Source organism: Shewanella sp. 10B, assembly GCF_023475885.1.
Classification (GTDB): domain Bacteria; phylum Pseudomonadota; class Gammaproteobacteria; order Enterobacterales; family Shewanellaceae; genus Shewanella; species Shewanella mangrovisoli.
This window is the reverse complement of the sequence record NZ_JAMDJO010000001.1, coordinates 346,029-403,699: the sequence shown is the minus strand read 5'-3', so window position 1 is coordinate 403,699 and position 57,671 is coordinate 346,029. Positions and strand designations below refer to the sequence as shown.

The following is a 57,671-nucleotide window of genomic DNA, read 5'->3' as shown; positions in this document are numbered from 1 at the left end:
GGTAAAAAGGGTAAAACTCAGCGAAGGAGCGGTAAGGTTCATTCATCTTGTTGGCCCGTGTAAAAAAGTAATTGTCCGGCCACATTGCCTATGCTCAATTCTCCGAGGGAGACAAAATCATGTTGCATAAATAACTGGCTATGGGCTTCTTGAGTAGTAAAGACCCCAATCCCCTCAAGTTCGGGCTGCTCATCGCACCAACTTACTACGGCTTGCACAAGTTGATGACCTAACCCCTTTCCCTGCTCATTAGGCGCAAGGGCAATAAATTGTAGGATCCCGCAGTGCTCGCTCGGTAGCAGCTCGACGATGCTCGATTCTTTCTTCATTATCGCCTGAGTCGATTGCCAGCCTGTACCAAGCAACATCTTGAGTCGCCAGTGCCAATAGCGGCCCTCCCCGAGGGGCACTTCCTGAGTGACCACACAGGCAACACCAACTAAGCGTGTTTGATCAAACAGCCCAATTAAGGCTTGCTTCTCCTGCCAGAGCGCATTCAACTCTTCACGGATTGCGGCACGTAATTTTTGTTCGTAGGCGAATTTGTCTGAAGTGGATAAAGCATCCACAAAGAAAGGGTCGTCATGATAGGCGTTGTAGAGAATCGAAGCGGCGAGGCGTAAATCTTCGGCGGTGAGATAAACTGCACGGCACTCATCCAAGGTATTATTGTCCATTTTTAGAATTCCTTGATTTAGATCACACTCTTAGGAGTAATTATCACTGTATCAAGGAAACAAAAAAGTGCAAATTTTAATCATAGATTGCATTTTTCAGTGAGTTGCATACCCTAAATAAAGGCACACTGAGAGGATGCGAGCATGGATACAACGCCAGTCGATTTGAGTCATCTATTTGAACAGTTGGGATTAGCCAATCAAGCTCAAGCCATAGGGCAGTTTATTGCGACCCATCAACTTCCCCCTGACACACACTTAACCGAAGCGCCATTTTGGACGCAGGCACAAAAGAGTTTTCTGACCGAGGCATTAGAGGCCGATGCCCAGTGGACCGAACTTATCGAGCAGCTCGATGTGCAATTAAGAAAGCCCTAATGACTTAGGGCTGAGACTGAATCACTTCATGGCGAGTTGCGTTGAGTCGTTAAATTTTGTTGTAGGCGGTGTCGCCCCAACCGACTAACACACTGTTACTTAAGACGATTGGCGTGCATTCATCCTTAGTGGTTTTACCGTCACTGTGGGTATGCTGGGTGCGATAAAAGAGGACCAACACTTCTTTATCGGCTTGGCCGTCTTTCTGCTGCAGATAAGATTCGCTAAAGTCCGAGGCGCCCATCAGGGTCATCACTTGGTCTTTGCTCATGCCAAGGCTGAGCTTAGTCAGATTATTGCGGTTTTTGTCCTGTGTTTTTTCCCAAGATTCGTTGCTATCCCACTTAGATTCACTGTCGCCGACATTGACCACACAACCGCTAAGACCTAAGCTTGCTAACCCTAAAAACGTGACCGCGATGAGTTTGCGATTAATATTTGCGTTCATATTATGACTTCCTGTGTACTTGTTATAAAAATGCTTAAAAAGCAAAATCAATGCCAAACAGCAATGTATTGATTTATAAGAACTAAAATAACCACGCCACAGTAAGTTAGTGAAAAACACGATATAGATTAAGGAATTTCACTTATTATGAGTCCGATTGACCAAGTGTTAGCAGCAGCATGCGCACTCGAAGCCAGCGGTAAAACCCCAAGCCTTGCCCTGATCAAAAGCCGCGTCGGTAACAAAATCCCTATGCCGCTGTTAATCCAAGGATTACAGCAGTTTAAATCGATACCCAAAGCCGAGCGTGAGCGTTTAGCTGCCCAATCACAGCCCGTGGTTGAAGAGACACACACCGCCGAAGCCTCGCCACTCACAGTCACAGTCACCACTCTGGCGCAGCAGTTAGCCCAGTTACAACAGGGCATTGAACAGGCCCTCGCGTTAAAAAACAACGAGATCATGCAACTCAAAAATGAACTTATCGAGCTGAAACAACGTGTCAGTCAACTCGAATCCCAAGGAAAATCCGCTTAATGTTTGTCACCGAATTGCGCTTTGAATGCTTTGCCGATACCACCATCAGTGCGGCAGAACGTGCCATCAATCAATTACTCGAAGCCTACCGCGCTAATGGCCAAATCCTCGGCCGCGAATTTTCTGTGGCCTTTAATGAGGGCGAATTTCGAGTACGCTTACTCATGCCTGAAAAAAACAGTTTGGCTCATCGCTATCACAGCCCTTGGGTGAAAAAAGCGCTGGCGGAACTAACCGAGGCTAAGCTACTGGCGCCACGGGAAAAATTTATCGGTCAAGATATTAACTCTGAGGTGAGTAACACTGAGCCACCCAGCTGGCAGCTGCTGTACACTAGCTATGTGCATATGTGCTCGCCCCTGCGAAGTGGCGATAACTTATTGCCCATTCCGTTGTACCAAATCCCCGCCACCTTTAATGGCGATCATAAACGGGTGATCCGCTGGCAAACCGAGTGGCAAGCCTGTGATGAGTTACAAATGGCGGCGGCTACTAAGGCAGAATTTGCCGCGCTGGAAGAATTATCCAGCCCTAGCAGTGATTTATTTAGGAGAGGTTGGGATTTACGCGGCCGAATCGAATACCTGACCAAAATCCCCACCTACTATTATTTGTATCGCGTCGGAGGGCAGGATCTGCAATCCGAGTTAGCTCGCCCCTGCCCACGCTGTGGCAGTCACGACTGGAAACTCAATGAGCCGCTATTAGATATGTTCCACTTTCGCTGCGAACCTTGCCGCATAGTGTCTAACTTGTCTTGGGATCATCAATAACTGACCCATTGATGAATGGCAAACTCGGCAGGCAAAATTGCCGAGCCGAGTTTGCCAAACAGGTTTGCAAGAGGCTTTTCAAGAGACCTTTGCACATTTCCCCGCGCTTAACGCTTACCTATCAGGTTGTGCCACATACGTTTAAAGCTGGCAACAATCCCCGGATGTTCAAGCGCTGGCATAGGCAATTCTTCATGTTTCACGGGCGGCGCGATACGTGGCGATAAGGCCTCAATAAATTCAGCTAAACTCGACGCCAATTGGGTGGAAGGAAGCTCGCCGGGGATTTCAACCCAGACACTACCATCGGCATTATCGACAGTTAGCATCTTATCGCCCTCATCAAGCAAACCAATAAACCAAGTTGCTGGTTGCTTGAGCTTTTGCTTCATCATTAAGTGGCCGATGATATTTTGTTGCAGGGCATCAAAATCTGCCTCGTTCCATACCTGCAGTAATTCGCCCGAGCCCCATGGTGAATCAAATAACACGGGCGCCGCAAAATATTCACCATAAAAGTGATTGATATCAGGCCATAATGTTAGCTCAAGCGCATGTTCAACATTCGCAAAACTGCCAAGGTGTTCACGCTTAACGGGGAGCCAAGACACCGCCTCATCGGACGCTTCATCAAACTCACCTTGAATACACAAAGATGGCTCGCCCTGCGGGTAATATCGTGGTAATTCGCCTAAAGTTGATAGGTAGGATCGATGGTAATTATCTAAAAATTTATCGAGAGCAGGCAGACAAGACACTTAAGCACAATCCAATTTCGGGTATAATGTGCGCCTATTTTGACATGGAAACAGTATTGATGACACACAATCACGATCCCTATAGTGATGCAAAAGAGCTTGCCGGCCTAACCTTAGGTAAAGCCACGGATTACCAAGCCGAGTATGATGCGTCGCTGCTGCAAGGGGTTCCTCGCTCACTTAACCGTAACGCTATCAACCTCACGGCGGAAAGTTTGCCTTTCCACGGAGCCGATATCTGGACGGCCTATGAGTTGTCATGGCTAAACGCCAAGGGCAAACCTATGGTGGCAATTGCCGACATTCAGCTAAGCCATGAAAGCCAAAATCTGATCGAGTCAAAATCCTTCAAACTGTATTTAAACAGTTTTAACCAAACCAAGTTCGACAATATCGAAGCTGTGCAAAAAACCTTAGTGCAGGATCTCGGTGAATGCGCCCAAGGCCAAGTCACAGTGAAGATTATTGAGCCTAAGAGTTTTGGTATTCAACGCGTCGTCGAGCTGCCAGGCACTTGCATTGACGATCTGGATATCGAAGTCAGCGACTATGACTTTAACCCGGATTATCTAGAAAACAGCACAGATGACAAACAGATTGTTGCCGAGACACTCAATTCTAATCTGTTGAAATCAAACTGCTTAATTACCTCTCAGCCGGACTGGGGCAGTGTGATGATCCGTTATCAAGGGCCTAAAATCGATCGCGAAAAGCTACTGCGCTATTTGATTTCGTTCCGCCAACATAACGAGTTCCATGAGCAGTGTGTCGAGCGGATTTTTGTCGATTTAAAACATTACTGCCACTGCACTAAGTTAACCGTTTACGCCCGCTATACCCGTCGCGGCGGCTTAGACATTAACCCTTACCGCAGTGATTTTGAACATCCAGGCGAGAGCCACCGCTTAGCAAGACAGTAATCGATTTCAGTAAAAAGCCCTGAATCATCAGGGCTTTTTATTGTCGGTTGTAAGTTTTTCAACCAAGCTAACCACTTAAGCGATACTCGCACTTAACCCAAATTCGCCTTAAAAATCTCTTGTACTCGGCTCAACGTGGCATTGTTTGGCAGGCTGAAATACAAGTAACCATCGCCACGGAATGCACGGTCAAGCTCAAGCAATACATGGGTTTGCTCGGCATCGCACACCAGAGAAACCTCAATCTCACGCAAACGATTAAAGCCCATATTGCGCGGCTTAAACTCTAACTCTTGGTAACAACCCGATGTGGAACGAAAGGCGCGCGTATTGAGGAAACCTTGTTCCACATCGGCTTTCACCAACACAAAACCAAGGCCGTCCATCGCCTTTAACACATGCTCAGCAATCGCCGTTGGCATAATGACCAGCGCATCGATATCGCTAGGGTCGAGCGCGGTATCTATGTCCACTCCCGTTTGTAGCCATACTTGGGATTGATTATTACGGACAGGGAGCTGAGTAAAAGGAGTTTCGGGGTGCAATTTACCTGAAAATGGGATCTCGCGGATTTCACCCGCTTGAATTTCAAAGGAGTCGGTTAAGCGCCAGCTCGCCAATCGATGGTTCTTAAAATAGTCGCCGTTATCGCTGCTCACTTTCACCTTAGTCATTAGGGCTAAGTCGAGGCCGGAGATCTGCTGCGGCACATTACCGCCTTTAACGACGATAGTGGCATGAAAGATTTGACCTGGAAGCAATCGATTATCTACTAATTGGGTATCGACCGTCGCACCACCGATACCGACAGAGGCCAGCAGTTTTTTAAACATGGGATTTCCTTATGTTGCTAAGGCTGCACAGATAAGCAGCCCTAATACAGCGTTTATTTAGTTAATTCGCAGATTTGCACTCGAGCAATAATTGCTGGAAATGCGCGCCTAAATCCTGCTGGGCAAATTGTTCACTGGCGAGTGCCATTTGCTTAAGGCTTTGCATGGCTTGCTCGACGCCCTGCTGTTCGATCAAACTTTTGGCATAGGCCGCCGCATCCGCGCCCTTTTGTAACAGGCTTGCGACTTGATCGAAGCTCACCTCTTGCTCCATCACCTTCTGTAAATCGCCGAGCAATTCGGCCACCTTAGCCGACTCCACTAAGGCGCCTTCGACGCTCACTAATTTACCGAGGGGATCTTGGCTGAGTTTTTCGGCCACACAGGCCGACACTGTGCCCGCCGCCGCACTTTGAGCGACCACATCGAGCCCGCGGCTGCGGATTTGCTCAACCACTTGTTGTAGTTGGGGATCTTGAGCAAGCCATGCCTGCTCTAATTGCTGTTTTTCATCGCCACCAAAGTAGCCACAGCCACCGAGCAGTAGCAAAGTGGTGGTCGATAAAAGGCATTTGAATTTCATGATTAACAACCTTGTCAGTGAGTTCTCTTGCGTGACTATAGCGAGCTAGGTTTAATCCAAAATGAAATATAAGCGGAGGAATAACAAAGTCAGCTGGAGGGACAAGAAACTGAATTCAAAGCAGTAATTCAAGAACGAGGGCAACCCAAGCCTTAGTGCGAAGGCCGCACTAGATGGCAGAGCACGCCGCCAATAATGCAGTGATACTGGTCAGTTGCATCGAAATAGTGACCTTCGCCAACCTGTCATCCTGCACTAAGCTGTCACCATCAGCCAAGCTGAGCCCAAAACGATATTCCTCATCAAGTCGGCCAAAATAACTCCGCCAATGCTGGGCATGGGAGCTTGTGGCATTGAGTGCAGTTTCAGGTTCGATCCGCAGCTTAATATTGGAATAAAGTGGAATACGCGATGGGAGTTGAAGATAAGAACAGGGCATAGCTTGGCTCGGTAAAGCAAAGTTCTCTTGTAGCTTGAGTTCAACCCAGTTCGGGGAGTCGACAGTTTGCAGCGCGCCACCATCAACCGCCAGCAAACTGTTTGGTGCTAAGTCAAAGGCAAAGGATTTCAGCGACTGCGCTAGGCCCAAACCCGTTGCCTTGATGTAGGATTCCTTGAGTGCCCAAAGATCAAAAAAGCGCTGCCGCTGCGCATCCTCGCCCTCAAGGGCTAATAAGCCTTCGGCTTCAATCGGGGAGAAATAATGATTAAGGATCGGGTAAATATGAGTACTGGCGCGGGAGCGCTCGATATCCACCCCCAAACCTAAACGGGGTTGCGCTGTGTTAGCGTTTTCTCCCTTGTCATCATCTTGCGCTAAGGCTATCAATAACCAGTCGCCACTGTGGCTCAAGTTAAACTCAATGCCAATACTCAGAAACTGCTCATGGTTAAGACTGGGTTTGCCCTTTGCCCCATACTCAAAACACCAATCTTGGGGGGCAATCTGTCGTTGGGAGGAGCAAGGTGAGGTTCCACCGCGAGCTTGCAGTCCTTGAGATAAGACGCAGCGCAGCGCCGCTCGCACCAATAAGCCGTTCATTTGCGCCTTGGGCGCCCGGTAACGCGCCACTTTAGCGTGCTCGTCCTCACTCAAGAGCGCCATACACGCATTCGTGCTGGCCACATCCATTTCAGTTAATGGAATAAAAAAAAGCTCAATATTCATTAATTTATCCCAACAACACTTGAGTTTAACGGCTGCCCTATTCTACTCAGTTCTACTCTCCTGACGAGCAGTATCTTAATTTTGTTTCTAATCTTATGAATTTAAATGATTATTTAAACGTGTACCCTGTGCTAAACAGGAGTTGGGCTCCTTTAAACTGTGTCATTTGAACATTAAAAAATCATTTCAAGTCCCATATGATTGTATCGAGCCGAAACCTCAGGTAATCTGCATCACCATTGTGCGTAACAAAACACATAGCTCACGGGTTTTAAGCCTAGATTAAGCATGAGTCTACACTCCGCTTTGGCAGGCAAGTTTAAGCAGTCCCGATAGATTATGTTGGATGAAAATAATAAAGATGGGACAGCACTAACAACATGAGTTCTCGAAAAGTGGGTACTCAAGCCGCGGATCATGCTCAGGCTGATAAGCCAAGCTCGGAGCATAAATCTGCCCCCAAAACGGCAAGGCACCGCAATGCCACGACCACGCCGGAGATGCGACACTTTATTCAGCAATCTGAATTGAGTGTGAGTCAGCTCGCCAAAATTTTAAATATTACCGAAGCCACAGTACGTAAATGGCGCAAGCGCGAGTCAGTGAACGACAGCCCGAATACGCCGCATCACCTCAATACCACCCTCACTCCGATGGAGGAATACGTGGTGGTGGGACTGAGATATCAGCTCAAACTGCCGTTAGACAGGCTGCTCAAGGCCACTCAAACCTTTATTAACCCCAATGTGTCCCGCTCGGGGTTGGCCCGCTGCCTTAAGCGATATGGGGTTTCGCGCCTCGATGAGTTTGATCAAGAGCTTGTGCCTAAGCAGTATTTCAATCAATTACCTATCAGCCAAGGCAGCGATGTTCAAACCTACACGGTCAACTCCGAAACCTTAGCCAAGGCGCTTGCCCTGCCAAGCACAGATGGCGATACCGTAGTACAAGTGGTGTCCCTCACCCTGCCGCCGCAATTAACCGAGGCCGAACCTAAATCGGTACTCCTTGGCATAGATAGCAAGGCAGATTGGATTTATATCGATATTTATCAAGACAGTAACACCCAAGCGGCCAATCGCTACATCGCCTATGTGCTGAAGGATGGGCCGTTTCATCTGCGTAAATTGCTGGTACGCAACTACCACACTTTTTTAGCCCGCTTTCCTGGCGTGCAAACTCCAAAAGCCATCGCTAAATCCCTTAATAAGGCAACGACCAAACGCTTTGCCAGTGGAGACTCGTTATGAGCCATACCCCATCACAGCCTCAATTATCAACCGATGAAAAAGCCGATAAGAGACTGAATAAACGCTTAAAAGATATGCCGATTGCCATCGTTGGCATGGCGAGTATCTTTGCTAACTCCCGCTATTTGAATAAGTTTTGGGATTTAATTTGCGACAAAATTGATGCAATCACCGACGTACCCGAGTCCCACTGGTCGATTGATGACTATTACGATGCGGATAAGTCCAAGGCCGATAAGAGCTACTGCAAACGCGGTGGCTTTATGCCAGAGGTCGACTTCAATCCGATGGAGTTTGGTCTGCCGCCCAATATTTTGGAACTCACCGACAGCTCACAGTTACTCTCACTGGTCGTCGCCAAGGAAGTCCTACAGGATGCCAATCTGCCAGACGATTACGACCGTGACCGCATCGGCATCACACTCGGGATTGGAGGAGGTCAAAAACTAAGCCATAGCCTCAATGCGCGCCTGCAATATCCAGTGTTGAAAAAAGTATTTAAAAGCAGTGGCCTGAGCGATGAAGATAGTGAACTGCTGATCAAAAAATTCCAAGATCAATATGTCCACTGGGAAGAAAACTCTTTCCCCGGTTCCCTTGGCAACGTGATTGCCGGACGCATCGCCAACCGTTTCGATTTAGGCGGGATGAACTGCGTCGTCGATGCTGCCTGCGCCGGTTCGCTTGCCGCCATGCGTATGGCGCTGACCGAACTGACCGAAGGTCGCAGCGACATGATGATTACCGGCGGTGTCTGTACTGACAACTCGCCCTACATGTATATGAGTTTCTCAAAGACGCCAGCCTTTACCACCAACGAACAGATTCAACCCTTCGATATCGACTCTAAGGGCATGATGATTGGCGAAGGGATCGGCATGGTCGCCTTAAAACGCCTTGACGATGCCGAGCGCGATGGCGACCGTATCTACGCGGTAATCAAAGGCGTTGGCGCATCATCGGACGGTAAATTTAAGAGCATTTATGCACCGCGTCCCGAAGGCCAAGCCAAGGCATTAGAACGCGCCTATGATGACGCAGGCTTTGCGCCGCACACCGTTGGCTTGATTGAAGCCCATGGCACAGGCACAGCCGCAGGCGATGTGGCAGAATTCAATGGCTTAACTTCAGTATTCTCGAAGGATAATGAACAGTTACAGCATATCGCCCTAGGCTCAGTTAAATCTCAGGTCGGTCATACTAAGTCCACCGCGGGCACGGCGGGTGTGATTAAAGCAGCATTGGCACTGCACCATAAAGTCTTACCGCCAACAATTAACGTCAGTCAGCCTAATCCTAAATTAAACATTGCCCGCTCGCCCTTTTATCTCAATACCGAGGCGCGCCCTTGGATCCAACGCAGTGACGATACGCCGCGCCGCGCAGGGATCAGCTCCTTCGGTTTTGGGGGCACTAACTTCCATTTAGTGCTCGAAGAATATCACCCCGAACACGCGCGCGATGACGCCTATCGCCAGCGCAGCGTGGCGCAAAGCTGGCTGTTTGCCGCCGCCGACAAAACCGCGCTGCTTGGCGAATTAAAAACCGCCCTGCAGCAAGCAACTGCCGCCAAAGCAGAACTTTCTGAGGCGCATTTTGTTGCCTTTGCAAAAGCCTACGCCCTGCGTGAACTCCCCCCGCAATCGGCCCGTCTTGGCTTTATTGCCAAGGACTATGCCCAGTTACAGACGCTGTTAACCCAAGCGATAGCGCAGCTAGAATCCAATAGCGCCGAGAGCTGGCAGTTACCCTCAGGGATAAGTTTTCGCGCCCAAGCGCTGGTCAAGGATAACAATAAGGTTGCGGCCTTATTTGCCGGTCAAGGCTCGCAATACCTGAATATGGGACTGGAAATTGCCAACAACTTCCCCGAGCTTCGCCGCCATATCCACGCCAGCGATAAAGTGTTTAGCGACCGTGGTGAGGCTTCGCTTTCAAGCGTGCTGTACCCGATCCCCGCCTTCGATGATGAATCGAGAAAAGCGCAGGAAAGTGCGTTAACCAATACCCTTTATGCCCAAAGCGCCATCGGCGCGATCTCTATGGCGCAGTACGCCCTGTTGACTCAGGCGGGTTTCGCCCCGGATATGCTCGCAGGCCATAGCTTTGGTGAACTCTCGGCCCTGTGTGCCGCAGGCGTTATCTCAATGGATGACTACATCAAGCTTGCCTTTGAACGTGGACAGGCAATGGCGCAGTCACCTCTGGATGCCGACGCCAGTCGTGATGCTGGCGTCATGTATGCCGTCATTCTTAAGCAAAAACAAGATATTGAGGCTATCAACGATTGCCTAGCGCAGTTTGACGACGTCAAGATTGCCAACTACAACTCACCGACTCAGCTGGTGATTGCTGGCGCTACCACAGCGACACAACAGGCCGCTAAGGCCATTGGCGAGTTAGGCTTTAAGGCAATTGCCCTGCCCGTTTCCGGCGCCTTCCACACGCCATTGGTTGCCCATGCGCAAAAGCCCTTTAGCGAAGCCATTGATAAGGCTCAGTTCAACACGCCAAAGATTGCCCTGTATGCCAATGGCACTGGTCAGCTACACCCTATCGAAGCCAACGCCATCAAAACCGCCTTTAAAGATCATATGCTGCAATCGGTGCACTTTAGCGAGCAGCTAGAGGCCATGTATGCCGCTGGTGCACGGGTGTTTGTCGAGTTCGGCCCGAAAAACATTCTGCAGAAGTTGACAGAAAATACCTTAGCCGCGCAGTTAAACGAGCTTTGCCTTATCAGCATTAACCCGAACCCTAAAGCTGATTCCGACAGCCAACTGCGCAGTGCTGCGGTGCAACTGGCGGTTGCGGGGGTAACACTAGGGGAAATCGACCCTTATCAAGCCGAATTGATTGCGCCAGCAACGCCTTCGGCCATGAATATCAAGCTCAACGCGACCAACTACATCAGCCCAGCGACCCGCAACAAAATGGTCGATTCGCTGCAATCGGGCAAAATTACCAGCCAAGTGCAGTATGTGGATCGCCTCGTTGAGAAAGTGGTTGAAAAAGTCGTTGAAAAACCAGTGATTGTCGAAAAAATTCTAGAAAAGGTTGTCGAAGTGGAAAAGCCAGTGGCACAAAATAGCAATACTATTCAACAACAAACGTCTGCACAGCCAGCCAACGTTGCCGCTGGACAGGCGAATCAAGATGCCCTGAGCGCCTTTTTTGCCGCCCAAACCCAGGCCGCGCAATTACATCAACAATTTTTAGCGATCCCGCAGCAATACGGCGATACCGTCAGTGCCCTGATGGCAGAGCAAGCCAAAATGGCAAGCCTTGGCATCGCCATTCCGGAGAGCCTGCAACGCTCGATGGAGCTGTTCCACCAGCATCAGGCACAAACCCTAAAGAGCCATGCTGAATTTATGCAATTGCAGACCAGCAGCAGCCAAGCGGCATTAGCCCTACTCGGCCAAATGCCAGCGCCTCAGGTTCAAGCCCCCATTCAAGCAGCACCAGTGGCGGTTGCACCAGTGGCAGTTACAGCGGCAACGCCTGTCGTTCCAGCACAGGCCCCCGTGGTTCAAGCGTTAGCCGCAGAGCCAAAAGCGACTGTTGCACCTGTGAGTGAGCCCCAAGTTCAGCAACCACAAGTGCAAACTGTGGCGACAGCAACTCGCGCGCTTTCCGAGAAGTCAGTCGTGCAGCAAATCGAGACAGCCATGCTGGCAGTGGTTGCCGATAAAACGGGTTACCCCGTTGAAATGTTAGAACTTGGCATGGATATGGAAGCCGACCTTGGTATCGATTCTATTAAGCGCGTGGAAATTCTAGGCACAGTACAGGACGAATTACCTAACCTGCAAGAACTGAGCCCTGAAGATTTAGCCGAGTGTCGCACCCTAGGGGAAATTGTCGCGCTGTTTAGCCAAGCGACTCCTGTAACAGCTGCAGCCTCAGTTAGCCATGCGACACCAAATGCAGTACTCGCAAGTGCAGTAGCTGCAAGTGCGGCGCTATCTAATGATGAAATTGAGCGCACTATGATGGCGGTGGTAGCCGACAAGACTGGCTATCCCGTGGAAATGCTGGAACTGAGCATGGATATGGAAGCCGACCTTGGTATCGATTCTATCAAACGCGTGGAAATTTTAGGCACGGTACAGGACGAGTTACCCGACCTGCCAGAACTCAGCCCTGAAGATTTAGCCGAGTGTCGCACCCTAGGGGAAATTGTCGCGCTCTTTAGCCAAGCGGCTCCTGTAGTATCGACAGCCGTAGTAGCTGCGGCCACAGTTAGCCATGCGGCACAAAATGCAGTACTCGCAAGTGCAGTCGCCACAAGTGCGGCGGTTTCTAATGATGAAATTGAGCGCACTATGATGGCGGTGGTCGCCGATAAAACGGGTTATCCCGTTGAAATGCTGGAACTCAGTATGGATATGGAAGCCGACCTTGGTATCGATTCTATTAAGCGCGTGGAAATTTTAGGCACAGTACAGGACGAGTTACCGAACCTGCCAGAACTGAGCCCAGAAGATTTAGCCGAGTGTCGCACCCTAGGGGAAATCGTCGCGCTCTTTAGCCAAGCGGCTCCTGTACCCGCTGCTGCACCAGTCAGCCATGCGACACAAAATGCAGTACTCGCAAGTGCAGTAACCACCAGCGCGGTTTCTAATGATGAAATTGAACGCACTATGATGGCGGTAGTGGCCGACAAGACCGGCTATCCCGTAGAAATGCTGGAACTCAGTATGGATATGGAAGCCGACCTTGGTATCGACTCCATTAAGCGGGTGGAAATTCTAGGCACAGTACAGGATGAGCTACCGAACCTGCCAGAACTGAGCCCAGAGGATTTAGCCGAGTGTCGCACCCTAGGGGAAATTGTGGCGCTCTTTAGCCAAGCGACTCCTGTAACAGCTACTGCCACAGTTAGCCATGCGACACAAAATGCAGTTCTCGCAAGTGCAGTCGCTGCAAGTGCGGCGCTATCTAATGGCGAGATTGAACGCACTATGATGGCGGTCGTGGCCGACAAGACCGGCTATCCCGTTGAAATGCTGGAACTCAGTATGGATATGGAAGCCGACCTTGGTATCGATTCCATCAAGCACGTGGAAATTCTAGGCACAGTACAAGATCAATTGCCAAACCTGCCAGAACTGAGCCCAGAGGATTTAGCCGAGTGTCGCACCTTGGGTGAGATTGTCTCCCTCTATGCGGGTTCGCAAGCATCAAGTGAGGCGCCGCAGCAAAACCATGCTGCGCCAATTCAAGAGATTCAAGAGGCAACTGCAGAAACCGTCGAGGAAACTATCGACCTGCCGCCCCATAGTGAGGTGATGCTAAAAAAGTTGCCAGCGGCGGCTGAGTTAGCGCGCATCATAGCGACTAGCGATGTTCAACTGACGGCAAACAGTTACGTCGTTATCGGCGACGATGGCCACAACGCGGGGGTGATTGCCGAAAAGCTTCACGCCCAAGGCGTTAAGGTCGCGGTTGTACGCTCACCGAAAACGGTTGTGACCAGCGCATCGCCACTCGATAGCCATATTGCCAGCTTCACGCTGGAGGCGATTGATGATGACAGTATTTGTGAGGTCATCAATCAGATTGAAGCGCTTGGCCAAATCGCCGGTTTTATTCATCTGCAGCCACAACATAAGTCCGATGTGGATAAAGGTGCTGGCTTAGTGCTGGCAGACGACGCCAAAGCCTCGGTCGAGCAAGCCTTCTTGTTCGCCAAACACTTACAACCGCTGTTAACTGAGCGCGACCACTGCCGCTTTGTCACCGTCAGCCGTATCGACGGTGGCTTTGGCTATATCGGCATGGACGAGTCGGCTGGCGCTGTTATTAGCCTGAGTGAACTCAACCAAGCGGCGCTCTCTGGACTCACGAAAACCTTAAATCACGAATGGCCGGGAGTGGTTTGCCGCGCGCTGGATATCGCGCCAAACTTGGACGCTAAAACGGTCGCCAATGCGGTAGTGCAGGAATACTACCTCCAAGATGCGCCAGTCGAAGTCGGTATTGATAGCGAGCTTGAGCGCACCACCTTAGTCGCTGGCAATGCCGTGCTTCGCCGCAGTGGCGCGTCTCTCTGGTCTGCGGACAAAATCCTCGTCACAGGCGGCGCTAAGGGCGTCACCTTCGAGTGCGCCTTAAGTTTAGCGAAACGCTGCAAGGCACATTTTATCCTCGCGGGTCGCAGCGCCCATCAAGGGATCCCCGCTTGGGCTCAGGGTAAAAATCGCAACGAGCTGAAAGCCGCAGCCATTGCACATCTGCAAAGCCTGGGTGATAAACCCACGCTAAAACAAGTGGATGCCTTAGTTTGGCCAGTACAAAGCAGCCTTGAAATCAGCAATGCCTTGCAGGCCTTTGAAGCCGTGGGCGCCAGCGCCGAATACTTAAGCCTGGATGTTAACGATCCTGCCGCCATTGCCAGCACTATTGCGCCTATCAGCGCCCTATCGCCCATCACGGGGATTATCCACGGCGCGGGCGTACTTGCCGATAAACATATTCAAGACAAAACCTTAAGCGAACTTGAACGCGTTTATGGCACTAAGGTGACCGGACTTAACAATCTGCTGTCAACGCTGGATCTTAGCCAGTTAACGCTCATCGCCCTGTTCTCTTCTGCGGCGGGTTTTTACGGCAATACAGGCCAGAGCGACTACGCCATGTCTAACGACATTCTCAACAAGGCCGCGCTGCAACTCGCGCAGCAATTGCCGCAAGCCAAGGTGATGAGCTTTGACTGGGGGCCTTGGGATGGCGGCATGGTCAATCCTGCGCTGAAAAAGATGTTTATCGACCGCGGGGTTTATGTCATTCCACTCAAAGCCGGTGCCGAGTTATTTGCCAGCCAATTATTGAGTGATACAGGGGCGCAGCTGTTGGTCGGAACCGATATGCAGGGCAATACTGCCAATACCGTTGAAGCTGCATCAGCAAAAAAGCCTGAAGCGGATCTAACCACGGCGTTAGATCCGCAGCCTATGGCCCAAACGGTGCCGCAAAGCATTCGCGTCATGCGCAGCCTCGACCCTAAACGCATGAGCTTTATTGAGGATCATTGCATCAACGGTCATGCGGTGTTGCCAACGGTATGCGCCATCGATTGGATGCGTGAGGCCGCCAAGGCCCATTTAGGTAAGGCGGTGAGTGTCTGCGATTATCGACTACTCAAGGGAATTATCTTCGATGAGGCGCTGCTTGCCCGCGATGCGCCTATTGAGCTCGAACTAATGCTCACGCCGCTTGCCGACGCGACACAGCAATCGACTGAGGCGTTAACCGCGCTGATAAGCTTTGAAGGTCGCCCGCAGTATCAGGCAGTGTTAGTGGCGCAGACGGATGATACGGCAGACGTGCAGCGTTTCGAGGTTGGTGAGTTGCATTCTCTGATGCAGGAGATGGCACAGCAACCCGCTATCGCGAACCGTGAGTCGCTCTACAGCGATGGCACACTGTTCCATGGCCCAAGACTGCAAGGCATAAGCGAAGTGCTCGCCTTTGATGATCAGCAGCTTATCGCTAAGGTAGCACTGCCAACGGTGGCCTTAGATGACTGTGGTGAGTTTGCGCCAAATATTGAGGATAAAGGCACACAACCCTTTGCCGAAGATCTGTTATTGCAGGCCATGCTCGTGTGGGCGCGCCTTAAATATCAAGCGGCAAGCTTACCCAGTACCATTGGCGAGTTTGTGTCCTATTCGCCCTTAGGTTTTGGCGAGAAGGCGGTATTAGTGCTGGATGTTATCAAGCATTCGTCCCGAACGCTTGAAGCCAATATTGCGCTTTATCATCAAGATGGCCGATTAAGCTGCGAGATGAAACGAGCCAAGGTTACGGTCAGTAAGACGCTCAACCAAGCGTTTTTGGCCAATAAACCTCAGCAGCCAATGCAAGAGCAGGCAGTCGCCCAAAGCTCGGCCGAGGTAAGTGTTAAGTGACACTCGACCCAAGCGCAGATGCCGCATTAAGCAATGCGGCACTAAACAGTCCGCATCCCAATGCCAAGCCACTGCGAATAGCCGTATGGCTTGGTGATGGGTGGATGCAGAGTGTGCTTAGCCATGCACCAACCGATGTCAGTAAGCTGCAGCAGTTGATGGCTTGTCGAATTAAGCTCAATGTTGAAGATAAGCCACTAATTAATAAGTCAGCCGATGAGCCAACACTGGTCGCCTTGCTCACAGAGCAACTCGACCATATTGCGCAGAAACAACTTGTTGAAATTCGCTTTGAATATCAGCAGCAAGCACGTAGTCTTTATCTGCTCGATGGACTAATGGCAGCGCAGTTACACCTGCATGCCGAGGCTTATATTTCAGCATTCGCGCAAATCCAAGCTGAAACAGCCGAAGAAACAAATACAATCAATACAAATACCGTCGAGCGCTGCTTAAACAGCGCTTTTAGCTTGGCGAAACGCGATTGTTCTCAGGCAGTTAATGGCTACGCGCAGGCAGGCAATCTTGCCAGTCAGTTGAATGTATTATCTCAAGCGGTTGAGGCGTTAAGTCATCGCAGTCTCAAAGGCATTGAACCAATGCTTGATGCCGCTGATGCAGCGCAACTTGCTGAACGACTCGCTGAACAACACGCTGAACCGCGCGCTGAAAAGCCCGTAAAAACCGCACAGAACGGCTATTGGTTTACCAAGCCCCATCAGGCAAGGGTGTTAAGCCTAAATCTCTTGGGTAAAGTCCCTAAAACTCAAACAGCCCAAAGCCTTATCTTGACCCAAGGCACTCGGCTTATCGCTCAGCCGTTGCTCAATGCTAACAGACTGTTTATTCCCATCAGTGGCAACACGCTTGAGTCTTTAACGGTACAGTTATCACAACTGATTGATTCATTAGAGTTATCGGCAAACTTTCCCGATACGGATTGGCTCAGCAGTCAAGGCAGTGATTGGTTTAAGCGCTATCAAGCACAGGATAAATTAGCTTTAGTGCTGATGGCTGGCTCAGTTGAAGAGCTAATGCAAGAAGCCAAGGCGATGCGCGCTTATATTGAAAAGACGCAACAGACTCCTGCGCCAGCGCCAGTACCAGCCCAAACGCCATCGGCCAATCTAGCCTTTAAGACCCCTGCGGGCAGTTATTTTACGCCAACACCCCTCGGCGATACGGGCTTAACCTTTGTCTACCCCGGCGTTGGCACGGTTTACCCGAATATGTTCAGCGACTTACATAGCTATTTCCCTGAGCTTTATCGCGAGCTTGAACGCGAAGGGGATTTAGCCGCCATGCTGCAGGCCGAGGCGATTTACCAAAGCGCAAATAATACGAAAAGCACAGAAAAAGATTCGGCAGAGATGAGCTTAAGCCAACTTGCGATTAGCGGTGTTGGCGCCAGTTACCTATTTAGTCGGCTGTTGACTCGAGTCTTTAATATCCAACCGCAACTCGCTCTAGGCTATTCCATGGGTGAAGCGGCCATGTGGGCAAGTTTGGATATTTGGCAAACGCCACATGCCCTGATTAACGCCACCCAAAACAGCGCCATCTTCAATCAGGAGATTTCAGGCCCACTGCTTGCGGTGCGCCGCGATTGGCAGTTGAGTGAAGATGCACCGCTAGTGTGGAATAGCTTTTTAGTGCGAGCCTCTCGCGCCGAAATTAATACCCTGCTGACTGATTTTCCACGGGTTTATCTGGCGATTGAACAGGGCGATACCTGTATTCTCGCGGGCTGCGAAGCAAGCTGCTTACAACTCCTTAAAAGGCTGAATAAGCGTGGTATTGCCAGCAATAAAGTCACCGCCATGCATACCCCGCCCTCGCAGTCACAGCACAGTGCTATCCAAGGGTTTTATACCTTGGGCATAAAGGCGAATGCCTGCGAGACTCAGGTGCGTTTTATTAGCGCGGCGCAGCAAAGCGCCGTCAGCATCGATAGCCAAAGCATTGCCAAGAGTATTGCCGACACCTTTTGTGCGCCGCTGAATTTTACCGCGCTGATTAACGCCGCGTATCAACAAGGTGCGCGCTTATTTGTCGAGGTGGGCGCCGATCGGCAAACCAGCACACTTATCGATAAAATCGGCCGCCAACTAGAGTTGGGCGCCGATGGCGTTCAAACACAGGAACAACCGATATTAGCCATGGCATGCAATGCCAAGGGCAGCGATACGATCACCAGTTTACTCAAATGCTTAGCTCAACTTATCAGCCATAGAATGCCACTCTCCCTTGCGCCGCTTATGCCTCAATCGGCAGATAAGGCTACAGCGAAAACGATAGCGCCACATTCAGCCAGCGCCAGCGCATTAGGCCATTATTCAAACGTATTCCAAGAAGGAGAACCCCTTTGAGTTCTCAAATGCATGCTCACCCGACTCAGCAAGACAGCACAGCTGTGCCAAACGACCAGCGCCAAAGCTCAAAGGCGATGCCAAAGATTGCCATCGTCGGCCTTGCCGTTCAGTATCCCGATGCCGACACACCTGAGCAGTTTTGGCAAAATCTGCTGGATAAAAAAGATTCCCGCAGCCAAATCGATGCGGCCAAACTCAATGCCAATCCAGCTGATTACCAAGGTGTTCAAGGCCAAGCCGACCGATTTTATTGCGACAAGGGCGGCTATATCCGCAACTTTCGTTTTGACCCACTGGGTTATCAGTTGCCGCCGACGGCCTTTGATGGGCTCGATGAAAGCTTTTTATGGGCATTAGATTGCAGTAAAAAAGCCCTGCTGGATGCGGGTGTGGATTTAACGGCGCCATTACTTGAACGTACAGGGATTGTAATGGGCACCCTGTCGTTCCCGACCGCAAGCTCCAATGAATTGTTTTTACCGATTTACCATCAAGCGGTTGAAAAGGCATTAAAAACTAAGCTTAATCAATCCGAATTTGCTCTAGCGCCCTTCGCCAATGCGTCGATGGTAGGCACGCAACAGGCCGCCAACGGCGCCATTGCCCACACGGCCTCTAAGTTGTTAAGCGATGCCCTCGGTCTTGGCGGCGCGCAGCTCAGTCTCGATGCAGCCTGCGCCAGCTCAGTCTATGCCCTTAAATTGGCCTGCGATTATTTAACCACGGGCAAGGCCGATATGATGCTCGCAGGCGCCGTATCGGGCGCCGATCCCTTCTTTATCAATATGGGATTTTCGATTTTCCACGCCTATCCAGACCATGGAATTTCGGCGCCTTTCGATAGCAATAGCAAAGGCTTATTCGCGGGCGAAGGCGCTGGTGTATTAGTGCTTAAGCGTTTAGAGGATGCCGAGCGCGATGGCGATAATATTTATGCCGTGGTCAGTGGTATTGGATTATCGAACGATGGCAAGGGCCAATTTGTCTTAAGCCCCAACAGTAAGGGCCAAGTGCAAGCCTTCGAGCGCGCCTATGCCACCGCTAACACGCATCCGAGCAATATTGAAGTGATTGAATGCCATGCCACCGGCACACCGCTGGGGGATAAGGTTGAACTCACTTCGATGGAGCGTTTTTTCGAAGATAAACTCGGCGGTACTAAGGCGCCGCTGATAGGTTCGGCTAAATCCAACCTTGGGCATTTACTCACAGCTGCTGGCATGCCTGGGATCATGAAAATGATCTTCGCCATGCGCTCAGGCCAGCTACCGGCGAGTATCAACCTCAAGGCGCCGATTTCATCGCCTAAGGGATTGTTTAGCGGTGATAATATCCCCACTCAGCTGCAAACTTGGCCCGATAAAACAGGCAACGATCGCCGCCATGCGGGGGTATCTGTATTTGGTTTTGGCGGCTGTAATGCCCATTTGTTGTTGGAATCCTATCAGCCAACAATTCACAGCGCCGAAAAGCAAGCCAACAAACCTGTTTATCAGCAGCAAGCATTAACCGTTATCGGCATGGCGTCGCATTTTGGGCCTTTGGCCTCCATCAATGCGTTGGATAAGGCGATATTAGCTCAAACGGATGCCTTTATCCCGCTGCCACCTAACCGCTGGAAAGGCTTAGATAAACACCCCGATATCCTTAAGCAGTTTGGCCTAAATCGCGCGCCCAAAGGCGCCTATATCGAGCAGTTTGATTTTGACTTTCTACGCTTTAAAGTGCCGCCTAATGAGGATGACAGGCTGATCTCACAGCAATTGTTGTTGATCAAAGTCGCCGACGAAGCGATTCGCGATGCCAAGTTAACCGCGGGCAGCAAGGTCGCCGTGTTAGTGGCGATGGAAACAGAGCTTGAACTGCACCAATTCCGTGGCCGGGTGAATTTGCACACCCAACTTGCAGATAGCTTAAAGCAGCAAGGCGTTCACCTCTCCAATGATGAATACCTTGCCCTCGAAGCCATCGCCATGGACAGCGTGCTCGATGCCGCCAAGCTCAATCAATACACCAGCTTTATTGGCAATATTATGGCGTCGCGCATCGCCTCGCTGTGGGATTTTAACGGCCCGGCGTTTACCATTTCAGCCGCCGAACAATCGGTCGGTCGCTGTATCGATGTGGCGCAAAACTTACTGTCCCAAGAGGCCCTTGATGGCGTAGTGATTGCCGCCGTGGATTTAAGCGGCAGTGTTGAACAGGTTATATTGAAAAACGCTCAAATCGCCGTTGATCTCGATGCCAACAGCGCGAATCCACAGTGGAAGGTGGGTGAAGGTGCGGGCGCTATCGTGCTGACAAACCAGCAAGCGAGCAACAGTCAACAAGCGAGTAACAGTTCTCAAAAGGGTTACGGCCAAATTCGTGGTCAAGCATTTGGCACACATCATCAGCTGCCCAAGCTGCTTGATTCGTTGATAACCGAAACGGCTATCGCCAATCCTTCAGCTCTCTCTGCTATCCATTTGGTTGAGCAATGTATTGCCCCAGAAGAACGACTGCCAACAGAGCAGCTATTAGCGCAGCTTAATCTTATGGGGACGCCATGCAGCCGAGTCGCCAATACCCTTGGGCATAACTTTGCCGCGGCGGGTATGGCCAGTCTTTTGAGTGCCCTGTTAAGCCTAAAGAACGGGTCTGCGGGTTCAGATAAAAACACTGATAAACAAGCATTAGTGTCAACTCAAAGCCAAGGGGTAAGTTCGCTGCTGCTGTTAAGCCAGACTGCAACTCAGGCGACGCAACTAGAACAGCGCCTTGAGCAGGACTTAACCCTAAGTGAGCAAAAACATTTAATCAAACCCGTGACGCTCGGTGGCCGCGATATCTATCAACATATTGTGGATACGCCACTGCCCGCACTTGCCGCCATCCAAGGCAAAATGCGCCAGTTGCAGCCTTTAGGCCAACAGGCAACACAAACTAAGCCCACAGAACAAGCAGCACTTGATATCAGGGCAGAAAACGTCACCCCATTTGCCACACCAATAGCAGTAGAGAGCGGTATGTCATCTAACGCACCACACCAATATTCGGCGGCTCCCTTGGCGCAGGATAGGGCGTCGCAGGATAGCGCGGCACTGTTACAAAACCAGCAACTGGTGCAAAACCAGCAATTGGCCCGCGAGGCGCACTTAGCCTTTTTACAGAGCCGTGAGCAAGGGCTCAAACTGGCCGATGCGCTGTTAAAAGCGCAATTATCCCAAACAACACAAATGGGTTCTGTTACACCCCATGTTGCCAGCAGCGCCAATGCCGCCCCCGCGGCGCAGCAAGCTGTATCAGTCGCAGAACTAAAATCAGAGTTAAAACCTGATCACGCGAATGTCGCTCCCTATACGCCACCTATTCCTGCGGCTAAGCCCTGCATTTGGAACTATCAGGATCTGGTGGAATACGCCGAGGGCGACATTGCCAAGGTCTTTGGCGCCGATTACGCCATTATCGACAGCTACGCACGCCGCGTGCGCCTGCCGACCTCGGATTATCTGCTGGTCTCGCGGGTGACCAAACTCAACGCACAAATGAACCGCTATCAACCGAGCACTATGACCACAGAGTACGACATTCCCGTGGATGCACCCTTCTTGGTTGATGGCCAAATTCCTTGGGCGGTGGCGGTCGAATCGGGTCAGTGCGATTTAATGCTGATCAGCTACTTAGGTATCGATTTTGAAAACAAAGGCGAGCGCGTCTATCGCTTGCTCGACTGCACCCTCACCTTCCTTGGGGATCTGCCCCGCGGTGGCGACACCCTGCGCTACGATATCTCCATCAACCACTTTGCCCGCAATGGCGATACCCTGCTGTTTTTCTTCTCCTACGAATGTTTCGTGGGCGATAAGCTGATCCTAAAAATGGACGGCGGCTGCGCGGGATTCTTTACCGATAAAGAACTGGCCGATGGCAAAGGGGTGATCCGCACCGAGGCCGAAATTAAGCTGCGCGAGCAAGCACAAATTGCACTGGCCAATGAATATGCGCGAAACGGCAATCAGCCACGCTTCACACCGCTACTTAACTGCGCGCAAACGGCCTTTAGTTACGACCAAATCCATCGTCTACTGAGCGCCGACATAGGTGGCTGTTTCGGCGGTGAACATGCGGCCCATCAGGCAAAGTTTGGTCTCCAGCCATCACTGTGCTTCGCCTCGGAAAAATTCCTGATGATCGAGCAAGTCAGTAAACTCGACGTGCATGGCGGCGCATGGGGCTTAGGCTTGATTGAAGGTCACAAGCAATTAGCCCCCGACCATTGGTATTTCCCCTGCCATTTCAAGGGCGACCAAGTGATGGCAGGCTCCCTCATGGCCGAAGGTTGTGGTCAGTTACTGCAATTCTTTATGTTGCATATTGGTATGCACGCAAATACACAAGCAGGTGGCGTCACAAACGGTCGTTTCCAACCCCTTGAAAACGCATCGCAAAAAGTACGCTGCCGCGGTCAGGTATTGCCACAATCTGGCACACTCACCTATCGGATGGAGGTCACCGAAATTGGCATGAGCCCTCGCCCCTATGCCAAGGCAAATATCGATATTCTGCTCAATGGCAAAGTGGTGGTGGATTTCCAAAACCTCGGGGTGATGATTAAAGAAGAAGCGGATTGCACCCGCTATTCGCACAGCAGTTCTTCACAAAGCCATTCTTCACTGAGCAATGATTCGCAAGCAGCAAATATCGCAATCCTCGCGGAACAAGCGCCGCTGATGGCGCAAATCCCAGATATGGCCGCTCCCGTAAATAAAGGCGTTGTGCCACTAAAACATGTGAGTGCGCCGATTGCACCAGCAGGCTCTAAGTACGCCAACCGCGTGCCCGACACCCTGCCGTTTACTCCCTACCATTTGTTTGAGTTTGCCACCGGCGATATTGAAAACTGCTTCGGCCCCGATTTTAGTATTTACCGTGGCTTAATCCCGCCGCGTACGCCTTGTGGCGATTTGCAACTCACCACCCGTGTGGTGGCCATTGAGGGCAAACGTGGCGAGCTAAAAAAGCCATCCTCCTGTATTGCCGAGTATGAAGTGCCCAGCAACGCGTGGTATTACGCTAAAAACAGCCATCATGCCGTGATGCCCTATTCTGTGCTGATGGAAATATCATTGCAGCCCAATGGCTTTATCTCGGGTTATATGGGCACGACCTTAGGCTTCCCGGGACAGGAGTTATTCTTCCGCAACCTCGACGGCAGTGGCAAGTTACTGCGCGAAGTGGATTTACGCGGTAAGACCATAGTCAACGATTCGCGACTGCTGTCCACCGTGATTGCTGGCAGCAATATCATTCAAAACTTTAGTTTCGAACTGAGCTGCGATGGCTCGCCTTTCTACCGTGGTAATGCGGTTTTCGGTTACTTTAAGGCCGATGCGCTTAAAAACCAGTTGGGTATCGACAATGGTAAAATCACCCAAGCGTGGCACCTTGAACGCGGTATTAAAGCCGACAGCCAAATCAATCTGTTAGATAAAAATGGCCGCAGTTTCGTGGCGCCGCAGGGCAAGCCACACTACCGCCTCGCGGGTGGGCAACTGAACTTTATCGACAAGGCCGAGATTGTAAAAACTGGCGGTAAGAAGGGACTGGGATACTTGTACGCCGAGCGCACCATTGACCCGATCGATTGGTTCTTCCAATTCCATTTCCATCAGGACCCAGTAATGCCAGGCTCCCTAGGCGTCGAGGCGATTATCGAATTACTGCAAACCTATGCCATAGACCAAGACCTAGGCGCAGGCTTCAATAATCCGAGATTTGGCCAAATTCTGTCAGAAATTAAATGGAAGTATCGCGGTCAAATTAATCCATTAAACAAACAGATGTCGCTGGATGTGCATATCACCAGTATTGAAGATAAAGACGGTAAACGCATCATCAAGGGCGATGCCAACCTGAGTAAGGATGGCCTGCGCATTTATGAGGTGACCGATATTGCTATCTGCATCGAAGAGGCATAGCGCTTGCGCGTAACTTGCAGCATTAGCCACAGTTAGCTTAAGAACAATTGGTTTCAGAACAATAGACTGCCGCAGTGCAAGGGAATAGCCCCACTGCGGCAAACAAATTCAGGCCCCGAACACCTAAAAGTGAAAAGCCCAAATGACGAATACCACACTCGATAATAATAAGCTCAGTCCTTGGCCATGGCAGGTTGATGAAGCCGCCATCAGTTTCGATATCGATTCCCTTGGCAAAAAGCTTAAAGATCTCAATCAAGCCTGTTACTTAGTCAATCATGCCGAAAAAGGCCTAGGCATAGCCCAAAGTGCCGAGGTTGTGGGTCTTGCAGAAGCTCAACCCAGCAATGGCTTACACAAAAGCAATGGTTTGCATCCTGTGAGCGCCTTCGCCCCCGCCCTTGGCACCCAAAGCTTGGGTGACAGTAACTTTCGCCGTGTGCATGGGGTGAAATACGCCTACTACGCGGGCGCCATGGCCAACGGCATCGCCTCGGAAGAGTTAGTTATCGCTCTTGGTCAAGCGGGCATTCTGTGTTCCTTTGGCGCGGCAGGGTTAATTCCATCGCGCGTTGAAGCCGCGATTAAACGCATTCAAGCGGCATTGCCCAATGGCCCCTACGCCTTTAACTTGATCCACAGCCCGAGCGAACCAGCGCTTGAACGTGGCAGTGTCGAACTCTTCCTCAAGCATCAAGTGCGTACGGTTGAGGCTTCGGCCTTCTTGGGCTTAACACCGCAAATCGTCTATTACCGCGCCGCAGGCCTGAGTCGCGACGCCAACGGCGAGATTGTGATTGGCAATAAAGTGATTGCTAAAATCAGCCGTACCGAGGTGGCGACCAAGTTTATGGAGCCAGCCCCGGTTAAGATGCTCCAACAATTAGTGAACGAAGGGCTTATCAGCGAAGATCAAATGTTGATGGCGCAATCTGTCCCAATGGCCGATGACATTACCGCCGAAGCCGACTCTGGCGGCCACACTGACAATCGCCCTCTGGTCACGTTATTACCGACCATTTTGGCGCTAAAAGATACCATTCAAGCCAAGTACCAGTACAAAACGCCGATCCGTGTGGGCGCAGGTGGTGGTATCGGCACGCCCGATGCGGCGCTGGCGACCTTCAATATGGGCGCGGCCTATATTGTCACCGGCTCAATCAACCAAGCCTGTGTTGAGGCAGGAGCGAGCGAACACACCCGTAAATTACTCGCCACCACTGAAATGGCCGATGTGACTATGGCGCCCGCCGCCGATATGTTTGAAATGGGCGTCAAGTTACAAGTAGTTAAGCGCGGCACCCTATTCCCAATGCGCGCCAATAAACTCTATGAGATTTACACCCGCTACGACTCGATTGAGGCGATTCCAACAGAGGAAAGACAAAAGCTGGAAGAGCAAGTGTTTCGCGCCTCATTAGATGAGATTTGGGCAGGCACTGTGGCGCACTTTAATGAGCGCGATCCTAAGCAAATTGAGCGCGCGCTGGATAACCCAAAACGCAAAATGGCGCTGATTTTCCGTTGGTATTTGGGTCTTTCGAGCCGCTGGTCAAACACGGGCGAAGTTGGCCGCGAAATGGATTACCAGATTTGGGCTGGCCCCGCCCTCGGCGCCTTTAATGCTTGGGCAAAAGGTAGTTATTTAGATGATTATCGCGAGCGCAATGCGGTCGATTTGGCAAAACATTTAATGCAAGGCGCGGCCTACCAAGCACGGATTAACCTGTTGTTATCCCAAGGGGTAAGTATTCCGGTCAGCTTGCAACGCTGGAAACCACTGCAACGCTGCTAATTCGCTTTGGTAAACTTTATTGAGCGGGTTAAGTGAAAACTTAACCCGCTTTTTTGGGGTTAAATTGGGGGGTAAATTCTGGGTTTCATTTTTGGCTCTATTACGGGTTCAGTTCCGCTCGACATGGTGCAATCAATCGAATACATAATGCCAAAAGCCGATTGGAGTTCCGTTTCCGCTCTGCATTGTCACTTCAGTGGCACGCCGTAAACCCATCCCTGGGGGCTCAACGGAAAAATCCCTTTTTCCGATGTCCACTGCCGTGACAATGCTCGCCTGCAACACTTATCTGCAATCAATCGAAAACATAAGGCAAGATTTAAAATTGGGTTGTAGCGGAAACGTTGATAAATGCAATCGTCCCAAAACTCTATATAAATCATGGTTTGTGAATAAAGTTATTGCCATGCAAAAGTGTTGTTTTTGCGCACAATTTCTGATGTACTTCTTATCCAATTTAATATTCAATAACTTAGAAATAATGCGCAGCACAAAAAATTTAGAAATCATGCAGATGCGTACTTTCTATGCAGAAGGATATTTGTTATCGTACAAACCTATCATTAAATCAGTAAGTTGCGAGTTATTTTACACCTAGTAAAAACTAAAATCTTGCGTATACGCACTGCACAGGGAGAATCACTTGTCTAAACAGCTATCGCCCGCTGGAATCATGGCCCTAAAAGAAGCTCTCTGTTCTGTTTACTGGTACAAATCCGAGCTTCGCGGTTTTCTGCAACTCTGCTTATCAAAGCCCGGCCTTCTGAACAATTTCAACTGGGAAAACTATAAACGTCAAATAGCATCCGACGTTGTTGATTACCTCGTAGCAAACCCCGCGGCTCACCTCGGTGACTTAACAAATATATGCTACGAACTATGCAAGCTAACCGACTTCTCACACCTAAAGCCTTTGGACGACGGGCCACAAAAGGTCGAGAAAGCACGCAATGCAGTCAAGCAACTCAAACACCTTGTTGAGCCTCATCAGGACATTAAGAAGGAACAAGACGAGATTAAGCGGCGGCAGGAACTTGCAGCAAAAAAACTTCGTGAAAATGCTGCCGTTCGTCAGAAGTTGGAAACAATAAAAAACCGATATATGGCCTTGGTCGGGTCAAACAACGCACAAAATAGAGGCTTCGAACTTGAGCGTGTGATGTATGAACTGTTTGAGCTATTTGACCTAGATCCTAAAGCATCCTTCAAGAATCTCGGCGAACAAATTGACGGTGCTTTTTCTCTAGAAGGTACGGAGTATTTGTTTGAGGCAAAGTGGCAAAAGGAAATGGTCAATAAAGCTGACTTGGCAGTATTCACCGATAAGGTTAAAACGAAACTCGAAAATACTCTCGGCATATTTCTGTCAATCAATGGCTTCTCGGTAGACGGCGTTGCAGCACATCAAGCTGGTGGCGCGTCAATATTGCTTGTAGATGGCAGCGATCTTATGGCTGTCTTTGAAGAGCGAATTGATTTTACAAGCCTCCTACTCAGGAAGAAACGCCATGCGGCTCAGACGGGGCAAATTTATTTCAGCTACTACCAAATGATCGCCTCCTGCAGTGGTTAGCCCATCATTCTACCGAACCTTGAGCATAACGCTGCGCAAGGTCATCGCTGAATTGAAAAAAATCAATAACATTGCGTGCTTTTGCTTTGCCAATAATCTGTCCTAACTAAAATTACTGTAATAGAGTCATCAAAAGTGGCTGAACTGTATAGGAGCAAAAAAGCTTTTTATTTCAAAGCTAATCGAATTTTAATTATGAAATATTTCAACCTTTTCAATTAAAAAAAGACATTGTTTGGAAAAATATAAGCAATAAGATGCAAAGGTTCGTCGGTTTCTCAATCTAGCAATCAACACCTTAATCTAAGCCGATACTCAAAAAGGATCGGCTTTTTATGCTTTTTCATTCGATTTCCCCACTGCAACTCTTACCGAATCGCAGGTAAAAATTGCCTATCTCGCTTATATCAGTCAATACTCCCGTCAGTACAGCATTTAAAAATAATCTTAATATTCAATAAATTAAATTAAAACCTCAAAGTTGGCATTAAGCTCGCAATATCCCCTTTGTGAGTTTATTGCTGGATTGAATGATAACGGGATGTAAGACGTAACCTAGCTCACTCAACTCGCTCTCAACAACGAACTCCACTAGCTCGCTCGAGGTATATGTGCAAAGTGAAAGTAGACAGAAAAACCGAAATAAGACAAAGGAGGTGGCTATGTTAGGTTGGACCTTAATGTTTCTGGTTGTGGCCATTATCGCCGGACTGTTTGGATTTACGGGGATCGCTGGCGCCGCAGCGGGGATCGCAAAGATTATTTTCTTCCTATTTATTGTATTACTCGTGATTTCCCTGCTGGTCAATGCCCTTAAGGGCAAGGCACCACGCGCTTAAATTGGATAAAAGGAGAATCGATATGAAACCTATGACCATAATTACCACCGCATTTTTAGCCTTATTATTAACTTTTGGGCTGTCAGCCTGTAGCGACAACCACGCCGAGGATGCAGGCGAAAAAATCGATGAAGCCATCACTGATACCGGCAATGCGATTGAAGATGCCTGTGAAGAACTGAAAGAAGGCGTTAAAGCGAAAGATACCCGCTGCTAGAACGGATGACGGCGAGTAGATAGTCCCGCAAACGAGCCTATCAGGGGAACCACAGTTCAATTGAGTACCACCGAGCCACTTTATCGCGACAGACATTGGTCACGATAAAGTGGGTTTCCCTGAGGCTCGCCGCTTATCAATGGAGGAGATACCAATGCTGAGTAGGATCCACATTAAGTATTTCTACCTGTTCGGAGCGCTGTTATTTGGCTATTTTGCCGTAACGGGGCATTCTCCCATTCTCACCTTTATTTGGGCATGGAGCAGCCTATCCCTCGCCCTTGTCGGCTCAGCCTATTGGCTTAATCTCGCCAGTATTTTTAGAAAACGTCAGGATGGCTCCATCCCTTGGTATATTCGTTGGGGTTTTATTCCGTTTTTATTAGGATGCCGACTCTATAATCTTTGGGCGCGGCTCCGTGATAGCGTGCCCTCAATGCAAGCCATTGATAAATATCTGTACTTGAGTAGCCGCTTAAGCGCTGCTGATTTACCTAAACTGAATCGTTATGGCATTACCGCTATTATAGATGTCACCGCCGAATTCGACGGCCTCGATGTGTCCCTGTATGAGGATCATATCGACTATCTGAATATCCCTATTCTTGACCACAGCGTGCCGACTAGCGCCCAATTAAATCAGGCGATTAACTGGTTACACCGTCAAGTACGCGCCCAAAAGCGGGTATTAATCCACTGTGCGCTCGGCCGCGGGCGATCCGTAATGGTGCTGGCCGCTTATCTTGTGTGCCGCCGCCCCAAGCTCAGCTTTGCCGAGGTGCTGCAACAGATTAAAAGCATTCGTAAAACCGCAGGGTTAAATCGCTGGCAACTTAAAGCGCTGGAGCAGATGTACACTCAAGGGGAAATCAAACTGCATAAGCGAGCCTGGATTATCGCCAATCCCGTCTCTGGCGCGGGTAAATGGCAGACCCATGGCGAACAAATTTGCACTGAACTGAAACGCTATTTTGAGGTGCAGTTAGCGCTCACCACGCCAGAGATTAGCGCCCAAACCCAAGCGAAAAAAGCCCGGCTTCAGGGAGCCGATATCATCATCGCTTGCGGGGGTGATGGCACAGTCACTGAGGTCGCGGCGGAGATTATCGACACCGATATCACCTTAGGCATTATCCCGCTAGGCACCACTAATGCCCTATCACACGCCCTCTTTGGTTTAAGCAGTAAGCTCAATGCCGTCTCCCAAGCCCTTGATAATATTATCCAAGGCCAGACACAGACCATAGACACGGCGCGTTGCAATGAGCGGCTGGTGTTACTACTGGTCGGCATTGGGTTTGAGCAACAAATGATTGAGTCGGCGAGCCGCGAGCGTAAAAATGCCCTCGGCCAACTCGCCTACCTCGATGGTTTGTGGCGCGCGGTGAACACCGACACCAACCTAGAGTTGCAGCTGACTTTAGATGACCAGGCCCCAATGACAGTGCAAACCCACAGCCTAGTGGTTGCCAATGCCGCACCTTTTACCAGCTTACTCGCCCAAGGTAAGGGCGAACCCAATATGACCGACGGCTTGTTGGATATCACTTGGTTAGATTCAAATAATGAGCCGAATGAACAGCTTATCAGTCTGGCTGAACTGGCTTTTACCGGCTGGATTAAAGAGGCCACCAATAGTGACTCTGCGCCCTCGGCCAACACGGGTAAAGTGAAACATGCCCATGCTAAAAGGGTGAAGATCAGCAGTCAGCCCCCATGCAAGTATGTGATTGATGGCGAGATTTGTGAGCCGGAGGAACTCAATATCGATATCCTGCCCGCCTCTTTGAAGGTGTTTGTGCCCTATCAAGCACAAAATGCTGAACCGCAGTCAGAATCAAAAATAAGCTAACACTTTTAAAATCAACTCTGAATCAAACTATGAATCAAAGCTGAATCAATGCATTAGCTTATTTTCAGGCATTTAATGTAGGTTACTACTTGGCGACGCTATTGCTAACGGAATCTTCGCTAATGGCATCAACAACAGTTTGAGCGTCTGACTCCTGCTCATATTTACTGAGCTTGTTATAGAGGGTTTTAACGCTGATTCCAAGCTGCTCGGCGGTGTCGGTCTTATTGCCCTGACTCGTTTCAAGCGCTTGGTAAATGGCGATTTTTTCCAGCTCCTCAAGGCGCATACCTTGGGGGATCACCACATTTTCCTCCGCAGCCGCCTCCTTATCCAAACTGGGCGTAAGCTGTAAATGCTCAGGGGTAATCTCATGGTCCGCCAGAATATAAGCGCGCTCGATAGCATGCTTTAACTCGCGCACATTCCCCGGCCAAGCGTGAGCCGCAATCGCCTCTAAACTTGAGGGCGAGAACACTTTGCTCTGTTTTTCCGCCGCATTGCGATAGGCCAGAAAATGCTTCGCAAGTCCGACTATATCTTCCCCACGCTCCCGCAATGGCGGCACTTGAATGGGGAAATGCGCTAAGCGAAAGTACAAATCCTCCCGCAGTTGTCCTTGCTCAATCGCCACTAAAGGATCGCGGTTTGTCGCCGCCACAATACGCACATTGGCCTTGAGCACCTTAGGGCTGCCGACGGGACGATATTCATTATTTTCGAGCACTCTTAACAGCTTAACTTGATGCTCTAGGGGCATTTCGGTGACTTCATCGAGGAATAAGGTGCCGCCTTCGGCCTGCTCAAATACCCCTTGATGATCGCGATTCGCGCCAGTGAAAGAGCCTTTTACATGGCCGAAGAGTTCACTATCAACCAATTCAGGGCTCAAGGCGCCACAGTTAATCGCAATATAGGGCTTATTCACCCGCGGGCTGGCTAAGTGAATGGTATTGGCAACCAGTTCTTTACCCGCGCCACTCTCGCCGATAATCAACACATTGCTCTCGGCGGCCGACACCCGGCGGATAGTGCGATACAAGCGGTGCATAGGTAACGAGGAGCCCACCAGCAGACCATATTGGTCTAATTCGCTGGCAAAGGGGCGAATGCGCGTCGAAGTGTTGGCAACCAAATGCAGGGCAAAATCCGCTAAGGTTTCGCACAGCAACGACATATCGATGGGCTTACGGAAATGGTAGCCCGCGTATTTGGATAAGAGTTTATCGAGATGAGGATTCGGTAGGCCATCGGAGAGAAAAATAAACTCCACATCCGCAATGGCGCTGGACTCGAGTAAGGCTAAGTAATCTTCACGGCTTAGACGGGGCAGCTCAATGATCGCCACATCGATACGATTGGCCTCCAGCTGACTAATCCAAGATAAATCATCGGTACTGCGTAGCTTGTTGTAGGTCTGCGCGCCCTCGAGCTGTACTAATGCCTGCTCGGTCTCGAAGTCCTGTAGATGATAGAAAAGCGTTGGTCGGATCATCTTGTGCCACTCCCTGTGAATGAAGCACCACTGTATGCCAGCCGTGAAATTTTAACAATCTCAACGGTAAGAGTTGCCGATAATAAGCGAGGCACTGGTGACAATGGATAAATATCATCATTTAAATCAAGCCATTAACTTATCATTAAAAAGTGAACGAAATATGCATAGAAGCTGAATGAAACTGAAATTTCCATAAAATGTTGGGCAATCCGTGTCGGCGGAGCAGCCCAAACTACCACAGGAGGTCGTTATGACGTCTAATGTTGCGCAACATCAGACCGAGTTGAGCGCCGATATTAAGCTGGTTAATGAGTTAATCGAGCTGACCCAAACCGGCGTTGATTTTTATACTCGGGCCAATACCACTGTCGATGACTACAGCCTAAAACGCATTTTTATTGCCCAAATCAAGACGTATCAAGGGATGCTGGCGCGATTTAGGCAACTGCTCGCCCAAACATTACAACAAATGGGCCCGCACATAGGTCCGCACTCGGTGCCGTCGTCGCAGACTCGGCCCTACGCCGATGTCGATGCTTTACTTATTAAACAGCAACTCGCCGATGCCCTCGCCGTACTCTGCGAGCTTGAGCGTCAGCGCCTTAATCACCTCAAACAGTTAATTAAAAAGGCCAATCACCCAAGGTTAATCAGCCAATTGGCCGAGGATATTGCCTGGCTACAAATCCATCTAGATACCTTACACCTGCGTAGCCAAGCCCTGTAAGGCAGCAATGCCAGCCAATAACGCGGCCAACTGAGCCGCGTTTTTGTTGCCTGCGATCTATTTGAGCTTAACGCCTATCCCACTTAAGCCAAAAAGCTTAATTACCCTCGGTAATATTTACATTTTGTCGGTAAAAAGCGCCGATTTGGCGATTAAGCCAAACACCTAAAACAACTTACAAATAACACTTAACCCATTTAAAATCAGCTAGATATAAATATTGGCACGATTCACGCTTTAGTATCTTCGAGATAACAACGGAGGATATCATTATGAAAAACACGACAACTTTAGCTTTAACCACCTTACTTGTCGGTTCTATCAGTTTAAATGTGGCCGCCGCACAGGATTGGAAAGATGATGCCAAAGATGCTTGGATCGATGGCAAGGCCGAAACGACTTTGTTGCTCAATACTAACCTCAACTCCTTTGACATTATGACCGACGTGAAAAACGGCCATGTCACTTTAACGGGTCAAGTGGAGAGCAGTGTCGATAAGGCGCTCGCCGCGGAGCTCATCAAAAGCTTAGATGGCGTAAAAGGGGTAGATAACAAGTTAACCGTGATGAAAGAAGACGAAGGCACCAATGAGGTGGTGAAGACCTTAACCGACTCTAAGGTCGCAACGGTCGTAAAAACCCGTCTGTTGTTCTCGACCGACGTATCGGGCACCCAAATTAACGTCGATGTTGCCGATGGCGTAGTGACCTTACAGGGTGAAGTGGCTAGCGATGCCGAGCGTCAATTAGCCCTGACCATTGCTAAAAATACCGATGATGTGAAAAAGGTCGTCGATAAAATCAAAGTCAAAACCTCATAATGGTCCTGACATGCAGCCCTTGCTAATTCAGCTCTTAATAACTCAGCTGTTGGTATTAGTCACTCGGGCAAAAACCACAAAACCAGCTTCGGCTGGTTTTGTTTTATTGGCGCGATGTTATGTTCATCATGCCTTAGGCTTCGGCTTCCTGTTCGATGCAGAAGCTAAATTCATAAAAATGTTGGCCATTTTCGATGCTTATCGCCATAGTGCCATATAACCCAACGAGTTCACCCGCGCCAGAATGGGGGACAACCTCAAGGTGTAAACGGTTTTGCCCATCGGTCATAATGCCAAAATGTTGCAGCACAAAACTGCCCTGCCTGCCGCACAGTTTACCTACGACTTGCTCTATCGCCACGTAACCTGCCGAGCCTTTTACCGCCGTCATGGCACTGAGCATTTCGCCTTGGCTGCGAGCTTCTAGCTCACCATAAAAGCTTTTATCTAAGGTCATTCTGCCCAAGTTCATGCCGCCCACACCTGTGGCATAGGCACTCTCGGGATTGAGCTTAACATCAAATTTGCCCGTGACTTTGGTCATTTCCATGACTCGCTCCTTGTTTTAATTTTATGCTTTATGCCAAAACCTTAGCTTTCCCAGCCGCTAGGTGAAATAAATACCTCAGCCGTAGCTGAGGTAAAATTAACTTAGCATAAGCCCAGATATAAACCTAATGCAGTGCTTTGATTTCCGATTCACTCACACCGACTTCAAGGGTTTTCGCCACGTTAGGCTCCTCTGCCATAGGTTGGCCCGCCGCCCTATCGCGGTAGGTAATAGCAACTTTAAACGGCGCTTCAAAGGGATACACGGGTTCAATACTATCGACTTCGATACGATCGCCAATAAACACACTGCCTAAGTGCACTAATCGATTTTGAGCATAATCTAAGCTAAACAAGCCAAGATACCAAAATACCCCCGAACCTTGATTCGTGACGATATAAGGCGCCACAAAAGGCATGGTTTGCTGCTTAGGATCGTCCTGTAATGGAGCATCACTTTGGGTATCAGGCTCTAATGCGGGGTCAAAATTAAGCGGCGTAATCCGCATATAATCCAGCAATACCCGCCCCTTTTCTTCACCTTGTTGATAATCCCCCAGCGCAAATTCCGTTTGCTTGATGTTAATAAAGTGCGTCAATACCACGGGCAGTTGGCTATCGGGCAGCTTCACTTCAAAGGGATTGGCCGTATTCAAACTAAAGAGTTTCAGCATCACCTCGGAGGCATTCGCCACCGGTTTGACCTCACTTGGCACCACAGATTCGATGGCATCTTCACTGGAAGATAATGCCGCCTCTTTGGCTTTTGCCTTCGCATCGGCCTGCGCCATGGCCTCATCGTATTGCAGCACTTGGCCATCTTCCATGACCATGTAGATATCATCATTGGTCATGTTAAAACGATAAATGCCCGCGGCAAGAATACTGAGCACAAGGACAGTCGCCGCTATCGTTAATTTAACAAACATACTCATTATCTCCCCCAATATCCTAGTCGCGGCATATTTCACTCTTATGATAAAATCCGCCTTGCTGATAGCATCAAAAAATCACCCTTCCGACAAGGTCAAAACCGCTTATTTTTGCTTTTAGTCAGCCTAAGTTCAGCAAGTGGACACATGCTGATATATATGATTTAGACTTTTCATTCCCGCTCCCAATCGGGCTATAATTCTTTCCGCTAAATACATAGCCCACAGTATAACCGTACCTTTAAGGATCTCATTGCCTATGACCAATGCATCAACTAGCCCTTTTGCTGTGTTAAACCAAAGCACTGCAAACTCGTTTAATGAACAGAAAAACCTGATTAAACGGGTCTTTAAAGGCAAGCCTGTGCAATGTCCAAGCTGCAATCAAACCCTCAAAGTCATCTTGCCGGAAACGGCTAAAGCCGACCAAGCCGCAGGCATTTTCTGCCCTAAGGGCTGTACCGATATCGAGCTGGATATGGAAGCCGTGGCAGGTATCTAAGCCTCTATTAGGATGAGCGTAATTGTCCTCGAAAATAATAGCGGTAATATCCCACCAGATTACTGCCAATAAACAGCAGCTCCATCAATACCGCCACGGGTGAGCCAACTAAGATATTGTGGCACAACCAAAAACTGGTGCCGACGATCATCAATAAGCGCAGATTTTTATCCGCCTGACAAAAGGCGGCGCGGGTTTGAAACAGCGTTCCAATACAACTTATCACGCTCACAAGCCCGCTGTAGGTCAAGCCGCTCATCAGCACCGCCGCCCCGCTAAAACCCCACATGGCCTTTTTAGACGTAGTAAAAATGCTGGTGAGGTAACGCACAGTGGCAATCCCCATCAGGCCTGCGGCCGTCCATTGTGCCAATAAGCAAAAATGGATGGAGATTAGGATGCCCGAGACGAACAAGCAGGCGACGATGCGCTCACGCGCCTTAAATTGAAACGACATTAAATCGAAAACGATGGCAATCGCCACCAATAGTTGCGACAGGGTAAAAGCACTCAAGATAGGCTCCTTTAAGAAACAATATCAGCTTATAAAATAAGCAGATACATTCAGCTGTGACTCAGACGTAGAGTCGAGGAGCATGCAGGGGATGACCTAAAAGTGCATTAACTTAAGTTAACTGACTGGCTGTTTATAGTGAATCTTGCAAACGTCTACGGATCCGCGACAGGCTAATCGCAGTGATACCAATATAATTAGCCAGTTGGGCATGGGTTAAACGCTCAACCCAGAGGGGAAAGTATTGGAGTAAATGTAAGTAACGTTGCTCAGGTGTATTGAGCAGCAAAAAGGCTTCTTTTTGTTCTTTATACAATAATTGCTGTTTGAGCAGCGCCAGTTGCACTTGCTGCATCGATGGCTCGTTTAGCACGGCAAGTGGTAATTGTACTAGCCTACAAGCAGTGACGGTTTCTAACTGATAGGGCGCAATACCCTGCTTTAACCAACTGCTATATAAGAAACAAAGCTCACCTTCGAAGTAAAACTCCTTGCAGCGCTCACTGCCCTCTTGGGTATAGTGGCAAGCGCGCACTATGCCATCCACCACAAAATAGGCAAATGGCTGACGCTCGCCTTGGGGTAACAAGCACTCGCCGGGCTGGCATACCAACGCCCTTGCTTGACTGAGTAGCGGCGCTAAGTGCTCGGGCTCGGCCCCTAAGGCGAGCAAATATTGCCAAAGGGGATGGATTGCCTGCTCAGTTGCCGCCTGATGAGCCGATGCAGAGTGCGCAGTCATTGCATTACCAGCTTTGCCATTCATACTCGACCAAGGGCGCTTGGTGTGGCGCATCCTTAAGGCCTAAGGCCACCTTAAATACCCGATTCGGTGGAATGATGCCGACACCTTTTGGGGTGCCTGTCATCACAATGTCGCCGTCTTCTAAGGTGGTAAAGCTTTGTAATTCTTCTAGAATCGTCTGCGGATTATAGATCATTAACTCAATATGGCCCGCTTGGGTTAACACCCCGTCTATCGTTAAGCTGAACTCAAATGCCGCGCTGGCATCATCGATAGCAACAAAAGGGCTAAAGAGCGCCGCGCCATCGAAGGCTTTGGCCTTTTCCCAGGGTAATCCCTTGGTTTTCAGTTTGCTTTGCAGCTCTCGCTTAGTGAGATCCAGCCCGACCCCAACATGGCTAAAACGCCCCTGCTGATAGATAAAACACAACTCAGTTTCATAGTGCAGCGCCTCACCTAAATGCTCAGCATGCAGCACAGTGCTAATCGCCGAGTTGGGTTTGAAAAACACCACCATATCTTCGGGAATGTCATTACCCAGCTCATGGATATGGTCGACATAATTTCGCCCAATACACAGAATTTTACTCGGGCAAATCTGTTTATCACCGACGTTAACAGTCTTCATTTGACTCCTCATTACGCTATTGGCTTTAAAGCTAAGGCGCAGTAAATATCAGGCGTATTCCATTAAAAATTCATCGAGTTGTTCGTTGGCGATTTCAATTTCATCCCCTTCAAACTGCGCAATATGGAACATGCCCTCACCTTCATTGGTCACAGGTATATTGCTGATCCCTATGATAATGCCATCGGTGGGCGCGCGAATGGCTACGCTATCGCCTCCATGCGGACTCACAATATGGGCGATGATATACCCCTTGTTAACCCGTTGCCCGAGTTTAAGCTTCATATTCACTAAACCATCGGACTCACTGCGAACCCAATAACTGCGTATTGCGCTGACACTGGCAACCTTGTTGCTGACTCGCCCCTTGAGCATACCCAGGCTTCGCATCACATTGAGTACACCCTTAAGACCCGACTTAATCGCCAGCTCACTAAAGCGCAGTGCCTCACCCGCCTCATACAAAATACAGGGAATGCCCTGCTGGTTCGCATAGCCACGCATCGACACGCTGCGCGCCTTGGAGTGCATGATAAGTGGTGCGCCGAAGGCATTCGCCATGGCTAACATGGTTTCATCGCCAGTATCACAACGGATCTGCGGCAAGTTATCTCTATGAATTGCGCCCGTATGTAAATCAATCACATGGGTCGCATGCACCAGTAATTGGGTCGCAAAAAGGTTGGCTAAACGACTCGCCAGCGCACCTTTGCTTGAGCCGGGGAAACAACGATTGAGATCGCGCCTATCGGGAAGATAACGGGATTGTTGAATAAAACCAAACACATTGACTATGGGCACCACTATCAAAGTGCCTGCTAGATTTTTAGGATTGACGCGCCCAAGCAAGCGCCTGCAGATCTCAATGCCATTGAGCTCATCGCCATGGATGGCGGCGCAGACTAACAGTGTCGGGCCAGGTTTGAGGCCATGGAACACTTCCACGTGAATATCGAGTTGGGTATCGGTATAGAGCTTAGCGGCGGGTAGTTTTATCCCCATTTGCGTGCCCGCAACGACTCGCTTGCCTTCAATTTCAAACGCTTCGCGTTTTTTTACCATAGTCACTCCCTGATGCTATCCCTAAAAACGCCATACGGCACTTTGTCTCTCGCCCCAAAACTGGGCCGATTACCGTTCAAAGTGAGCAAGCCAAGTCTTTAAAATCTGCTGCAATATTTCACGCTCGGCGCTAGGCACCCCTGCCAATAACGCGCTCTGGCATTGAATATGTTTGGGCAGCGCCGCGTCAATCAATGACTTGCCTTCTGCGGTGAGCGACACATGCACGGCGCGGCGGTCTTCCTTACTGTGCTCACGGGCAATCAGCCCTTTATTTTCAAGCCGGTCTAAGCGACTGGTCATGGCGCCCGAGCTTAACATCATGCTCTGATACAGCTGCGAAGGCGATAGCATATAAGGCTCGCCCGAACGTCTGAGCGTCGCGAGCACATCAAATTCCCCCTGACCTAGGCCAAATTCGCCGTGACACAGGGCGATGGCGTTTTCCATATATTTGGTCAGGCGCGCGATGCGCCCTAACACCGCCATCGGGACCAAATCCTCTGTCACCCCTTGAGCCTGCCACTGCCCAAGGATGATATCCAATCCGTCTTCAGACGTTACGAGTGCCTGCTGAGTATCGAGTGCTGGTTGATTTTCTGCCATGGTTTTATCTCTACATAAAGATTCTTTACATGCTAACCATTTTACCGCAGAATTTACATATCTTTATATAAAGATACTTTCCATAAAGTTTAAGTCGGTTTCACAGTGCAAACTGTTCAACGAATTGTGTTAGCCATTTTTATTCGACCCTGCATAGGAGTATGCGATGTCTCATATTTTATCCCCTAGGGGCAATCAACTGATGATAGGTGTCAGTCTGTTACTTATCGGGCTTAATCTGCGCCCCATCCTTGCCTCTGTCGGCCCTTTGCTGCCGAGTATTCAACAGGATATTTCCTTAAGTTTTGCCCTCGCCTCAATGCTCACCCTGCTGCCAGTCCTCGCCATGGGAATGGGATGTTTCGTTGGTTTTAAGATTGCTAAAGGCTTGGGGTTTGCAAACACAGTGACGGTATCGCTGCTATTTCTGCTGATTGCAACTGCGATGCGTTTTTGGGTCGAGACGGCGAATGCGCTGATCTGTTCTGCACTTTTAGCGGGCATGGGTATCGCCCTCATCCAAACCTTAATGCCTACTCTGATTAAACAAAACTTTGCCGACAAAACACCGTTGATGATGGGCTTATATGTCACCGCCATTATGGGTGGGGCGGCACTGGCCGCCAGTTGCGCACCTTTTATGGCGGCCGATTTAGGCTGGCGAGCGGGCTTAGGCCATTGGACTTGGTTAGCCCTCATCGCCATCTTGCTATGGATTGTCAGCCGAAAACATCTTGCCCTGCCGAGTCACACCGACAAACAGGCGGAATACTCATTTTGGCGCTATCGCCGCAGTTGGTTATTGGCACTGTTTTTTGCTTTAGGGACAAGTTGTTATGTCTGCGTGCTCGCCTGGTTAGCACCTTATGCCATCGAGTTAGGTTATAGCCAAACCCAGGCAGGATTAGCCTTAGGCTTCCTCACGAGTATGGAAGTGATCGCAGGCTTAGTCTTTCCTTGGCTTGCCAGCAAGTCGACGGATAGACGGGCGATTATTTTGCCTTACTGTGTCTGTTGCAACTCATTGGTTTTATGGGATTCGCCCTCGCACCACAGGTGTCGATATTTCTCTGGGCCGCACTGGCGGGACTCGGGATTGGTGGTATTTTCCCGCTGAGTTTGATTGTGACTATGGATCATCAACAGAATCCGCTGTTAGCGGGTAAGTTAACCGCCTTTGTGCAGGGTATTGGCTACAGTATTGCCGCTATCTCACCTTGGATAGCGGGACTTATTCGCGATAATTTCCAAAGCTTTAATATGGCCTGGTTATTACTTGCGGCGCTGAGTGTCATCGCTTATCTGCTGTCGCGGCAATTTAATCCGAGCGGCTATGCCCTGCACTATCGACAAGTGATGGCCTAGGATTTAAGCACATAAAAAACCGCCCAATTTGTAAAAATTGGGCGGTTCAAGTATCAAGCTAACAGCTTCAACGCGAGTCGATTAAGACTTCTTCACAAAGCAGGTCAGGATCACGATGCGAGTGCCGTTCACTCGGCCTTCGATATGCTCAGGATTGTTGGTCAACGAGATATTGCGAACCGCTGTGCCGCGTTTTGCCACAAAGCTGGTGCCTTTAACGTTAAGATCTTTAATGATAACCACGGTATCGCCGGCGTTCAGTACCGCACCGTTGCTGTCTAAGGTCGGTGGCGTATCATCGCTCGCGGCAGCCGCTTCGGCATCGCCCCAAGCGCGTAAATCCTCTTCCAGATACAGCATATCCAGCAGGTCCTGCGCCCAGCTTTCGCTGCTTAGGCGTTTCAGCATGCGATATGACATCACTTGAACCGCTGGGACTTGGCTCCACATGCTGTCGTTCAGACAACGCCAGTGGTTCATGTCCATGGTATCCGGTGCGGCGATTTGGCTGCTGCAATTTTCACAAATCATGATCTCGTTTTCATGACCATCGGAAGCCGGTAAGTCATAAATAGAGAGTTCGACGTCACTTCCGCAGAGTTCACATTTGCCGCCACAGCGAGTTAGCAATTCATTTTCAGTCATTTTTTCTGTCTACATGCGTAATAAAACGCGGATTATGCCATAAATTGGCTTTTCACGGCAGGGGGGAAGGCAAGATAACCCTATTTTTTATATGCGTTATCTGTTTTTCCATCCTTTAAATCGCCATTTAATCCTTAAAATTCATAAGCTAAACTGAGTCTGATATCACGCCCAGGCGCGGGAATTCCATCCGATAGAAACGGCGTCACTTGCTGGTTAGTCAGGTTTTTGCCATTAAACGCACGCTGAGCCCTTTCAGTGTTTCTTGAGGCTCGTAGGCTAAATATATATTTTGTAAGAAGTAATTCTCACTTGGGGACTCAGCATTGAAGATATCACCCTGAGGCACATTATCCTGCGCATCGTACCAAGTACCTTGCCAAGCGACTGAGATGTCATCCGTAATGTACATGCCCACACGCAGGCGAATATCCAGCGGCGCAATGTTGGCAAGGTATTCGTCCTCGCCTTGACTGTCTCTGAGCGATCCCCTGTGCTCACCCTGTAACCAAGAAACCGCTAAGTCACTGAAGAAATCCTGATAACGGTATTGGGACTCGAGATCGGCGCCGTAGATCTCATAGCCGTCAAGATTGGTGTAACCACTTTGAATCACTTGATTGGGGTCGGACTTTGCCCCGCGGCGCTGGGCAATATCATCCCGCCCCAAGTTAGCAAAGAGGGTCACTTGGGTTGAAAGCGTATCTTGGGCGGCAAAAAGGCTGATTTGCTGTGTCATCAAGCCCAGTTTAAAGGCGTGCAGACGCTCTACATCGATATCTCGACTCGTGCCGGTAATGCTCGCCTTGGCGTATTGCACCGCATAGATTTCATCGACCACTGGCGCTTGTAAACTGTAGGCGTAATCGAAATTCACTCGAGTATTAGCAGTTAACTGGTAGTCGATACCCAATCGCGGTGAAAAGCCCGAATGGTGGGTCGAGCTATAATCGTGCCCCGCCTCGATATCGTTGTAATCGGGGGCAATGTTGGGGCGGCCAATGCTGTAGATAAAGTCATAGCGTAGCGAAGGGGTGATGGTCAGCTCATCTGTCACACTAATCGCATCGCGCAGATACACTGCATAGGTATCCTGACGACCTTCGGGCTGATAGTAAGGGGTGTACCAACCGTAGTTTTTCTCGGGATTTTTCTCATAACTTTTGTTAAACACCATCGAATCCCTATCGAGACTGCGGAACTGCAACCCGGTTGTGATCTCATGATCCCCAACAATACTTAAGTTGTTGATGTCAATGTAGTCACGCTTGTAATCCAACCAAGATTCATGGCCGAAATTGCCGACGGAGACAGTCATCTTTTCCCACGCGATTGGCGGCCTGATCCAGTGACGTGCATTGGCAGAATGGGAAATCACAATTTGGGTATCGATCAAAGGATTACTCGGTGAATAGCGATAATTCGCCGACCAAGTATTGTCTTCATAGGTGTTGTAGGCCGTGGTGGCATAGAGCGCCTGTTCATAGGAGCCATATTTACGGATGTTATAGTCAGAAATTGCGGGCATAGGTCCACGACGATTGGCCCAAGGCTTACGACCTTCGTCGAGATAATGGGTCAGGCTCAGCATGAGTTGATGGTCGCCCTGCTCGTAATCCAGTTTGCCGAGGTAATTATTTTGCTCATAACCTGAGTATTCAAATTCATCACCATTGGCGAGCGTGACATCCCCCGCATCACGACGAGTGACATGCAATAAACCTGAAAGTTGTTTATTCGCTCGTCCATAAACCGTTCCCGTGTAGCTTTGAGCATCGTTATTACTGGCGTAACTGGCTTTGACTCTTGCACCAACGTTTTGATTGTAATTTAAAAAATCATCGGCAGATTTAGTCACAACATACATGGAGCCGCCAAAGCCGCCGTTACCCGAGCGGACATCGTGGGCCCCTTTAATCACTTCGACTCGCTTGATTAAATCGGGATCTAAGAAGAACGAACCATAGCGATATTGCTCAAATCCCACGGGGGCGTTATCGACATAAATATTAAAATCTTCGGTTTCGCCAAATCCCCACAGGTTGATGCGCTCGCCACCACTGCGAGTCCCGCCATCAATATGAGCACCAGCCATATCATCGATGACTTCAGCAAATGTGGTCGCTTGCATCTCTTCAATCTGCTCCATCGAGATGATCGCCTCGCCCGGCTTAGTCATTGTGGTCGCTCGGCGGTATTGCTGACCATGTACTTGTAAAATCTCGATTGGCTCGACCTTAGGTGCTCCCAATACTTCCTTGGCATTGAGTGGCAACGCAGGCAATATACTCAAACCCACACAGCCCATCATTATTTTCGCTATCCTGCTCTTAGGTTGATATCCCATCTCCCCATCCCCTGTTACCTAGTGTAAAAAATAGGGCGGCATTATAGGCATCAAAGCCAAAGATGAGAATAATTCTCACCTAGCTTTACATGTAAATCACAAACTGATGGTAACTGCTGAGAAATGCTCGAAGAATTTGCAATATCCACGCGCATTTGTTCAACTCGCACTAGCCTGTTTTGATTAACGGTCGAAATCCCAGTCTCAAGCACCTCAAAGGTTTTATGGACATGACTAAGCTAACCGCACAACCCCAAACCGAGTTGGCATTTACGGCCGCCAGCTTAGATTTTCTCAAACTGCTGGCGCTCAACAACTCCCGCGACTGGTTTAAAGCCCATCAGGAAGAATATGAAAGTAAGGTCAGAACCCCTGCGCTGCGTTTTATCGAGCAAATTCAGCCTGATATCGTTGCTATTTCCCCAAGATTGACGGCTGTTGCCAAAAAAGTCGGTGGCAGCTTAATGCGTCCACAGCGCGACAGCCGCTTTAGCAACGACAAAACGCCCTACAAGACCAATGTGGGGATCCAGTTTCGGCATTTTCAGGGTAAGGATGTGCATGCACCTGGGCTGTATTTACACATTGCCGAGGATGGATGTTTTATTGCCGCCGGTATTTGGCATCCCGAATCCAAGGTGCTGAATGCCATTCGGACTTGTATCGATGAAAACCCCAACGGCTATAAAAAGGCGCTACAGACATTAACCAGTCATGGATTTGTGATGGATGGTGATAGTTTGACTCGCCCGCCAAAGGGATTCGATAAACATCACCCAATGCTGGACGAGCTGAAACGTAAGGACTTTATCGCGCTAAAACCAATTCCCTTTGAGCGACTCTGCCAAGCCGATGCCGCCCGCTACTGCGCCGAACAATTCGCCCACTGTAGCCAATTGATGGCCTACTTGTGCTTTGCCCTCGAATTAGACTTTTAGTTTTTGCGGTTGACGAGGCCAAGCATTCACTTGGTCTCATGCTTATCGGTTTTGCTTAAGGGCTATTTCCCATCGACAGACTTAAGTGGCGTTAATGCCAGACTCTTAAGGTATTCGCTTAATACCTTAAATGCATTATCCAACAGGGCATACTCCTTCGCCTTGCCTAGCACTCTAATCCCTTGTAATTGAAGCACTAAAAAAGCCGCAAGCGACTCTGGCTGAACCGATTGAGACAACTCACCCTGTAGCTGACTGTAGCGTAAAACATCGGTAAAGTTAGTCTGCAATTGGGTAAATAAACGCTGGCACTCCTGCTGCACGCAGTCATCGTCGAGGCATTTTTCCATCACCGCATTCTGCATAAAGCAGCCGTACTCTTGCTCACGCTGCAAGGCCACAAATCGCGCTAAATAGGTCAAGATCTCACTCAGACCGGCCTGTGCGTGCAGAATTTGCTCCTTCGCGCCAAAGGAATAGTGATCGAGATAAAAGCGCAGGGATTCGCGATACAAACTCTGTTTATCGCCAAAACTGTTATACAAGCTGAAGCGATTAATCCCTAAGTGTTCGACCAGATCGGCAATCGAGGTCTCGGCAAATCCCTTTCGCCAAAACAGCTCCATCGCCTGAATAAGCTTTTCCTGTCTATCAAAATTACAACTGCGTGCCATGGTCCAAACCTAGATTGATGCCTGCATTAAACGGAATATCACGGGGTAAAAACATTCTTGACTGACCGTTTAGATATGGCGTAAATTCTATACTAACCGATCGTTCCGTTAAAGCCCTATTTGGCCAAACTTACAGATTCACAGAAGGAAAGAACATGAAGCTTTATGAATTAGCCCCTACGCCAAGCGCAAGACGCGTGAGTATTTTCCTCGCCGAGAAAGGCATCGACATTCCACGTGTGAGTGTGGACATTCGCGGCGGTGAAAACCTCAGCCCTGAATTTAAAGCCAAAAGCTTAAACGGCCGTATTCCCCTGCTCGAACTCGACGATGGTAGCTATCTATGTGAATCCGTGGCTATTTGCCGCTACTTAGAAGAAATCCATCCGAGTGAAACATCACTCTTTGGCAACAGTCCACTAGAGCGTGCCAGAGTCGAAATGTGGCAGCGCATCATCGAGCTACAAGGGTTGATGGTCGGCTTTCAAGCCTTTAGAAACCTGACGGGTATTTACAAAGACAGGGAAAATTGTGTCGAAGCCTGGGGCGCAGAATCACGCCAACGGGTCATTGACTTCCTGCCGACCTTAGACCAACAATTAGCCAAATCAAGCTATGTGGCGAGCGATAACTTTACGATTGCCGATATTTCTGCATACGTTTTTATTAGCTTTATTAAAAACTTAGATATTCTAGTGGATGACACCTTGCCCCACATTCAGGCATGGTTTGCGACAGTGGCCCAGCGCCCTGCGATAGTGTCGCTTACCCCAAAAAACTGACAGCGATGCCCTATTGGGCAGCCAAGTTAAGCATTAACCAGTTAAGACTTAAGGGATAACTATGATTGATTTATATACCGCCGCGACCCCGAACGGTTTTAAAATTTCCATCGCGCTCGAAGAAATGGGTCTCGACTATCGAGTGCATAAGTTAGATTTCAACACTAACGAACAGAAACAGCCTGAGTTTCTTGCCATTAACCCTAATGGCCGTATTCCAGCCATTATCGACCGAGATAACCAGGACTTTGTGGTGTTCGAGTCCGGCGCAATTCTTCTATATCTAGCGGAAAAAACAGGTAAGTTTTTGCCAGCGGATCCTAAAAAGCGCTCACAGGTCATTCAATGGCTCATGTTCCAAATGAGCGGTGTCGGCCCTATGATGGGTCAAGCTAACGTGTTTTACCGTTACTTCCCTGAAAAAATTCCCGCGGCCATTGAACGTTACCAAAAAGAAGGCCGACGTTTGTTTGAGGTAATGAATACCCAGTTAGCCAAACATCAATATCTGGCCGGTGATGAATACACCATTGCCGATATCGCAACTTGGCCTTGGGTGCGCATCCATGAATGGAGCGGCATCAATATGGAAGGACTCACTCACTTACAACGTTGGTTAGACGAGCTAGCCCTGCGTCCCGCTTGCCAAAAAGGCATAGTGACACCTCCGCCTTCGGTTTTGAGTGATGAAGAGCGTGCTAAGCAAATCCAGAAGATGGTGACTAAGTAGGTCATCATTTCCTCACGCGCGCATTCGTTTTCCCCATCAAGCCCCAACTCAGCATTGGGGCTTTTTTACTGCTAGCGATACGTAAAACTGCTACACTCTGCGCCAATTATTGATTTGCTTGGCCGTATTCATCCCATCGGATGAATGTCACTCGGCCGAGCCCCTTTTCAGGCTAACTTTATGGGCAATCCAAACGGCTTATCATCAGCAATCATGGCATCTACAGTGAATATCGAACCACAAACCCTCGCGCAAAAACGCGGTTTAAGTTATGCCAATACCATTAAGTTATTGTTCGATGAGATTTTAAATACCAAGCAACCCGCCGACCGAGTGCTTGCGAACTACTTTAGGGAACATAAAAAACACGGCTCTAAGGATCGCAAAGTCATCCGTGAATCCTTATTTAGCCTGTTCCGTTGGTGGGGCTGGTTTAAAACCACGGGCGATCATCAACAGGCGCCACAATTTTTTGCCATGCTCAGTACGAGCGCCTTGATCGAAGCCCATCCATGGCAGGATATCGCCCAAGCCTGGCATGAGCTCGCCCAATCGCCGGTTGATTATCAGCAACTTCAATCCCTTAGCGTTAACAGCTTAACGGATAAGTTAGCACTGGTTCGGCAGCAATTTCCCGAAGTGACCTTCGAACTCACAGATTTATTACCCGAATGGTTTTGGCAGGTCTGCCCGATTGCCCCAGAGTTGCACCCAAATCTCATCGAAGCCATGTCTAGCCGCCCACCGATTTGGGGACGAGCGCAGGGAATAGACAGCCAATCGGCAGTTAAACAACTGCAAGCGCTAGAGATAGATGCGAGCCTCAGCCCCTATTTTGCAGATGCCATAAACCTTGGCACTAAGAGCATGAATCTCAATGAAATATCACTCTATAAAGAGGGCAAAATTGAGATCCAGGATTTAGCCTCACAAGTGATAGGTCAAATTTGTGCACCAGAGCCTTGGCAACACTGGTGGGATGCCTGCAGTGGCGCAGGCGGAAAAACCCTGCAATTGCGTTCACTGATGCGAACTGCCACGGCTAAGCAAAACCCATTAGTAGGCTCAATTGTGTCGTCGGATATTCGCGCCCACGCCTTAGAAGAACTCAGCAAACGTGCCCAGCGTGCAAAGTTTGATGGCATCAGCATTGCGCGCTGGCGCAGTGATGCACTGCCAGTCGATGCCAACCATTTTGATGGAGTATTAGTCGACGCGCCCTGTAGCTGCACAGGCACCTGGCGCCGTAATCCCGATATGCGCTGGCTCGACAGCCTCGATGCCGTCACTGATAAAGCCACTCTCCAGCTGGATATTTTAAGCCGCAGCAGCAAGGCGGTAAAACAGGGCGGAAGCTTAGTCTATGCTACTTGCTCATTGTCGCCTGTTGAAAATGAACAAGTGGTTTCCGCCTTTTTACAACAACATCCTGAGTTCAGTTTAGTGCCAATCCGCCACCCCTTTACCGGCGAACAAACAGAAATGTTGACCGTGTGGCCCTTCGAGGCCAACACAGATGGAATGTTTGTGGCTCGCATGCTGCGCAATCTCTAGCACTAACTCCTTATTTTTTATCAGAACTTGGCACTCATATCCTGAGTGCCATTCTTTTTGCCTCCGCACAATATCAATGCGCTTTTTATCTTAATCATTTAATAATCATCAAGATAAACCCTAGATTGCGGCGTAAAATCGCCAAGGCAATTCCATCGAGACGTATCCCTCCTTCTTGGACAAAACTTTTCACCATCAGTGATTAAATATTTCGCTTTAGCTTAATCTCGCCTTTGGGTAAAAAGATCGAGTGCTGAGAATGGCACAGGTATTTTTGGAATTTTGACCATGTCACACTCCTATGAATTTGACGACGATGATGCGCCATGGGGCGATAACGTCAAAGGTAAGCAAAAAAACAAACGCGTAAAACAACGTCGCAGGGATACTAAGCGCCGTTATTCAGATGATGCAGAGGTGGATTTCTATCAGCATAAATCGAAGTAACCGATAAACACCCGTTTGCCTTAGCAAATTCGAGCTTTAATAAGCCAGTCAAATCCGAGCAAGTTGGATAACCTCCAACTTGCTAGTTAGTCCAAGTTCTCCTTCATCCTTCCCGTTTTGATTCAATTGTAAAATCAATAGGCTAATGAGTTGATTTACCCTATGCTCTTTAGGGTTTATTAACGCCTTTTGTTTACCAAACCACCTGACACATCTTGACGGGTTTAAAGGATGATCCCATGGAAAAACAACGCCCCGATTTTATCTATCCCCCTGGCAGTATGTTGTTGCACTCGCCCTTAGTGTTGAATAAAGCCGATATGTACGGCTTTTTTCTCAAGGGAAAACTCGCCAACCTGCAGCGCTCCATCGATAAAACGCTCAATCAAGTGGCCGGAAGCGCCATGTACTTTAAAGTACTGTCGCCCTACGTACTGACAACCTTCACCCAAATCGAAAAAGCCTATTCAGAAGACCCAACCGACAGGGCCAAAGGTTGGATCCAAGAAACCGACATCATCACTTGGGTCATGGTCGGTCGCCAAGACAATAGCAACAGCGCATCCATCAGCCATGTGTATTTTCAGCCGCTGCATATTTGGGTAAATGATGCGATGGCCCTGATCAATGGTCGCGAGTTGTTCGGTTATCCCAAGTATTTGTGTGAATACACAATGCCCGCGGTCGGTGAACCATTAACCCGCCTCTCCTTGGCAACAAAGAGCTTCTTACACTTTAGCCCTGACACTGAGCTTGCCATGCACCCGCTGATTGAGGTGAATTGCAATGCAAAGCCCGAGGCGCAGCTCACCACGCTAGAGGCCATAGCCCAAACCTGGCAACTCTTTAAAGAGCAAACGGATTTTATTCCAGAGCTGGATAAACTCGGTGAGGAGCAACTGTTTCATTTGCTGTTTAAGCCTGCCATCGACCAAGTGTTTTTAAAACAGTTTCCGGATGCGTCAGGGCAAAAAGCGGTTTATCAGGCGATTACCGCGGCGCCCGCACAGGTCAACAAAGTGCACAGTGTCGCCCTGTTGGAAAATGACTTTGTCGCCACCATTTTTGATAACGCCAGTTTCCCACTCAAAGAGACCCTAGGCGTCGAGGTCGGCGAGCAGCATGTATTACTGCCCTACCATGTGAACTTTGACTTTGAAGTACCGCCGGGCGAAGTGCTGGTCGATAACTCTGAAATCAAAAAACAGAAAATTGCCATTCTCGGCGGAGGCGTCGCCGCCATGACAGCCGCCTGTTATCTCACCGACAGGCCCGGCTGGCAGAATCAATATGAGATTGATGTCTATCAATTAGGCTGGCGTATCGGCGGCAAGGGCGCAAGTGGCCGTAATGCTGCGATGGGGCAACGGATTGAAGAGCATGGCCTGCATATCTGGTTTGGTTTTTACCAAAATGCCTGCGCCTTGATGCGTAAAGCCTACGAAGAACTAGACCGCCCGCCCGAAGCGCCACTGGCGACCTTCTTCGATGCCTTTAAACCCCATAATTTTATTGTGCTGCAGGAAGAAATTAATGGTCGCTCCGTTAGCTGGCCAATCACCTTTCCAACGCTCCCAGGGATCCCTGGAGATGGTACCGAAACCTTAACCTTCTGGAAGGTCGTTAAGGCCGCCTTTGCTTGGATAAAAGAATGGCTAAAGGACATGGACTCACTGCTGGACGCCGATGAAAAAGCTATGGCGACACCGAAAAACTGGCTCGATATCGGCTGGTTTGAACGGCTGAAGGATAAGCTAGAGGATTCGGTCGGTGATGCGATGGAGTCCCTAGACGCCCTTGGTGACAAGCTCGAATGCCATTTTAATCAAATGATTGGCCGTGAATGCGATGAGCATGTTCACAGCGAGAGTGACGATGGTTTGGTTGAATCCGCCGTCGATGCCCTGCACCAAAGGCTGGTTAAACGCTTTAGCGACCATTTAGACACTAACGACGAGTTACGCCATCTGTATATCGCCGTCGACTTAGGCTTAACCATCTTAAAAGGGATGTTTGTCGATGATGTGTTTGAAAAGGGCTTCGATGCCATCAACGACTACGATTACCGCGAATGGTTAACCAAACATGGCGCCAGCCAAAAATACACGGTCGACAGCGCGCCGGTACGCGGTTTTTATGATCTGGTGTTTGCCTACGAAAAAGGCAACTTCGACCAACCGAATGTCGAAGCGGGCACCATTATTCGCTCCATGCTGCGTATCGCTCTGTGTTATCAAGGCGGAGTCATGTGGAAAATGCAGGCGGGTATGGGAGATGTGGTCTTTACCCCCTACTATGAAGTGCTGAAACGGCGCGGGGTTAATTTCCACTTCTTCAATCGGGTCGATAATTTAGAATGCCGCAACAACAGCATTCAAGCGATTGAAATCACAGAGCAAGTCGCTCTTGCGCCTTAGGTTAAAGACTACAATCCACTCGTGGATGTTAAAGGCTTAGCCTGCTGGCCCAGTACCCCCAATTACGGTCAACTCGAGCCTGAGCAAGCCGCATTGCTAAAAGCCCATGATATTAATCTGGAGCACTTCTGGAGCGATTGGGACAACCTGTACGAGGCGAAATTTGGTCAGGCGCTACCGAAAAAACGTCTGCAAAAAGGCGTGGACTTCGACAAAGTGATTTTTGGTCTGTCATTAGGATCTGTCCCCCATGTGGCGAGCGAGGTGATGGCGCAGAGTCCGGCGCTCAAAACCTGTGTTGACAAAGTGCAGACAGTCGCGACCCAAGCCTATCAACTGTGGATGAATCAAGATCTTAATGGTATGGGTTGGCCAAATTATTCAGAGGATGGCGAGCAGCCCGTCTTATCAGGCTTTACCGAGCCCTTTGATACGTGGGCATCAATGGACCAATTGCTCGATAAAGAAGACTGGCGCGGCCTAGAGCCTAAAAATGCCAGTTATTTCTGCTCGGCGTTGCCTGTGGATGCGTATCCACCACGCACCGATATCGGTTTCCAGCAGCGTAAAACCGCCGAAGCTAAGGCTGGCGCCATCAATCAGCTCAATACGGAAATTCATAAGCTGTGGCAACAGGTTGGCGACACCTTCCCCTGGGAATGGTTGCACGATGAACAGCAGCGCCAAGGCGAGGCGCGATTCGATAGTCAATATTGGCGCGCCAATGTGGATCCTTCCGAGCGTTATGTCTTGTCCGTTAAAGGCAGCTCACAATATCGGATCACCACGGATGGCACAGGTATCGACAATCTGTATATGACGGGAGATTGGATTAAAACCGGGCTCAACGCCGGTTGTGTGGAGGCAGCGACGATGGCGGGCATGCATACCGCCAAAGCCATCTGCGGCCATCCGGCGATTATCAAAGGCGAAAAAGACTTCGCCTAAATGCAAGGGGGCTGCGTTATGCAGCCCCTTTTTTATCCAGATATTTTTGTGTTCAAATTTAAATAGACACTATCTCACCCGCGCGGGTATCGGCATATTCCTGGCGGCGCTTTTCCATTCGCGACTGATACAAATTGCTGTCGGCGCAGCGTAGCCACTCGTGGGGTTCGGCCACATCGCTATTGATGGCAAAGCCAAAACTAAACTGACAATCCTTTAAGCCTTCGGCGGCAAATTGCGCCGTTAATCCTTTTAAGCTGGTAGTTAAGGTCCCCATGCCATTTGCAGGCAGAATAAGCACAAACTCATCGCCGCTGATCCGGTAAATCTTAAGGTGAGCAATATTGGTCGCCTGTAAAAACTGCACTAGATTTTGCAGTAAACGGTCCCCCTCCTGATGCCCTAAGGTATCGTTCACCATTTTAAGACTATCGACATTAAGCAGCACCAAGGCCGTTGGTTGTACAACCTTATCGGCAAAGGTTAATTGCGAATTCATATATTCATCAAAGGCATAACGATTACCGACTCGAGTTAAACCATCGAGTCTGGCCTTCTCCCAAGCGATACCGAGTTCTTCAATGTGGGCCTTGCGCTCTTCAGCCAACAGTTTGAGCTTATTCGCTAACGCAAGGGATAACAGCAAAGCATCCACAGTGCCACCCAGCAGTGTCGCAAACTCGGCATGTTCAATAAAATCAGGGGTGATCCCCATATTGCCTGGAAGAATAATCACCGCAGGCAACAGCAAACAACTAAAGGCCATGATGAAATAGCGCGCGGGGGCAAAGCCTTTCATCAAACACACATTGCCACAGGTGATCGCTAACGCAATCCACAGCATGATTAAGACAGAGGCAATAATCGCGGTATAGGGCAATAACCAAATACTGGTCGGCAAGGCTAAAATACACGCGACTAATAAATATTGGCTAAGCCGCCATAATCTAGGCGAATAGCTAGGTAACTGTAAGAAGTGCTTGTAGAACATGATGTTAAATATCGGCAAGCTGATAAAAAACAGATGATGTAATTCAAGCTGATGAAAGTTAAATAGATGCGCCGGTAAATGGAAGGTCAGTGCCCAGCCACCAAAATAGGTCAATACATACAGGCCGTAGTATAAGAAGGCCTTATCAAAAATAGAGATGTAAATCAGTAGATTGTATAGAGCGATAAAGAGCAATCCCCCTAAACAAATCAGTATCGCCATGGCCACACGGTCGTTGGTTAACTGGTGCACTTCTTCCGACTCTATCGCCAATTCAGGCGCGGAGGAATAATAGCGGCTACTGAGCCGAGTCACTAACCAATAATCGGTCCCCATATTCAGTCGTACTTTACGACCGTAATCGAATAAAAATTCATAGGGCGCATAGTAACCACTGTGGGCCGTTTGCACTGAGCCATCACTGCCAAGTAACCAATAATCGACGGATTCCACAATCGAATTACTGGCATCCACTACCCAATGGCTTTGACGACTATTGACCATTACCGGAGATACCATCCAATAATCACCGCCCGCAAGGCTGACTGAACGAGCCTCCTCAAGTTGCCCCATCCACTGGGTCACGTCATTAAAATGCTCGGGAGGGAGCTGTTTCGCATCGGCATGGAATAAATAGGGGGAATCCAACGCAATTTCAGCGCTATGGGCAAACGGACTAAATGTCCAAAGAAGCAGCAAAAAGCACCAAAAATGTTGCAAGTTAGGTTTACTCATAGGTATCTAAGTTTATATACCAGCGTCTCGTTCCACGCAGAAAATCAATTTAAAGTGTTAACTTTATGACTACATTTTATTTTTTACAATTGATTAGACTAAATTAGTCGGCAATTGGGTGCCTTATGATGATATTTTAGTCGTTAACTTAAGGGACAACACCTTAGCCTCAATATCAGACGTTCACTTGGATACCTATGGCACCATTATTGATGATTTTAGCTGCACAATTATTGATTGCCAGCGGCAACCTATTGGTTAAGTTGCTTGAAACTAATGCGCCCGTATTTCAACTTGTGCTTTATCGCCAATTATTTGCTACGCTTTTGGTGCTTCCCTTTGTCTGGCGCCTACAGGGGAACCTTAAGTTAAGCCCCTTCTACAAAGTGCACTTAAGCCGAGCGCTGTTAATCGGCTTAGGCAATGCCATCTTTATGCTGGCGGTATTACACTTACCACTCGCAACCGTGACGGCGGTGATCTATACCTCGCCATTGTTACTGTTGCTGATGTCCGCCTTCTTTTTAAATGAGCGCATAGGTTATCGTCGCACCGTTGCGGGGATTATTGGTTTTACGGGCATTTTGCTGATAAGTCAGCCGACGGAATTTAACCTCTATATCGGTCTAGCCTTTTTTGGTGCCATGACTTCGGCAACAAACAGCCTGATTTTGAAGGCATATTCAACCCATGAGCATCCCTTTTCAACACTCTTTTGGTCTAATGCCTTTGCGATGGTTTTTCTGATACCGGCAACTTGGTACGAGGGTGCCGACTTTAGCCTGCCCGTTGCCCAAGTTGGCTTAACCTTAGGGCTGTTTTATATTGGTATGACCTACCTCATCATCCACGCCTATCGGCGCGCCGATGCCAGCCAAATGGACCCAGTGGAATACACAGGCCTTATTTTTGCCGCATTGTTTGGTTGGTGGTTTTTGGATGAGCACTTAAGCATTGTGGTGTGTATTGGCATAGGACTGGTGATTTTTTCCTCCATCCTGCCAAGCTACAGTGAACTGAAAGCCAAATGGAAAAGCCGGCGAAGTTAACCTTGGCCGGCTTTGAAATCAAAGTGGCCACTGGCCACTCAATAAAGGCGAGATTAGAAGCGGAATTTACCGCCGATATAAACGCCATCTTCGAAGGTAAAGTCACGGGCGTGATCATATTCGAAGGCAATCTTACGGTAACCCACATAGAACGCCATATTAGGGTTCACGCGGTACTGCACCTTTGAATCTAACTCGTATTGACCATCGACATTACCGAAAGACAATACCGATGGCGCATAGTAAGCGGCGGCATGCAAAGAGATATTTGGCCCTAACGCCAAGGCATAACGACCGCCCACGGACACGGCACTGCCGTTTGGCGCATCATCTGCCCATAACTGGCTTAACTTAGCACCGACTTCGAAGTGGTGTACGCCAACATCATGGGTCATGTGCATTGCGCCTTGGGCAATATGACCACTGTCGTCTGAATAAATATATCCTAATACTGCATTGACATCTTTATTCACTTGCAGCTCTAACTCGGTAGAAACCACATCGTTGTTTAACCCAAGATTAAATTCTGACGCATTCACCTGCAGTGCGGCTGCACTCAATAATAAGACACTTGCTACTCTGAACTTAGCCATAAAAACACCTCAATAATGACTGTGGGTAATGGCGCGGATCATACCGAATAAAAAAAGAAAATCTGCATATTTAGTTGAGAGTCGCGAAGATTTTTGAATTTGAAACCAAACGAAAACCGGTAAAAAACACCAATAAAACCTAAATTAAACAACTCGAAAACATTTAGGGTGCTGGCACCCGATCTCCAACTAAAGATTGCATTATGCCGTCGATATCGACACTTTCCTGCAAAGCTAAGTAATACCAACCTACGGTATTCCCCGTGCCTCTAATACTTAAATAGTTCCGCCAAAAGTGAAATCCAGCTTTGAGTAAATTCACTCGACTGGCATTGTTCTCATCTCGAATGGTGGCAAATAACAAGGCAATCCCCTGTGCTTTAGCCACTTCAATCCGCTTAAGAGTAAGCCCTTGGGCTATGCCACGGCGACGGTACAAAGGCGAGACCACCAGATAACCGAGTTCCCCCACGGGGCCAGAACCCGCCTTAATCGCCGCGCAGCCAACCATCTCACCCTCGAGGGTTTTCGCCAATATGACAGCGCGCGACTGAGCAAAGGCCTGATGGTCGAGGGGATGCGCGTTGTCATCCCGCCGATCGATTAAGGCCGCCGCAGCCGCTAATTCGGCTGCATTTTGGCAAAGGACAAATTGAATATCGTTGTGATTCATACAAATGAGTTAAACAACCAAAAGCCACTTAGAGATACAGTATCGTCGCCATACCGAGGAAGGTGAAAAAGCCCACCACATCGGTCACTGTGGTTAAAATCACCGAGCCAGAGAGCGCCGCATCTTGGTTAAATCGCTGCAAGACCATAGGGACAAACACCCCGGCCAACGCCGCGACCGCCATATTGATCAAAATCGCGCATCCTATCACTATGCCTATGGTGCTGTCGGCAAACCACCAGCCCGCCACCAGTCCAATCACAATCGCCCACAGGGTGCCATTGACTAAACCTATGCCTAACTCGTTCTTCATTAACGAGAATAAGTTACCCGCAGAAATCTGCCCCATCGCCATACCGCGGATCATCAAGGTGAGCGACTGACTGCCGGCAATCCCGCCCATGGACGCCACTATCGGCATCAGCACCGCAAGTGCCACCACTTGAGATAAGACATTCTCAAATAACCCAATGGTTGCCGAGGCCAAAAATGCCGTGAGTAAGTTAATCCCTAACCATACGGCGCGGCGCTGTGCACCTTTGATGATCGGGGCGAATAAGTCGTCGGACTCATCCATACCCGCGGTCGCCATTAATTGCGCTTCGTAATGCTCACGCACTAAGGCGGTGGCGGCCCTTAGGGTGACACGGCCAATCAGCTCCCCAGCCTCATCGATAACGGGTAACTCAATTTCGCGGCTATGCTCTATCGCCTCGGCAGCATCGAGTAGCGTGGTATCCGCGGTTAAGGCGCGACTGTCTTCCGATAACAGTGAAATCAGCGGCTCAGAGGGATCATGCTTGAAAATATCATAACGTCTTACCGTACCGAGATATTTATCCGCCTCATCGACAATAAATAAATTATCGTTACAGTCGAGTTCGATTCGCCTGAAAAACCGCTGCGCCTGAGCCACAGTAGCCTTATCGCTGAGCACTAACATTTGATGATCGGTATAACGACCAATCTCATTTTCAGAGTATTGGTCGTACAGCTCGAAGCGCTGCCGCTGACGTTCGCCCATTTGCGCCAAGGCACGGTCGGTAAAACTTTCGGGGAGATAATCACTCCACTCAATCAAATCCTCAGGACTGAGCTGCGCGAATAGCAGATCCACCTCATTGTCGGGCATCTGCTTTAGGATCCCCATACGCGGATCGGCGCGCATTAAACTCAGCACTGTCACACGGTCACTAAACTCAACTTGTTGCCAACGCTCGTAACGCTCGTCTAAGGGTAAAGACTCCAGCACTAAAGCAACCGTGCCAGGCTCAGCTTCATTTAAGATTTCACTGAACACTTCAGCCTGTTCTTCACCTTCAACTTCAGTGAGTTGCTGAACAACCTGCC

At 49.2% G+C, this 57,671-nt stretch carries 45 protein-coding genes and 2 pseudogenes (2 of these 47 cut by a window edge); 25 read left to right on the top strand and 22 right to left on the bottom strand.

The features are described 5' to 3' along the window. Both M0415_RS01650 and M0415_RS01645 read right to left on the bottom strand, forming a co-directional pair. On the bottom strand, nt 1-46 hold the 5' end (the start) of the coding sequence (locus tag M0415_RS01650; RefSeq protein ID WP_089067401.1) for an Mpo1-like protein. It extends 260 nt beyond the left edge of the window; the window shows 46 of its 306 coding nt (coding positions 1-46); it begins with the start codon at nt 44-46; its stop codon lies off the left edge, out of view. Next, the gene (locus M0415_RS01645; protein WP_089067400.1) at nt 39-677 is read right to left on the bottom strand and encodes a GNAT family N-acetyltransferase; all 639 of its coding nucleotides are present in this window, start codon (nt 675-677) and stop codon (nt 39-41) included. The genes M0415_RS01650 and M0415_RS01645 overlap by 8 nt, the downstream gene beginning before the upstream one ends. A gap of 144 nt (nt 678-821) precedes the next feature. On the opposite strand from M0415_RS01645, the gene M0415_RS01640 reads away from it, so the two are divergent. Next, nucleotides 822-1,055: a DUF2789 domain-containing protein gene (locus M0415_RS01640; RefSeq protein WP_089067399.1), complete on the top strand. Its 234-nt coding sequence runs from the start codon at nt 822-824 to the stop codon at nt 1,053-1,055. Nucleotides 1,056-1,104: 49 nt separating this feature from the next. Here M0415_RS01640 and M0415_RS01635 read toward each other — a convergent pair whose 3' ends face one another. Continuing rightward, nucleotides 1,105-1,503: a DUF3192 domain-containing protein gene (locus M0415_RS01635; protein ID WP_089067398.1), complete on the bottom strand. Its 399-nt coding sequence runs from the start codon at nt 1,501-1,503 to the stop codon at nt 1,105-1,107. A 147-nt stretch (nt 1,504-1,650) separates the two neighbouring features. Between M0415_RS01635 and M0415_RS01630 the strand changes: the two genes are divergently transcribed. Both M0415_RS01630 and M0415_RS01625 read left to right on the top strand, forming a co-directional pair. Beyond that, the gene (locus M0415_RS01630; protein ID WP_249555893.1) at nt 1,651-2,040 is read left to right on the top strand and encodes a hypothetical protein; all 390 of its coding nucleotides are present in this window, start codon (nt 1,651-1,653) and stop codon (nt 2,038-2,040) included. Continuing rightward, nucleotides 2,040-2,813 (top strand): Zn-ribbon-containing protein, encoded by a 774-nt coding sequence (locus M0415_RS01625; protein WP_249555894.1) that lies wholly within the window; start codon nt 2,040-2,042, stop codon nt 2,811-2,813. Before M0415_RS01630 ends, M0415_RS01625 begins: the two co-directional genes overlap by 1 nt. A gap of 107 nt (nt 2,814-2,920) precedes the next feature. Here M0415_RS01625 and syd read toward each other — a convergent pair whose 3' ends face one another. Further along, nucleotides 2,921-3,571 (bottom strand): SecY-interacting protein, encoded by a 651-nt coding sequence (gene syd, locus M0415_RS01620; protein ID WP_249555895.1) that lies wholly within the window; start codon nt 3,569-3,571, stop codon nt 2,921-2,923. A 59-nt stretch (nt 3,572-3,630) separates the two neighbouring features. Here syd and queF point away from each other — a divergent pair, with 59 nt between their 5' ends. Then, entirely contained in the window at nt 3,631-4,491 is an 861-nt protein-coding gene (queF, locus tag M0415_RS01615; RefSeq protein ID WP_086902359.1) for an NADPH-dependent 7-cyano-7-deazaguanine reductase QueF, read from the top strand. 92 nt (nt 4,492-4,583) lie between these two features. On the opposite strand, the gene M0415_RS01610 is transcribed toward queF, so the two are convergent. The 3 genes from M0415_RS01610 to M0415_RS01600 form a co-directional block, all read right to left on the bottom strand. Further along, nucleotides 4,584-5,324: a sporulation protein gene (locus M0415_RS01610; RefSeq protein ID WP_249555896.1), complete on the bottom strand. Its 741-nt coding sequence runs from the start codon at nt 5,322-5,324 to the stop codon at nt 4,584-4,586. Nucleotides 5,325-5,385: 61 nt separating this feature from the next. Beyond that, nucleotides 5,386-5,907 (bottom strand): hypothetical protein, encoded by a 522-nt coding sequence (locus M0415_RS01605; RefSeq protein ID WP_011717709.1) that lies wholly within the window; start codon nt 5,905-5,907, stop codon nt 5,386-5,388. A gap of 169 nt (nt 5,908-6,076) precedes the next feature. After that, entirely contained in the window at nt 6,077-7,075 is a 999-nt protein-coding gene (locus M0415_RS01600) for a 4'-phosphopantetheinyl transferase family protein (protein ID WP_249555897.1), read from the bottom strand. A 380-nt stretch (nt 7,076-7,455) separates the two neighbouring features. Here M0415_RS01600 and M0415_RS01595 point away from each other — a divergent pair, with 380 nt between their 5' ends. From M0415_RS01595 to M0415_RS01555, 9 genes are all read left to right on the top strand, one after another. Then, nucleotides 7,456-8,325 (top strand): helix-turn-helix domain-containing protein, encoded by an 870-nt coding sequence (locus tag M0415_RS01595; RefSeq protein WP_089067392.1) that lies wholly within the window; start codon nt 7,456-7,458, stop codon nt 8,323-8,325. Continuing rightward, nucleotides 8,322-16,241 carry a type I polyketide synthase gene (locus M0415_RS01590; RefSeq protein ID WP_249555898.1) on the top strand — a complete coding sequence of 2,640 codons (7,920 nt, stop codon included), beginning with the start codon at nt 8,322-8,324 and terminating at the stop codon, nt 16,239-16,241. Before M0415_RS01595 ends, M0415_RS01590 begins: the two co-directional genes overlap by 4 nt. Before the next feature lie 104 nt (nt 16,242-16,345). Continuing rightward, on the top strand, nt 16,346-18,610 hold the full coding sequence (locus M0415_RS01585) for a PfaB family protein (RefSeq protein ID WP_167373691.1): 2,265 nt from the start codon (nt 16,346-16,348) through the stop codon (nt 18,608-18,610). Further along, nucleotides 18,607-24,573, top strand: coding sequence for a hotdog fold thioesterase (locus tag M0415_RS01580; protein ID WP_502957158.1), 5,967 nt, complete (start codon nt 18,607-18,609; stop codon nt 24,571-24,573). The genes M0415_RS01585 and M0415_RS01580 overlap by 4 nt, the downstream gene beginning before the upstream one ends. Nucleotides 24,574-24,715: 142 nt before the next feature. Then, the gene (gene pfaD / locus M0415_RS01575) at nt 24,716-26,368 is read left to right on the top strand and encodes an eicosapentaenoate synthase subunit PfaD (RefSeq protein WP_249555899.1); all 1,653 of its coding nucleotides are present in this window, start codon (nt 24,716-24,718) and stop codon (nt 26,366-26,368) included. Between the two features lie 643 nt (nt 26,369-27,011). After that, nucleotides 27,012-27,941: a hypothetical protein gene (locus tag M0415_RS01570; protein WP_249555900.1), complete on the top strand. Its 930-nt coding sequence runs from the start codon at nt 27,012-27,014 to the stop codon at nt 27,939-27,941. A 662-nt stretch (nt 27,942-28,603) separates the two neighbouring features. Continuing rightward, complete coding sequence (locus tag M0415_RS01565) at nt 28,604-28,780, top strand: DUF1328 domain-containing protein (protein ID WP_011626732.1); 177 nt, start codon at nt 28,604-28,606, stop codon at nt 28,778-28,780. A gap of 22 nt (nt 28,781-28,802) precedes the next feature. After that, nucleotides 28,803-28,997, top strand: a complete 195-nt coding sequence (locus M0415_RS01560; RefSeq protein WP_023267356.1) for a hypothetical protein — start codon at nt 28,803-28,805, stop codon at nt 28,995-28,997. 154 nt (nt 28,998-29,151) lie between these two features. Continuing rightward, nucleotides 29,152-30,849, top strand: coding sequence for a diacylglycerol kinase family protein (locus M0415_RS01555; protein ID WP_249555901.1), 1,698 nt, complete (start codon nt 29,152-29,154; stop codon nt 30,847-30,849). Between the two features lie 85 nt (nt 30,850-30,934). On the opposite strand, the gene M0415_RS01550 is transcribed toward M0415_RS01555, so the two are convergent. Continuing rightward, on the bottom strand, nt 30,935-32,344 hold the full coding sequence (locus M0415_RS01550) for a sigma-54 interaction domain-containing protein (RefSeq protein ID WP_249555902.1): 1,410 nt from the start codon (nt 32,342-32,344) through the stop codon (nt 30,935-30,937). Between the two features lie 253 nt (nt 32,345-32,597). Here M0415_RS01550 and M0415_RS01545 point away from each other — a divergent pair, with 253 nt between their 5' ends. Together M0415_RS01545 and M0415_RS01540 are read left to right on the top strand one after the other, a co-directional pair. Next, complete coding sequence (locus tag M0415_RS01545) at nt 32,598-33,074, top strand: ferritin family protein (protein ID WP_011626735.1); 477 nt, start codon at nt 32,598-32,600, stop codon at nt 33,072-33,074. A gap of 272 nt (nt 33,075-33,346) precedes the next feature. Next, nucleotides 33,347-33,895: a BON domain-containing protein gene (locus M0415_RS01540; protein WP_249555903.1), complete on the top strand. Its 549-nt coding sequence runs from the start codon at nt 33,347-33,349 to the stop codon at nt 33,893-33,895. A gap of 133 nt (nt 33,896-34,028) precedes the next feature. On the opposite strand, the gene M0415_RS01535 is transcribed toward M0415_RS01540, so the two are convergent. Next, the gene (locus tag M0415_RS01535; RefSeq protein ID WP_249555904.1) at nt 34,029-34,445 is read right to left on the bottom strand and encodes a DUF3224 domain-containing protein; all 417 of its coding nucleotides are present in this window, start codon (nt 34,443-34,445) and stop codon (nt 34,029-34,031) included. A gap of 124 nt (nt 34,446-34,569) precedes the next feature. Next, nucleotides 34,570-35,379 (bottom strand): hypothetical protein, encoded by an 810-nt coding sequence (locus M0415_RS01530; protein WP_249555905.1) that lies wholly within the window; start codon nt 35,377-35,379, stop codon nt 34,570-34,572. A 256-nt stretch (nt 35,380-35,635) separates the two neighbouring features. On the opposite strand from M0415_RS01530, the gene M0415_RS01525 reads away from it, so the two are divergent. Beyond that, nucleotides 35,636-35,878 carry a hypothetical protein gene (locus tag M0415_RS01525; RefSeq protein ID WP_011626746.1) on the top strand — a complete coding sequence of 81 codons (243 nt, stop codon included), beginning with the start codon at nt 35,636-35,638 and terminating at the stop codon, nt 35,876-35,878. A gap of 7 nt (nt 35,879-35,885) precedes the next feature. On the opposite strand, the gene M0415_RS01520 is transcribed toward M0415_RS01525, so the two are convergent. The 5 genes from M0415_RS01520 to M0415_RS01500 form a co-directional block, all read right to left on the bottom strand. Further along, on the bottom strand, nt 35,886-36,392 hold the full coding sequence (locus tag M0415_RS01520; RefSeq protein ID WP_249555906.1) for a YgjV family protein: 507 nt from the start codon (nt 36,390-36,392) through the stop codon (nt 35,886-35,888). A 133-nt stretch (nt 36,393-36,525) separates the two neighbouring features. Next, nucleotides 36,526-37,134 carry a Crp/Fnr family transcriptional regulator gene (locus M0415_RS01515; RefSeq protein WP_249556612.1) on the bottom strand — a complete coding sequence of 203 codons (609 nt, stop codon included), beginning with the start codon at nt 37,132-37,134 and terminating at the stop codon, nt 36,526-36,528. Between the two features lie 4 nt (nt 37,135-37,138). Continuing rightward, nucleotides 37,139-37,765 carry a fumarylacetoacetate hydrolase family protein gene (locus tag M0415_RS01510; protein WP_249555907.1) on the bottom strand — a complete coding sequence of 209 codons (627 nt, stop codon included), beginning with the start codon at nt 37,763-37,765 and terminating at the stop codon, nt 37,139-37,141. 48 nt (nt 37,766-37,813) lie between these two features. Further along, entirely contained in the window at nt 37,814-38,827 is a 1,014-nt protein-coding gene (locus tag M0415_RS01505) for a succinylglutamate desuccinylase/aspartoacylase family protein (protein WP_088210614.1), read from the bottom strand. 69 nt (nt 38,828-38,896) lie between these two features. Then, complete coding sequence (locus M0415_RS01500; protein ID WP_088210613.1) at nt 38,897-39,433, bottom strand: MarR family winged helix-turn-helix transcriptional regulator; 537 nt, start codon at nt 39,431-39,433, stop codon at nt 38,897-38,899. 166 nt (nt 39,434-39,599) lie between these two features. Between M0415_RS01500 and M0415_RS01495 the strand changes: the two genes are divergently transcribed. Then, complete coding sequence (locus tag M0415_RS01495; RefSeq protein ID WP_249555908.1) at nt 39,600-40,550, top strand: MFS transporter; 951 nt, start codon at nt 39,600-39,602, stop codon at nt 40,548-40,550. After that, entirely contained in the window at nt 40,490-40,798 is a 309-nt protein-coding gene (locus M0415_RS01490; protein ID WP_249555909.1) for an MFS transporter, read from the top strand. Before M0415_RS01495 ends, M0415_RS01490 begins: the two co-directional genes overlap by 61 nt. 81 nt (nt 40,799-40,879) lie before the next feature. Here M0415_RS01490 and M0415_RS01485 read toward each other — a convergent pair whose 3' ends face one another. Both M0415_RS01485 and M0415_RS01480 read right to left on the bottom strand, forming a co-directional pair. Then, nucleotides 40,880-41,443 carry a PhnA domain-containing protein gene (locus tag M0415_RS01485; RefSeq protein WP_023265774.1) on the bottom strand — a complete coding sequence of 188 codons (564 nt, stop codon included), beginning with the start codon at nt 41,441-41,443 and terminating at the stop codon, nt 40,880-40,882. Between the two features lie 134 nt (nt 41,444-41,577). Further along, nucleotides 41,578-43,790: pseudogene (locus M0415_RS01480) on the bottom strand (TonB-dependent receptor domain-containing protein). Nucleotides 43,791-44,020: 230 nt separating this feature from the next. Here M0415_RS01480 and M0415_RS01475 point away from each other — a divergent pair. Then, complete coding sequence (locus tag M0415_RS01475) at nt 44,021-44,728, top strand: DUF2461 domain-containing protein (protein WP_220056159.1); 708 nt, start codon at nt 44,021-44,023, stop codon at nt 44,726-44,728. A gap of 62 nt (nt 44,729-44,790) precedes the next feature. Here the strand turns inward: M0415_RS01475 and M0415_RS01470 are convergent, their stop codons facing one another. Further along, the gene (locus M0415_RS01470; RefSeq protein WP_249555911.1) at nt 44,791-45,402 is read right to left on the bottom strand and encodes a TetR/AcrR family transcriptional regulator; all 612 of its coding nucleotides are present in this window, start codon (nt 45,400-45,402) and stop codon (nt 44,791-44,793) included. Between the two features lie 155 nt (nt 45,403-45,557). Here M0415_RS01470 and M0415_RS01465 point away from each other — a divergent pair, with 155 nt between their 5' ends. The 5 genes and pseudogenes from M0415_RS01465 to M0415_RS01445 all read left to right on the top strand — a co-directional run bounded on the left by M0415_RS01465 (nt 45,558) and on the right by M0415_RS01445 (nt 52,280). Then, on the top strand, nt 45,558-46,184 hold the full coding sequence (locus tag M0415_RS01465) for a glutathione S-transferase (protein ID WP_220053518.1): 627 nt from the start codon (nt 45,558-45,560) through the stop codon (nt 46,182-46,184). A gap of 61 nt (nt 46,185-46,245) precedes the next feature. Beyond that, the gene (locus M0415_RS01460; protein ID WP_220053519.1) at nt 46,246-46,914 is read left to right on the top strand and encodes a glutathione S-transferase family protein; all 669 of its coding nucleotides are present in this window, start codon (nt 46,246-46,248) and stop codon (nt 46,912-46,914) included. 180 nt (nt 46,915-47,094) lie between these two features. Continuing rightward, on the top strand, nt 47,095-48,468 hold the full coding sequence (locus M0415_RS01455; protein ID WP_249555912.1) for an RsmB/NOP family class I SAM-dependent RNA methyltransferase: 1,374 nt from the start codon (nt 47,095-47,097) through the stop codon (nt 48,466-48,468). A gap of 288 nt (nt 48,469-48,756) precedes the next feature. After that, nucleotides 48,757-48,915 (top strand): hypothetical protein, encoded by a 159-nt coding sequence (locus M0415_RS01450; RefSeq protein ID WP_011626757.1) that lies wholly within the window; start codon nt 48,757-48,759, stop codon nt 48,913-48,915. Between the two features lie 239 nt (nt 48,916-49,154). Next, nucleotides 49,155-52,280 (top strand): annotated as a pseudogene (locus tag M0415_RS01445) (NAD(P)-binding protein). 58 nt (nt 52,281-52,338) lie between these two features. On the opposite strand, the gene M0415_RS01440 reads toward M0415_RS01445, so the two are convergent. Then, on the bottom strand, nt 52,339-54,006 hold the full coding sequence (locus tag M0415_RS01440) for a diguanylate cyclase (protein WP_249555913.1): 1,668 nt from the start codon (nt 54,004-54,006) through the stop codon (nt 52,339-52,341). A gap of 197 nt (nt 54,007-54,203) precedes the next feature. On the opposite strand from M0415_RS01440, the gene M0415_RS01435 reads away from it, so the two are divergent. After that, complete coding sequence (locus tag M0415_RS01435) at nt 54,204-55,055, top strand: DMT family transporter (RefSeq protein ID WP_249555914.1); 852 nt, start codon at nt 54,204-54,206, stop codon at nt 55,053-55,055. Nucleotides 55,056-55,108: 53 nt separating this feature from the next. Here M0415_RS01435 and M0415_RS01430 read toward each other — a convergent pair whose 3' ends face one another. From M0415_RS01430 to M0415_RS01420, 3 genes are all read right to left on the bottom strand, one after another. After that, complete coding sequence (locus M0415_RS01430) at nt 55,109-55,648, bottom strand: YfaZ family protein (RefSeq protein WP_011717740.1); 540 nt, start codon at nt 55,646-55,648, stop codon at nt 55,109-55,111. A 163-nt stretch (nt 55,649-55,811) separates the two neighbouring features. Beyond that, nucleotides 55,812-56,321: a GNAT family N-acetyltransferase gene (locus tag M0415_RS01425; protein ID WP_249555915.1), complete on the bottom strand. Its 510-nt coding sequence runs from the start codon at nt 56,319-56,321 to the stop codon at nt 55,812-55,814. 28 nt (nt 56,322-56,349) lie between these two features. After that, on the bottom strand, nt 56,350-57,671 hold the 3' portion of the coding sequence (locus tag M0415_RS01420) for a magnesium transporter (protein WP_011626763.1). 49 nt of this gene lie beyond the right edge of the window; only the last 1,322 of its 1,371 coding nucleotides appear in the window; its start codon lies beyond the right edge, outside the window; the stop codon is at nt 56,350-56,352.

Coding starts and splice junctions, on each gene's coding strand:
- M0415_RS01640 (WP_089067399.1), top strand. CDS start 822: ATGGATACAACGCCAGTCGATTTGAGTCATCTATTTGAACAGTTGGGA.
- M0415_RS01525 (WP_011626746.1), top strand. CDS start 35,636: ATGACCAATGCATCAACTAGCCCTTTTGCTGTGTTAAACCAAAGCACT.
- M0415_RS01550 (WP_249555902.1), bottom strand. CDS start 32,344: ATGATCCGACCAACGCTTTTCTATCATCTACAGGACTTCGAGACCGAG.
- M0415_RS01610 (WP_249555896.1), bottom strand. CDS start 5,324: ATGTTTAAAAAACTGCTGGCCTCTGTCGGTATCGGTGGTGCGACGGTC.
- M0415_RS01645 (WP_089067400.1), bottom strand. CDS start 677: ATGGACAATAATACCTTGGATGAGTGCCGTGCAGTTTATCTCACCGCC.
- M0415_RS01470 (WP_249555911.1), bottom strand. CDS start 45,402: ATGGCACGCAGTTGTAATTTTGATAGACAGGAAAAGCTTATTCAGGCG.
- M0415_RS01635 (WP_089067398.1), bottom strand. CDS start 1,503: ATGAACGCAAATATTAATCGCAAACTCATCGCGGTCACGTTTTTAGGG.
- M0415_RS01565 (WP_011626732.1), top strand. CDS start 28,604: ATGTTAGGTTGGACCTTAATGTTTCTGGTTGTGGCCATTATCGCCGGA.
- M0415_RS01475 (WP_220056159.1), top strand. CDS start 44,021: ATGACTAAGCTAACCGCACAACCCCAAACCGAGTTGGCATTTACGGCC.
- M0415_RS01530 (WP_249555905.1), bottom strand. CDS start 35,379: ATGAGTATGTTTGTTAAATTAACGATAGCGGCGACTGTCCTTGTGCTC.
- M0415_RS01555 (WP_249555901.1), top strand. CDS start 29,152: ATGCTGAGTAGGATCCACATTAAGTATTTCTACCTGTTCGGAGCGCTG.
- M0415_RS01625 (WP_249555894.1), top strand. CDS start 2,040: ATGTTTGTCACCGAATTGCGCTTTGAATGCTTTGCCGATACCACCATC.
- M0415_RS01605 (WP_011717709.1), bottom strand. CDS start 5,907: ATGAAATTCAAATGCCTTTTATCGACCACCACTTTGCTACTGCTCGGT.
- M0415_RS01450 (WP_011626757.1), top strand. CDS start 48,757: ATGTCACACTCCTATGAATTTGACGACGATGATGCGCCATGGGGCGAT.
- M0415_RS01545 (WP_011626735.1), top strand. CDS start 32,598: ATGACGTCTAATGTTGCGCAACATCAGACCGAGTTGAGCGCCGATATT.
- M0415_RS01440 (WP_249555913.1), bottom strand. CDS start 54,006: ATGAGTAAACCTAACTTGCAACATTTTTGGTGCTTTTTGCTGCTTCTT.
- M0415_RS01515 (WP_249556612.1), bottom strand. CDS start 37,134: ATGACTGCGCACTCTGCATCGGCTCATCAGGCGGCAACTGAGCAGGCA.
- M0415_RS01600 (WP_249555897.1), bottom strand. CDS start 7,075: ATGAATATTGAGCTTTTTTTTATTCCATTAACTGAAATGGATGTGGCC.
- M0415_RS01500 (WP_088210613.1), bottom strand. CDS start 39,433: ATGGCAGAAAATCAACCAGCACTCGATACTCAGCAGGCACTCGTAACG.
- M0415_RS01590 (WP_249555898.1), top strand. CDS start 8,322: ATGAGCCATACCCCATCACAGCCTCAATTATCAACCGATGAAAAAGCC.
- M0415_RS01435 (WP_249555914.1), top strand. CDS start 54,204: ATGGCACCATTATTGATGATTTTAGCTGCACAATTATTGATTGCCAGC.
- M0415_RS01425 (WP_249555915.1), bottom strand. CDS start 56,321: ATGAATCACAACGATATTCAATTTGTCCTTTGCCAAAATGCAGCCGAA.
- M0415_RS01460 (WP_220053519.1), top strand. CDS start 46,246: ATGATTGATTTATATACCGCCGCGACCCCGAACGGTTTTAAAATTTCC.
- M0415_RS01505 (WP_088210614.1), bottom strand. CDS start 38,827: ATGGTAAAAAAACGCGAAGCGTTTGAAATTGAAGGCAAGCGAGTCGTT.
- M0415_RS01585 (WP_167373691.1), top strand. CDS start 16,346: ATGCAGAGTGTGCTTAGCCATGCACCAACCGATGTCAGTAAGCTGCAG.
- M0415_RS01560 (WP_023267356.1), top strand. CDS start 28,803: ATGAAACCTATGACCATAATTACCACCGCATTTTTAGCCTTATTATTA.
- M0415_RS01535 (WP_249555904.1), bottom strand. CDS start 34,445: ATGGAAATGACCAAAGTCACGGGCAAATTTGATGTTAAGCTCAATCCC.
- M0415_RS01595 (WP_089067392.1), top strand. CDS start 7,456: ATGAGTTCTCGAAAAGTGGGTACTCAAGCCGCGGATCATGCTCAGGCT.
- M0415_RS01430 (WP_011717740.1), bottom strand. CDS start 55,648: ATGGCTAAGTTCAGAGTAGCAAGTGTCTTATTATTGAGTGCAGCCGCA.
- M0415_RS01455 (WP_249555912.1), top strand. CDS start 47,095: ATGGGCAATCCAAACGGCTTATCATCAGCAATCATGGCATCTACAGTG.
- M0415_RS01465 (WP_220053518.1), top strand. CDS start 45,558: ATGAAGCTTTATGAATTAGCCCCTACGCCAAGCGCAAGACGCGTGAGT.
- M0415_RS01540 (WP_249555903.1), top strand. CDS start 33,347: ATGAAAAACACGACAACTTTAGCTTTAACCACCTTACTTGTCGGTTCT.
- M0415_RS01630 (WP_249555893.1), top strand. CDS start 1,651: ATGAGTCCGATTGACCAAGTGTTAGCAGCAGCATGCGCACTCGAAGCC.
- pfaD (WP_249555899.1), top strand. CDS start 24,716: ATGACGAATACCACACTCGATAATAATAAGCTCAGTCCTTGGCCATGG.
- M0415_RS01495 (WP_249555908.1), top strand. CDS start 39,600: ATGTCTCATATTTTATCCCCTAGGGGCAATCAACTGATGATAGGTGTC.
- queF (WP_086902359.1), top strand. CDS start 3,631: ATGACACACAATCACGATCCCTATAGTGATGCAAAAGAGCTTGCCGGC.
- M0415_RS01485 (WP_023265774.1), bottom strand. CDS start 41,443: ATGACTGAAAATGAATTGCTAACTCGCTGTGGCGGCAAATGTGAACTC.
- M0415_RS01510 (WP_249555907.1), bottom strand. CDS start 37,765: ATGAAGACTGTTAACGTCGGTGATAAACAGATTTGCCCGAGTAAAATT.